At 58.2% G+C, this 55,591-nt stretch carries 60 protein-coding genes (1 of these 60 cut by a window edge); 42 read left to right on the plus strand and 18 right to left on the minus strand.

Annotation, left to right across the window (positions count from 1 at the left end; translation table 11 throughout):
- Positions 1–451: 451 nt before the first annotated feature.
- Both JUE30_RS06230 and JUE30_RS11300 read left to right on the plus strand, forming a co-directional pair.
- Positions 452–1,714 (plus strand): methionine gamma-lyase family protein, encoded by a 1,263-nt coding sequence (locus JUE30_RS06230; protein ID WP_203624104.1) that lies wholly within the window; start codon positions 452–454, stop codon positions 1,712–1,714.
- A 253-nt stretch (positions 1,715–1,967) separates the two neighbouring features.
- Entirely contained in the window at positions 1,968–2,102 is a 135-nt protein-coding gene (locus JUE30_RS11300) for a hypothetical protein (RefSeq protein WP_255533288.1), read from the plus strand.
- A gap of 192 nt (positions 2,103–2,294) precedes the next feature.
- Here the strand turns inward: JUE30_RS11300 and JUE30_RS06235 are convergent, their stop codons facing one another.
- Together JUE30_RS06235 and JUE30_RS06240 are read right to left on the minus strand one after the other, a co-directional pair.
- Complete coding sequence (locus tag JUE30_RS06235) at positions 2,295–2,864, minus strand: GNAT family N-acetyltransferase (RefSeq protein WP_203624105.1); 570 nt, start codon at positions 2,862–2,864, stop codon at positions 2,295–2,297.
- A gap of 9 nt (positions 2,865–2,873) precedes the next feature.
- Positions 2,874–3,197 carry a hypothetical protein gene (locus JUE30_RS06240; RefSeq protein WP_203624106.1) on the minus strand — a complete coding sequence of 108 codons (324 nt, stop codon included), beginning with the start codon at positions 3,195–3,197 and terminating at the stop codon, positions 2,874–2,876.
- Between the two features lie 225 nt (positions 3,198–3,422).
- On the opposite strand from JUE30_RS06240, the gene JUE30_RS06245 reads away from it, so the two are divergent.
- From JUE30_RS06245 to JUE30_RS06260, 4 genes are all read left to right on the plus strand, one after another.
- Positions 3,423–4,763, plus strand: a complete 1,341-nt coding sequence (locus JUE30_RS06245; RefSeq protein WP_203624107.1) for a replication-associated recombination protein A — start codon at positions 3,423–3,425, stop codon at positions 4,761–4,763.
- A 40-nt stretch (positions 4,764–4,803) separates the two neighbouring features.
- On the plus strand, positions 4,804–5,997 hold the full coding sequence (locus JUE30_RS06250) for an acetate/propionate family kinase (RefSeq protein WP_203624108.1): 1,194 nt from the start codon (positions 4,804–4,806) through the stop codon (positions 5,995–5,997).
- A gap of 110 nt (positions 5,998–6,107) precedes the next feature.
- Positions 6,108–6,368: an AbrB/MazE/SpoVT family DNA-binding domain-containing protein gene (locus tag JUE30_RS06255; protein WP_203624109.1), complete on the plus strand. Its 261-nt coding sequence runs from the start codon at positions 6,108–6,110 to the stop codon at positions 6,366–6,368.
- On the plus strand, positions 6,368–6,769 hold the full coding sequence (locus JUE30_RS06260; protein ID WP_203624110.1) for a type II toxin-antitoxin system death-on-curing family toxin: 402 nt from the start codon (positions 6,368–6,370) through the stop codon (positions 6,767–6,769). The genes JUE30_RS06255 and JUE30_RS06260 overlap by 1 nt, the downstream gene beginning before the upstream one ends.
- 149 nt (positions 6,770–6,918) lie before the next feature.
- Here the strand turns inward: JUE30_RS06260 and JUE30_RS06265 are convergent, their stop codons facing one another.
- Both JUE30_RS06265 and JUE30_RS06270 read right to left on the minus strand, forming a co-directional pair.
- Positions 6,919–7,437, minus strand: a complete 519-nt coding sequence (locus JUE30_RS06265) for a YcxB family protein (RefSeq protein ID WP_203624111.1) — start codon at positions 7,435–7,437, stop codon at positions 6,919–6,921.
- 80 nt (positions 7,438–7,517) lie between these two features.
- A complete protein-coding gene (locus JUE30_RS06270; protein ID WP_203624112.1) occupies positions 7,518–7,682 on the minus strand; it encodes a hypothetical protein in 165 nt (54 codons plus the stop codon).
- A gap of 175 nt (positions 7,683–7,857) precedes the next feature.
- On the opposite strand from JUE30_RS06270, the gene JUE30_RS06275 reads away from it, so the two are divergent.
- The 3 genes from JUE30_RS06275 (at position 7,858) to JUE30_RS06285 (ending at position 12,314) form a co-directional block, all read left to right on the plus strand.
- Positions 7,858–10,218: a phosphoketolase gene (locus tag JUE30_RS06275; RefSeq protein WP_203624113.1), complete on the plus strand. Its 2,361-nt coding sequence runs from the start codon at positions 7,858–7,860 to the stop codon at positions 10,216–10,218.
- Between the two features lie 86 nt (positions 10,219–10,304).
- Positions 10,305–11,441 carry a hypothetical protein gene (locus tag JUE30_RS06280; protein ID WP_203624114.1) on the plus strand — a complete coding sequence of 379 codons (1,137 nt, stop codon included), beginning with the start codon at positions 10,305–10,307 and terminating at the stop codon, positions 11,439–11,441.
- 117 nt (positions 11,442–11,558) lie between these two features.
- Entirely contained in the window at positions 11,559–12,314 is a 756-nt protein-coding gene (locus JUE30_RS06285; RefSeq protein ID WP_203624115.1) for a flavodoxin family protein, read from the plus strand.
- A 42-nt stretch (positions 12,315–12,356) separates the two neighbouring features.
- Here JUE30_RS06285 and JUE30_RS06290 read toward each other — a convergent pair whose 3' ends face one another.
- The 8 genes from JUE30_RS06290 to JUE30_RS06325 form a co-directional block, all read right to left on the minus strand.
- Complete coding sequence (locus JUE30_RS06290; RefSeq protein ID WP_203624116.1) at positions 12,357–13,133, minus strand: gamma-glutamyl-gamma-aminobutyrate hydrolase family protein; 777 nt, start codon at positions 13,131–13,133, stop codon at positions 12,357–12,359.
- Positions 13,134–13,137: 4 nt separating this feature from the next.
- On the minus strand, positions 13,138–13,899 hold the full coding sequence (locus tag JUE30_RS06295; protein WP_203624117.1) for a gamma-glutamyl-gamma-aminobutyrate hydrolase family protein: 762 nt from the start codon (positions 13,897–13,899) through the stop codon (positions 13,138–13,140).
- A gap of 259 nt (positions 13,900–14,158) precedes the next feature.
- Positions 14,159–15,226 (minus strand): DUF4767 domain-containing protein, encoded by a 1,068-nt coding sequence (locus JUE30_RS06300; protein WP_203624118.1) that lies wholly within the window; start codon positions 15,224–15,226, stop codon positions 14,159–14,161.
- A 97-nt stretch (positions 15,227–15,323) separates the two neighbouring features.
- Positions 15,324–16,394 carry a DUF4767 domain-containing protein gene (locus JUE30_RS06305; RefSeq protein WP_203624119.1) on the minus strand — a complete coding sequence of 357 codons (1,071 nt, stop codon included), beginning with the start codon at positions 16,392–16,394 and terminating at the stop codon, positions 15,324–15,326.
- A 304-nt stretch (positions 16,395–16,698) separates the two neighbouring features.
- Positions 16,699–16,920 (minus strand): hypothetical protein, encoded by a 222-nt coding sequence (locus tag JUE30_RS06310; RefSeq protein ID WP_054665208.1) that lies wholly within the window; start codon positions 16,918–16,920, stop codon positions 16,699–16,701.
- 122 nt (positions 16,921–17,042) lie between these two features.
- Complete coding sequence (locus JUE30_RS06315; RefSeq protein ID WP_203624120.1) at positions 17,043–18,419, minus strand: PTS sugar transporter subunit IIC; 1,377 nt, start codon at positions 18,417–18,419, stop codon at positions 17,043–17,045.
- A gap of 335 nt (positions 18,420–18,754) precedes the next feature.
- Positions 18,755–19,492, minus strand: a complete 738-nt coding sequence (locus JUE30_RS06320) for a MurR/RpiR family transcriptional regulator (protein ID WP_125754955.1) — start codon at positions 19,490–19,492, stop codon at positions 18,755–18,757.
- A gap of 57 nt (positions 19,493–19,549) precedes the next feature.
- Positions 19,550–21,364 carry an FAD/NAD(P)-binding domain-containing protein gene (locus JUE30_RS06325; protein ID WP_203624121.1) on the minus strand — a complete coding sequence of 605 codons (1,815 nt, stop codon included), beginning with the start codon at positions 21,362–21,364 and terminating at the stop codon, positions 19,550–19,552.
- A 147-nt stretch (positions 21,365–21,511) separates the two neighbouring features.
- Here JUE30_RS06325 and JUE30_RS06330 point away from each other — a divergent pair, with 147 nt between their 5' ends.
- Together JUE30_RS06330 and JUE30_RS06335 are read left to right on the plus strand one after the other, a co-directional pair.
- A complete protein-coding gene (locus tag JUE30_RS06330; protein WP_203624122.1) occupies positions 21,512–22,864 on the plus strand; it encodes an FAD-dependent oxidoreductase in 1,353 nt (450 codons plus the stop codon).
- 17 nt (positions 22,865–22,881) lie between these two features.
- Positions 22,882–23,505, plus strand: coding sequence for an LVIS_2131 family protein (locus JUE30_RS06335; RefSeq protein ID WP_125754958.1), 624 nt, complete (start codon positions 22,882–22,884; stop codon positions 23,503–23,505).
- A gap of 57 nt (positions 23,506–23,562) precedes the next feature.
- On the opposite strand, the gene JUE30_RS06340 is transcribed toward JUE30_RS06335, so the two are convergent.
- On the minus strand, positions 23,563–23,769 hold the full coding sequence (locus tag JUE30_RS06340) for an LBP_cg2779 family protein (RefSeq protein ID WP_054665217.1): 207 nt from the start codon (positions 23,767–23,769) through the stop codon (positions 23,563–23,565).
- A gap of 155 nt (positions 23,770–23,924) precedes the next feature.
- Here JUE30_RS06340 and JUE30_RS06345 point away from each other — a divergent pair, with 155 nt between their 5' ends.
- The 8 genes from JUE30_RS06345 to JUE30_RS06380 all read left to right on the plus strand — a co-directional run bounded on the left by JUE30_RS06345 (position 23,925) and on the right by JUE30_RS06380 (position 27,957).
- The gene (locus tag JUE30_RS06345) at positions 23,925–24,230 is read left to right on the plus strand and encodes a hypothetical protein (protein WP_203624123.1); all 306 of its coding nucleotides are present in this window, start codon (positions 23,925–23,927) and stop codon (positions 24,228–24,230) included.
- A 245-nt stretch (positions 24,231–24,475) separates the two neighbouring features.
- A complete protein-coding gene (locus JUE30_RS06350) occupies positions 24,476–24,844 on the plus strand; it encodes a type II toxin-antitoxin system RelE/ParE family toxin (protein ID WP_203624124.1) in 369 nt (122 codons plus the stop codon).
- Positions 24,844–25,107, plus strand: a complete 264-nt coding sequence (locus JUE30_RS06355; protein ID WP_203624125.1) for a helix-turn-helix transcriptional regulator — start codon at positions 24,844–24,846, stop codon at positions 25,105–25,107. Before JUE30_RS06350 ends, JUE30_RS06355 begins: the two co-directional genes overlap by 1 nt.
- 153 nt (positions 25,108–25,260) lie before the next feature.
- On the plus strand, positions 25,261–26,376 hold the full coding sequence (locus JUE30_RS06360; protein ID WP_203624126.1) for a lactate oxidase: 1,116 nt from the start codon (positions 25,261–25,263) through the stop codon (positions 26,374–26,376).
- A gap of 230 nt (positions 26,377–26,606) precedes the next feature.
- Positions 26,607–27,077: a flavodoxin domain-containing protein gene (locus tag JUE30_RS06365; protein WP_203624127.1), complete on the plus strand. Its 471-nt coding sequence runs from the start codon at positions 26,607–26,609 to the stop codon at positions 27,075–27,077.
- A 5-nt stretch (positions 27,078–27,082) separates the two neighbouring features.
- Positions 27,083–27,316: a hypothetical protein gene (locus JUE30_RS06370; RefSeq protein ID WP_125754964.1), complete on the plus strand. Its 234-nt coding sequence runs from the start codon at positions 27,083–27,085 to the stop codon at positions 27,314–27,316.
- Positions 27,316–27,495, plus strand: a complete 180-nt coding sequence (locus JUE30_RS06375) for a hypothetical protein (protein ID WP_203624128.1) — start codon at positions 27,316–27,318, stop codon at positions 27,493–27,495. Before JUE30_RS06370 ends, JUE30_RS06375 begins: the two co-directional genes overlap by 1 nt.
- Before the next feature lie 57 nt (positions 27,496–27,552).
- On the plus strand, positions 27,553–27,957 hold the full coding sequence (locus JUE30_RS06380; protein ID WP_125754966.1) for a pyridoxamine 5'-phosphate oxidase family protein: 405 nt from the start codon (positions 27,553–27,555) through the stop codon (positions 27,955–27,957).
- Between the two features lie 58 nt (positions 27,958–28,015).
- On the opposite strand, the gene JUE30_RS06385 is transcribed toward JUE30_RS06380, so the two are convergent.
- A complete protein-coding gene (locus JUE30_RS06385; protein WP_203624129.1) occupies positions 28,016–28,690 on the minus strand; it encodes a type 1 glutamine amidotransferase in 675 nt (224 codons plus the stop codon).
- Between the two features lie 232 nt (positions 28,691–28,922).
- Between JUE30_RS06385 and rsmG the strand changes: the two genes are divergently transcribed.
- The 13 genes from rsmG (at position 28,923) to JUE30_RS06450 (ending at position 41,585) form a co-directional block, all read left to right on the plus strand.
- Positions 28,923–29,651 (plus strand): 16S rRNA (guanine(527)-N(7))-methyltransferase RsmG, encoded by a 729-nt coding sequence (gene rsmG / locus JUE30_RS06390; RefSeq protein WP_203624130.1) that lies wholly within the window; start codon positions 28,923–28,925, stop codon positions 29,649–29,651.
- Positions 29,652–29,654: 3 nt separating this feature from the next.
- Positions 29,655–30,530 (plus strand): nucleoid occlusion protein, encoded by an 876-nt coding sequence (gene noc, locus JUE30_RS06395; RefSeq protein ID WP_203624131.1) that lies wholly within the window; start codon positions 29,655–29,657, stop codon positions 30,528–30,530.
- A gap of 9 nt (positions 30,531–30,539) precedes the next feature.
- Entirely contained in the window at positions 30,540–31,310 is a 771-nt protein-coding gene (locus JUE30_RS06400) for a ParA family protein (RefSeq protein WP_203624132.1), read from the plus strand.
- Positions 31,300–32,166 (plus strand): ParB/RepB/Spo0J family partition protein, encoded by an 867-nt coding sequence (locus JUE30_RS06405; RefSeq protein ID WP_125754971.1) that lies wholly within the window; start codon positions 31,300–31,302, stop codon positions 32,164–32,166. Before JUE30_RS06400 ends, JUE30_RS06405 begins: the two co-directional genes overlap by 11 nt.
- Positions 32,167–32,185: 19 nt before the next feature.
- Positions 32,186–32,386 (plus strand): DUF951 domain-containing protein, encoded by a 201-nt coding sequence (locus tag JUE30_RS06410; protein ID WP_125585323.1) that lies wholly within the window; start codon positions 32,186–32,188, stop codon positions 32,384–32,386.
- Positions 32,387–32,390: 4 nt separating this feature from the next.
- Positions 32,391–33,491 (plus strand): redox-regulated ATPase YchF, encoded by a 1,101-nt coding sequence (gene ychF / locus JUE30_RS06415; protein WP_203624133.1) that lies wholly within the window; start codon positions 32,391–32,393, stop codon positions 33,489–33,491.
- Between the two features lie 11 nt (positions 33,492–33,502).
- Positions 33,503–34,192 carry a DUF1129 domain-containing protein gene (locus tag JUE30_RS06420; protein WP_164506140.1) on the plus strand — a complete coding sequence of 230 codons (690 nt, stop codon included), beginning with the start codon at positions 33,503–33,505 and terminating at the stop codon, positions 34,190–34,192.
- 232 nt (positions 34,193–34,424) lie between these two features.
- Complete coding sequence (gene guaB / locus JUE30_RS06425) at positions 34,425–35,912, plus strand: IMP dehydrogenase (protein WP_203624134.1); 1,488 nt, start codon at positions 34,425–34,427, stop codon at positions 35,910–35,912.
- A gap of 402 nt (positions 35,913–36,314) precedes the next feature.
- The gene (locus tag JUE30_RS06430) at positions 36,315–37,001 is read left to right on the plus strand and encodes a response regulator transcription factor (RefSeq protein ID WP_125754975.1); all 687 of its coding nucleotides are present in this window, start codon (positions 36,315–36,317) and stop codon (positions 36,999–37,001) included.
- Between the two features lie 2 nt (positions 37,002–37,003).
- On the plus strand, positions 37,004–38,176 hold the full coding sequence (locus JUE30_RS06435; protein WP_203624135.1) for a cell wall metabolism sensor histidine kinase WalK: 1,173 nt from the start codon (positions 37,004–37,006) through the stop codon (positions 38,174–38,176).
- Between the two features lie 14 nt (positions 38,177–38,190).
- Positions 38,191–39,486: a D-alanyl-D-alanine carboxypeptidase family protein gene (locus JUE30_RS06440; RefSeq protein ID WP_203624136.1), complete on the plus strand. Its 1,296-nt coding sequence runs from the start codon at positions 38,191–38,193 to the stop codon at positions 39,484–39,486.
- A gap of 38 nt (positions 39,487–39,524) precedes the next feature.
- Positions 39,525–39,986 carry a transcription elongation factor GreA gene (greA, locus tag JUE30_RS06445; protein WP_203624137.1) on the plus strand — a complete coding sequence of 154 codons (462 nt, stop codon included), beginning with the start codon at positions 39,525–39,527 and terminating at the stop codon, positions 39,984–39,986.
- Between the two features lie 45 nt (positions 39,987–40,031).
- Positions 40,032–41,585 carry a UDP-N-acetylmuramoyl-L-alanyl-D-glutamate--2,6-diaminopimelate ligase gene (locus JUE30_RS06450; RefSeq protein WP_203624138.1) on the plus strand — a complete coding sequence of 518 codons (1,554 nt, stop codon included), beginning with the start codon at positions 40,032–40,034 and terminating at the stop codon, positions 41,583–41,585.
- 80 nt (positions 41,586–41,665) lie between these two features.
- Here the strand turns inward: JUE30_RS06450 and JUE30_RS06455 are convergent, their stop codons facing one another.
- Positions 41,666–42,808, minus strand: coding sequence for a PLP-dependent aspartate aminotransferase family protein (locus JUE30_RS06455; RefSeq protein WP_203624139.1), 1,143 nt, complete (start codon positions 42,806–42,808; stop codon positions 41,666–41,668).
- A 1-nt stretch (position 42,809) separates the two neighbouring features.
- The gene (locus JUE30_RS06460) at positions 42,810–43,925 is read right to left on the minus strand and encodes a PLP-dependent aspartate aminotransferase family protein (RefSeq protein ID WP_203624140.1); all 1,116 of its coding nucleotides are present in this window, start codon (positions 43,923–43,925) and stop codon (positions 42,810–42,812) included.
- A gap of 427 nt (positions 43,926–44,352) precedes the next feature.
- On the opposite strand from JUE30_RS06460, the gene JUE30_RS06465 reads away from it, so the two are divergent.
- The 6 genes from JUE30_RS06465 to JUE30_RS06490 all read left to right on the plus strand — a co-directional run bounded on the left by JUE30_RS06465 (position 44,353) and on the right by JUE30_RS06490 (position 49,755).
- The gene (locus JUE30_RS06465; RefSeq protein WP_203624141.1) at positions 44,353–45,072 is read left to right on the plus strand and encodes an aldo/keto reductase; all 720 of its coding nucleotides are present in this window, start codon (positions 44,353–44,355) and stop codon (positions 45,070–45,072) included.
- 1 nt (position 45,073) lies between these two features.
- Positions 45,074–46,576, plus strand: a complete 1,503-nt coding sequence (locus tag JUE30_RS06470) for a gluconokinase (protein WP_203624142.1) — start codon at positions 45,074–45,076, stop codon at positions 46,574–46,576.
- Between the two features lie 24 nt (positions 46,577–46,600).
- On the plus strand, positions 46,601–46,939 hold the full coding sequence (locus JUE30_RS06475) for a hypothetical protein (protein WP_203624143.1): 339 nt from the start codon (positions 46,601–46,603) through the stop codon (positions 46,937–46,939).
- A 127-nt stretch (positions 46,940–47,066) separates the two neighbouring features.
- Positions 47,067–47,768 (plus strand): metal ABC transporter ATP-binding protein, encoded by a 702-nt coding sequence (locus tag JUE30_RS06480; protein ID WP_203624144.1) that lies wholly within the window; start codon positions 47,067–47,069, stop codon positions 47,766–47,768.
- Complete coding sequence (locus JUE30_RS06485) at positions 47,768–48,562, plus strand: metal ABC transporter permease (RefSeq protein WP_203624145.1); 795 nt, start codon at positions 47,768–47,770, stop codon at positions 48,560–48,562. Before JUE30_RS06480 ends, JUE30_RS06485 begins: the two co-directional genes overlap by 1 nt.
- A gap of 134 nt (positions 48,563–48,696) precedes the next feature.
- Positions 48,697–49,755 (plus strand): LCP family protein, encoded by a 1,059-nt coding sequence (locus JUE30_RS06490; protein WP_203624146.1) that lies wholly within the window; start codon positions 48,697–48,699, stop codon positions 49,753–49,755.
- 92 nt (positions 49,756–49,847) lie between these two features.
- On the opposite strand, the gene JUE30_RS06495 is transcribed toward JUE30_RS06490, so the two are convergent.
- On the minus strand, positions 49,848–50,540 hold the full coding sequence (locus JUE30_RS06495) for a hydrolase (protein ID WP_239061370.1): 693 nt from the start codon (positions 50,538–50,540) through the stop codon (positions 49,848–49,850).
- 311 nt (positions 50,541–50,851) lie between these two features.
- Here JUE30_RS06495 and JUE30_RS06500 point away from each other — a divergent pair, with 311 nt between their 5' ends.
- From JUE30_RS06500 to JUE30_RS06510, 3 genes are all read left to right on the plus strand, one after another.
- Positions 50,852–51,613: a DeoR/GlpR family DNA-binding transcription regulator gene (locus tag JUE30_RS06500; protein WP_203624147.1), complete on the plus strand. Its 762-nt coding sequence runs from the start codon at positions 50,852–50,854 to the stop codon at positions 51,611–51,613.
- Positions 51,614–51,689: 76 nt separating this feature from the next.
- On the plus strand, positions 51,690–52,472 hold the full coding sequence (locus JUE30_RS06505) for a glycosyltransferase family 2 protein (protein ID WP_203624148.1): 783 nt from the start codon (positions 51,690–51,692) through the stop codon (positions 52,470–52,472).
- A 10-nt stretch (positions 52,473–52,482) separates the two neighbouring features.
- Positions 52,483–53,232, plus strand: coding sequence for a DUF975 family protein (locus JUE30_RS06510; protein WP_203624149.1), 750 nt, complete (start codon positions 52,483–52,485; stop codon positions 53,230–53,232).
- A 75-nt stretch (positions 53,233–53,307) separates the two neighbouring features.
- On the opposite strand, the gene lepB is transcribed toward JUE30_RS06510, so the two are convergent.
- Positions 53,308–53,907, minus strand: coding sequence for a signal peptidase I (lepB, locus tag JUE30_RS06515; RefSeq protein WP_255533291.1), 600 nt, complete (start codon positions 53,905–53,907; stop codon positions 53,308–53,310).
- 193 nt (positions 53,908–54,100) lie between these two features.
- On the opposite strand from lepB, the gene JUE30_RS06520 reads away from it, so the two are divergent.
- Positions 54,101–55,591 carry the 5' portion of an ABC-F family ATP-binding cassette domain-containing protein gene (locus tag JUE30_RS06520; protein WP_203624151.1) on the plus strand. 54 nt of this gene lie beyond the right edge of the window, so only the first 1,491 of its 1,545 coding nucleotides appear in the window; it begins with the start codon at positions 54,101–54,103; its stop codon lies off the right edge, out of view.

Here is a 55,591-nt window from a genome sequence, read left to right on the forward strand (position 1 = left end):
AGCCTCTTCCAGAGGCGGTTAAAGTGGCAATCGCAGTAGGCCTTGAACGAAGTGAGGCCAGCGCCTTGAGACGCAGCCAGCAACAGGGGCTTATAGCCCCAGAGAAAACCACCCGTTCGACGGGTGGTTTTTATATAAGGTGCGCAGGGGTCGCGCACTTAGCCCGATGATTAGCCCAGCCTGAGGCTTTGCCGCCGTTCTTTGGCGGCGAGGCCTCGGGCGCAGCTAATCACTCGGGCGTTGCGACCCCGGAGCCCAATTAGTACAAGATGTGCAGGGGTTGCACACTTAGCCCGATTATTGGCCCCGCCTCCCAGACTTTCCGTGCACCTCACCGCTTCCTCTCGTATACTGGAGAAGGTGATAGCATGGAAGAGTTTGAAAATGGTGGCGCCCCGCCAAGCGCAGGTACTGGCCGGTAAATTTTTGCACAAAACACAAGGAGAAAAGCATGAGTTGGAAAGATGATTTTGATCCAGAGCTGATCAAGCGCGTTCAGGAAGTCGATGAGGAAATCGCGCCGAAGCTGGCGGTCATTGATGACCAGATCATGGAAAACCAAGCCAAGGTTCTCAAGGCCTTCCGTGATCACAATGTCGCCACGACGGACTTGTCAGGGTCTACGGGTTACGGCCAAGATGACGAAGGCCGCGATAAGCTGGAGGCCATTTACGCGCAGGTGCTGGGTGGCGAGGACGCCCTGGTGCGGCCGCAGTTTGTTTCGGGCACGCACGCGATCGGGGTCGGGCTGCTCGGCCTGGTCCGGCCAGGGGATGAGATTCTTTACATCACCGGCGAGCCTTACGACACCCTGCAGGAAGTCCTCGGGATGGCTGGCAACGCGATCGGCAGCCCTAAGGAGTATGGCATTAAGGCCGATTACGTGCCGCTGCCGGAAAGCGGCGACGTCGACCTGGCGGCAGTGAAGGCGCGCGTGGCCAAAGATCAGCCTCGGGTCGTTGCGATTCAGCGTTCGTGCGGCTACGCGACACGCGATTCGTTCACGATCGCGAAAATCGCCGAGATGATCAAGGCGGTTCGCAGCGCCATGCCTGACACCTGGATTTTCGTGGACAATGCTTACGGGGAATTTTCCGAAACCAAGGAGCCCCTTGAAGTCGGGGCTGACATTATGGCCGGCTCGCTGTTCAAAAACGGTGGTGGCGGCATGCTCAAAACCGGCGGCTACATCGTCGGGCGCAAGGACCTCGTCGAGCGGGTGTCGTACCGCTATACCGTTCCTGGTTTGGGCGGTGCGGAAGGCGCGACGTTCGGCGTGCTGGACGCCATGTTCCAAGGCTTTTTCCAGGCGCCATCAGTCACCGGCAACGCCATTAAGGGGTCGGTCTTTGAGGCGGCCCTCCTAGCGAAAATGGGTCTGCCGGTGCGACCGAGCTGGGACGCACCGCGCACCGACCTGATTCAAACGGTCAACTTCGGGAATCCTGATGACATGATTCGCTTTACCAAGGCTTTGCAGCAGAACATGCCGATTGATTCGTTCATCACGCCGATTCCGGAGGCCACTGCCGGGTATGAGGATAAGGTGATCATGGCAGACGGTTCCTTCGTGGAAGGCTCCACCATCGAGTTTTCTGCCGACGGGCCGCTGCGGCCGCCATACACGCTGTACATTCAGGGCGGCTTGACATACGCGCACGCCAAATTGGGCATCATCGGCGCCGTGCAGGACGTGTTTTATAACAAAAACTAATAACGACAAAAGTCACCATCCTTCACCTATTTACTTGAAGGTCGGTGACTTTTGCGTTCTGAGTGAGAGCATGGTGATGGGATCCCATCAATTTGATGAGGCCGTACACGTACGGCTAGGCAGTTAAGCTTTTAACCGATATAATAACAAAAGCAGAAGCGTTTAGAGCGGTGGTATCTCGCATTCGAAAGAAGGTGAGGCTTATGAACTTAAGGTTCATAACCTTAAATTCCAGTAGGAAGGGGGTACGAGTTTGCTTTTGATCGACGTCATGACGTCGATCATTCCTTTCATCGGTAAGCTGATATCATTGATCCAAGTGATCACGATGTTAGTTATCGCATGGCGATTGCTGATGAAAGAGTTCGGCCGCGGCCGGAAAAAATAGCAAACAAATACGCCGCTGAACCTTGACAGTGGAGGCGGCGTAATGTTTGCTTTCTGATAGCCATCGTTCAAAGACAATTCTGCGGGGGACGTCTTGCCGGGCGTCCCTTTTTGCTGTTTTCATTATATCATGGCTGCTTCTGAACCGGAAGCAGTAACGAACGAATTGAGCTAATACGGGCGGGTACAATCCTTAAAAATGAAACGCCGGGTCATCGGCGACCTGCTCGCGAGTCAGCGTCAGCTGCAGCAGTGGAACCTTTTCGCCGTTCGGCATGGTCCGCGTGTGGTGAGCGGGCGCACTGGCGAACCCGAAACCGGCCAGCAGGTCGACCGCTGAGCCGGCGGTTTCGGGTAACACCGCGTAGAGCTTCTTCAGGCCCAGCTCAAAAAAGGCAAACCCGGCCACGCGGGGGATGATTTCCTGCATGACTTCCGGCGCGGCTTCAGGCAGCTGCTCAAAGCGCATCTGCGCTTCAGTCATGCCTTGGTCGAAACGCCACAGGCAAATGCTGCCGAGGAACTCGTTGGTTTCGCGGTCGCCGATGCCGTAAAGCAGGGCTTGATCGCTCATGACCAAGCGCATCGTGTGATTAACATAGCGGGCGGTGTCCTCAACTGACTGGTCGCGCTCACGGCCGGACAGCGCCGCCTGGGTCTTATCGGCCCGCAGCCGGGCGACGTCTTTTAACTTAAACAATGTCAGCCAGTCCAGCTGGTAGTGGACTGACAGCAGTGGGTGATACTTTTCAAACTTGGCCATGCTATCTCCTTAGTGAATGCCTTGCCCGTTCGTATCGGCGATTGGTTCATTGAAATTCTGCTCGTAGTACTCCTTCGTGATCACCTTATACTTGCCGTTGGCGAAGCGGGCAATCAGGTTGCCGGGCACCGCGATCTGGGCCTCGGTTTGCGGCAGGTGCAGCTCGACACTGGGCACCTTGGTCAGCGCCACATAACGGGCGTCATCGCCGAAGAAGGCCTCAATGTCAGCGCGCGTTAGATCTGGCCGCACTAGTATGAAGTAGGTCATCTTGGCCGTTGAAAAAGCGGTGAACTCACCGCTGGGAAAAGTTTGGTCATTGGCATCGGCCATTTTGGTCACTCCTTTGTAAAGGCTGCGAAGGGCTCGCGGGGTTAGCCTGATGACTAGCCTAGCTCTGTGCGGGGCTCGCTGGCGAGCGCCGTGCAGGGCGTAGCTAGGCATTCAGGCGTTGCGAGCCCGAAGCGCGACTAGGCAGACATTCACCTTTCGCATCTTGCTTTCAAGTGTAGCATACCAGATTGCAATGGTATGATGAAGCTGAAAGAAGGTGGCGCGATGCCGTCTCTATTTGATCAAAATCCGGCGCAGACGCAGCCGCTGGCCAGCCGCATGCGGCCGACGACCCTTGCTGAGTTCGCCGGCCAAAAGCATCTCATCGGCAAAGATAAGGTGCTCGCCAAGCTGATCGAAAATGACGAAATTCCCTCGATGATTTTCTGGGGTCCGCCTGGTGTCGGCAAAACGACCCTGGCGCAGATCATTGCCCGCCAAACCAAGGCCCAGTTCGTGACATTTTCTGCGGTCACTGCTGGCATCAAGGAAATCAAGCAGGTGATGGAAGAAGCCGAGCAGAACCGCTCGCTCGGCCAGAAAACCATCGTGTTTGTCGACGAAATTCACCGTTTCAACAAGGCGCAGCAGGACGCCTTTTTGCCGTACGTTGAGCGCGGGTCAATCACGCTGATCGGCGCAACCACCGAGAACCCGTCGTTTGAGGTCAACGCCGCGCTGCTGTCGCGCACCCGGGTGTTCGTGCTCAAGCAGCTGACCCAAGATGACATCATCGAGCTGCTGAACCGGGCGCTGAAGGATCCGCGCGGCTATGGCCTGCAGAAGGTGAAAATCGCGCCGGAGCTGCTGGGAATGATCGCCGATTTTGCTAACGGGGATGCGCGCATCGCGCTGAACACGCTGGAAATGGCCGTCACCAACGCCGAAACCGACTCGGGCAAGGGCATCACGGTGACCAAGGCCGCCGTGTCCCAGTTGCTGACGAAAAAGGCTCTGCTCTACGACAAAAACGGCGAGGAGCACTACAACCTGATTTCGGCGCTGCACAAGTCGATGCGCAACTCCGATGTCGACGCGGCCGTTTACTGGCTGGCACGCATGCTGGAAGCCGGCGAGGATCCGCTGTACATTGCGCGGCGGCTGGTGCGGTTTGCCTCTGAGGACATCGGCATGGCGGACTCGCGGGCCCTGGAGATCTGCACCAGCGTCTTTCAGGCGTGCCAGTTCATCGGGATGCCGGAGTGCTCGGTCCACCTGACCCACGCCGTCGTTTACCTGAGCCTGGCGCCGAAGAGCAACGCCTTGTATACCGCGTACGAAGCGGCGAAAAAGGACGCGACGGAAACGCTGGCGGAGCCGGTGCCGCTGCAAATCCGAAACGGCGTCACCGACCTGATGCAGGATCTCGGCTACGGCAAGAACTACCAGTACGCGCACGACAACCCGGATAAGTTGACCACGATGCAGACAATGCCGGATAATTTAAAGGGTAAACAGTATTACCACCCGACTGAGCAAGGCAGCGAGGCCAGGGTGAAGGCGCGGCTGGCCCAGATCAAGGAATGGCACCGCCAGCACGACCCCGAGCAGAAAGCGGGAAAATAGGCTACAATGTAAACGCACACAATAGATAGGAGCTGAGAACATGGTCAAAATACTCGCAGTCAACGCAGGTAGTTCAACGTTGAAGTGGAAATTGTTTGAGATGCCGACAGAGAAAATGCTGGCCGATGGGCTGATCGATCGCCTTGGCCAGGCGGAGTCCAGCGTCAAAATCAAGTATGGCGACCAGGTTTACCGCTCCGGGCACGCGATTCGCAACTACCACGAGGCTGTGGCCGACGTCATGACCGAGCTCAAGGACCTCGGCCTCGTGCAGCATCTGCACGAGATTGTCGGCGTCGGGCACCGCGTGGTGGCTGGCGGCGAGGAGTTCAGCGAATCCGTCGTGATCGACCCGCAGGTGCTGCAGGACATTCGCGACCTGAAGGACTACGCACCGCTGCACAACCCGGTCGAGGCCGAATACATCGACGTTTTTTGCAAAATGATGCCTTGGGCGACACAGGTGGCGGTGTTTGATACCGCGTTTCACCAGACGATGCCGGCGGAGAATTTTCTCTACAGCATTCCGCACCAGTACTACGAAAAGTACGGTGCCCGCAAGTACGGGGCCCACGGCACCAGCGTGCGCTACGTCTCGCAGCGCGCCGCCGAGTTCCTGGGCCGGCCGCTGGATCAGTTGAAAATGGTGGTGATGCACCTGGGTTCAGGCTCCAGCGTCACCGCCGTGCAAAATGGTCAGTCCGTCGACACCTCGATGGGCTTCACCCCGGTGGCCGGCGTCACCATGGGCACACGCAGCGGCGACATCGATCCGTCGCTGCTGCAGTACCTGATGCGCAAGCTGAAGATCACTAATTTTGACGACATCATCACGATGCTGAATCAGCGCTCCGGCCTGCTTGGCATTTCTGAGCTGTCCGCGGACCAGCGCGACCTCGAGGCCATCGAGGATGAGGACCCCTTGGCCAAGCTGGCGCTGGATATCTACGCCAACCGCGTCGCTAAGTACGTCGGGAGTTACGCGGCGCTGATGAACGGCGTCGACGTGCTGGTCTTCACCGCCGGCGTCGGCGAAAATGCCGGCGACATGCGCGCTCGCATCATGGCTCACCTGCAGTTCCTCGGCGCGACCATCGACCCAGAGAAAAATCAGGTGCGGGGCAAGGAAGCCAACGTTTCTGCTCCAGACGCCACCGTGCAGACGCTGGTCATCCCAACCAATGAGGAGCTGATGATCGTGCGCGACGTGCAGGACCGGCTGCCACGTCACTAGTGTCTGAGTGGCAATGAATTTCCCTATATGAGGCACAGAGGTTTGTCTGACAGCACATTGACTTGCTCCGGGCGTATCGACCGTATATACTACATATACGAGGTGATGACATGATTGATCCTGCAAAGCTGAAACATCGACAAGATCGGAAAGTTGGCCAAAGTAACAGCAGCTTATACGTCACTATTCCGCGCGAGGTCGCTGAAGACCTTGGAATCAATAAGGGAGACAGCGTCACCATCGGCGAGAGTGACGGTCAAGTTGTGCTTGTTCCGACCAAGCAACGAGATGCTGCCTTGGCAACGGTTGCGAGAATCCAAGAGCTAATTGCTGAGAATAAGGATGCGCTTGATTATTTGGCAGACCGCTGATGAAGTATTTGAGTCAGTCTGAGGTAATTACGATTAACGTCTGCCTTCAGCAGAAAGCCAATCAAAGAGCTTCCATTCGTGATGCGAAGGCCTTGGATTACATTGTTCAATCCGCTCATCAAGACGTTTTTGGCCAGCAACTGTACGCCACTGCAACCGACTTGGCGATATTCTATTTCGTCAAGCTGATTAAAAAGCATGTATTTAATGACGGCAATAAACGAACCGCCTATCTAAGTTTTCTTGATTGTCTAGCTTTAAACCACATTACTTTTAAACCGGACTCGGCTCAGCGGCGTAAGCTGGCAGAGCTGGCAATTCACGTGGCACAGGTTGACGGCGAGCCACAGAGTCTTTGGGATGAAGTTAAGACGATCGTGCAAGAGATGCTCATAAAGTAACCCCGAACCAGGATGACGCTAGATTGCGATTATCCTGGTTTTTGTTTCTGTCGATCAGACCGAGTTGATCATCTAACAAAAGCACATACAAAAAACGACCAGTAAATGGTCGTTGAGAACGCGTTTCTATGAAGTGAATTGCTCATGGGTCATCCAACTTTGACCGGCGCTTTTGGCATGTTGGTTTTGATGATGGCGCGCAGTTCCTGAATTTGACTGTCAGTCATCGCGGCCTTGGAAATCAGTACGCCTTGCCGGCTTGCCACCATCAGGATGAATAGCCGGGGCGTCTCGGTTGCCTCCAAGAAAGCCGACCAATTTGAATGGCTGGTGCTAGTTGATGTGCTCATGGTAAGCCCGGTATCATCGATTAAAAATGTGCGCTTGCTGAACACGGCGGCGTTCTTCGGTGAGCGGACGGCGCGCACGACGCGTACGCGCGTCAGCAGCGGCAAATACGCGATGAAGAATACCCCGAGAAAAATTACCGCACTGGCGGAGCCCCAGACCCATCTGCCCGTGATACCCAGCCAGCTGCCAATGCCAATTGACAGCAGTCCGCACACCAGCAGGATCCGCGGCAGCCATTTGATACTGCCTTGGCGCTGAAACCACTGCTGATAGGCCAAATAGTCCTGCTGACTGATGGTGAGATCCTTGAGCTCCATGGCAACCGCCTCCGTTGGCAAGAGTATAAACTTTGCTGGCTTTGGGGACAAGCGTGACGTAAAACGATTGCTGAGAATATTTAAAATCTTAACCGGCCGTGCGGCTGCTGGCGGTCGACGGCCACGGCGACGCCCATCAGGACCAAGACGGCGATGGCCGGCAGAATGGCCCCAATCGTGACCAACGCGATCAGCGCCAGGACTGCAATCGCAATGATGACCCCATCAAACCATGGTGTTTTCATTTGTAAGCCCCCTAATGAAAAACCTTTTCTCATGCTCAGTTTATCACCTTTTTAGGGACTGAGAGCGGGTTTTTAAGCGCGGTGAGCCGGTGAGTCGAATCATTCGGCGCAACCTGCAATCAGGCGTACAATCTGGGTGATTGATCACGATACATTAGGAAAGCAGGGGAGTTTGATGACCACGACTTACGATTCACCAGCTTATTTTGACCTCATGACGCGCTACTGGCAGGCGGCCAACTACCTGTCAGTCGGGCAGCTGTACCTGCGCGCTAACCCGCTGCTCAAGCGCCCGCTGCAAGCCGGCGACGTGAAGTTCAACCCGCTCGGCCACTGGGGCACGATTGCCGGGCAGAATTTTATCTACACGCACCTCAACCGCCTGATTCAAAAATACGACCTCAACATGTTTTACATTGAAGGCCCGGGGCACGGCGGGCAGGTGATGCTGTCGAACGCTTACCTCGACGGCACATACACCGAAACGTATCCTAACATCACCCAGGACGAGGCGGGGATGCAGGTGCTGTTCAAACAGTTTTCCTTCCCGGACGGCGCGGCCAGTCACGCCAACGCGCAGATCCCAGGCTCCATTCACGAAGGCGGCGAGCTCGGCTATTCGCTCAGCCACGCGACCGGGGCGATTCTCGACAATCCCGACGTGATCGCAGCCACGGTGATCGGCGACGGCGAAAGCGAGACCGGGCCGCTGGCGGCGTCATGGTTCTCCAACACCTTCATCAACCCGATCACGGACGGTGCGGTGCTGCCCATCGTCGACATGAATGGCTACAAGATTTCCAACCCGACAATCCTGGCGCGCAAGTCGGATGACGACCTGCGCCAGTATTACGCGGGGATGGGCTGGGAGCCGTACTTTGTCGAAGGCGACGATGCCAAGACCCTCAACCCGATCATGGCGCAAACGCTGGACACGATGATTGAAAAAATCCAGCAGATTCAGCGCCAGGCCCGCGCTACTGGCGATGCCGGGATGCCGCACTGGCCGGTGTTGATCCTGCGCACGCCGAAGGGCTGGACCGGCCCGAAGGAGTGGGACGGCAACAAGATTGAAGGGTCGTTCCGCGCGCACCAGATTCCGATCCCCGTGTCCCGCGACCACATGGAACATGCCGATGCTTTGGTCAAGTGGCTGAAGTCGTACCACCCTGAGGACCTGTTTGATGAAAAGGGTACGCTGAAGCCCGAACTTCAGGCGCTGACCCCCAAGGGCGACATGCGCATGGCGGCCAACCCGATCACCAATGTTGGCGGCAAACAGCCGCTGGTGCTGCCGGACTATCGCCAGTACGCGCTGCCCATTGGCAAGCGCGGTCAGGACGTGCGCCAGGACATGGTGATTTGGTCCGATTACCTGCGGGACTTGATTCGCCTGAACCCGCACAACTTCCGGGTGTTCGGGCCGGACGAAACGATGTCCAATCGGCTGTTTGGCATTTTTGACGCGAGCGGTCGCCAGTGGGAGGAGCAAATCACCCACAGCGGATACGATGAGGACATGGCGGCGGCCGGGCGCATCATCGACTCGCAGCTGTCCGAGCACCAGGCGGAAGGCTTTCTGGAAGGTTACACGCTGACCGGTCGGCACGGCATTTTCACGTCCTATGAGGCTTTTCTGCGCGTGGTGGACTCGATGCTGACGCAGTACTTCAAGTGGCTGCGCGAGGCGGCCGAGCAGTCGTGGCACCGGCCGTACCCGTCCCTGAACGTCGTGTCGACGTCGACCTCGTTCCAGCAGGATCACAACGGTTACATCCACATGGATCCCGGCGTCTTGACCCACTTGGCTGAGAAAAAGGGCCAGTACATTCGCGAGTACCTGCCGGCGGACGCCAACTCGCTCCTGGCGATTTCCCCGGCGGTTTTCAGCAGCCAAAACACGATCAACCTGCTGATCACCTCCAAGCAGCCGCGGCCGCAGTTTTACTCGATCGAAGAGGCCACGGTGCTTGCGCGCGAGGGACTGAAGCGCATCGACTGGGCGTCCAACGACGATGGCGTCGCGCCGGACATCGTGATCGCGGCGGCCGGTACCGAGCCGAACTTGGAGAGCCTGGCCGCAATCGACCTGCTGCACCAGCATTTTCCTAGCCTCAAGATGCGGTTCATCAACGTGCTCGATCTGCTCCGACTGAAGAAAGATGATCCGCGGGCGCTGAATGACGAGACGTTTGACGCTTACTTCACGCCAGACAAGCCGGTGCTGTTTGCCTTCCACGGCTATGAGGACCTGATCCGCGCGATTTTCTTTGACCGTCACAATCACCACCTGATCGCGCATGGCTTTCGCGAAGAAGGCGCGATCACGACGCCATTTGACATGCGGGTGATCAACCAGCTCGACCGGTTCCACCTGGCCAAGGACGTGGTCTTGCACCTGCCGCAGTTGCGTGAGACCAGCGACGACTTCATTCAACTGATGGATGACACGCTGCAGCACCATTACGATTACATTCGCGAAACTGGCGAGGACCTGCCCGAGGTCCGCAATTGGGTCTGGCAGCCAATCAAATAAGGCAAGTGGTGCTGATTGAAAAACCGGCGCGCACCTTGGTAAGGTTAAACTGAAGCCCAAACAGGGCCACGAAAAGGAGGACTAATATGGCAACAGACACGCAACTCTCCTTGCAAGACTTTTTAAGCAGCAGCACTGAGGACCCGTTCGTTTCCTTGTACCTGCCGCTTGAGGCTGACCGCACGGTGGAGGCGACTCGCCTGACGCTGCGGCACTTGGCCGCGCACGCCAAGGATGTGATGGCGCAAACGCACCCTGGAACCGATTTTGCCCCGTACGAGGCGACCCTCAAGGCGGCCGCCGGCGATCAGCCGCTGATTTCAATTGTGGGCCAAGGCGCGGCACTGCTCAGCAACGGCCAAGAGGCGATTGCGTTGGGGCTCGAGTACGCGGTAAGCCCCACGGCGATGACCACGGACCGGCCGCAGCTTTTGCCGCTGGTGCTGGATGCACAGCGGCAGTTCGACTTCGACCTGCTGCTCTTGCAGCGCGATAAAATCGCGTTGGCCCTGAACCGCGGTGATGTGCTGACCATGGTCGACCTGCCTGACGACGCACCGGTCACGCTGCTTGGCACGCTGGGCACGGAAAAACGCGGCGGGTCTGTGAACACCGTTGCGCAGGGCCCGGGGCAGGCGAGCTACCACGGGCATGCCGACCGCGCCAGCGAAGAGGAAATCGACCGCCGCCGCTACTACCAGGCAGTGGATACCTACCTCCTCGACCATTACTCCAACCCTAACCAGCGCCGCCTGATCCTGTTCGGCCTGCCGGAAAACATTGCCGCGTTCCGCGAGATCAGCCGCAACCCGCACCTCAGCGGGTCGATGCAAGTCGAGCTGAATCCCGGCAACATGAGCCTGGGTGACATCGACTTGGCGCTGGACGACCTGCGCCAGGACTACGCCGACCGCCACGCAGACGAGACGCTGGCGCTGCTGGAAACGGCCCGCGGCAGCGGCAAGTACGTCGAGGACCTCGGTGGCATCATCGAAGCGCTTCAGCAGCGCTCGGTCGACACCCTGGTACTGCGGCAAGGCGCGCGGATTCGTGGCGTGCTGGAAGATGGCCGTCTGGAAACAGACGGCCCCGCGGCCGAACACAACAACTTGCTGAACGATTTGGCGGCGATGACCCTGGCTCAAGGCGGCAAGGTGCAAGTCGTGCCGGACAACTTGCTTCGCCTGCGCGTGGCGGCGGTGCGACGATACCGCGAAGCCTAAATGATAACAACGCCCAGGACCTGCGGCTTGCCGCGAGCCTTGGGCGTTTTTGCTTGCCCCAAAATCTAATTGCAAGATTGGAATCATTCTCGTACAGTGGAACTGAGGTGAAATGAAATGAAAATCGTGGGGTTATACGGCGGGCAGGATCCTGATGGGCTGACCGCCCAGTACCTGAAGGCGGTGCTGGCTGGGGCCAGCGGGGCGCAAACCGAGTTCGTGGACCTGAATCAGTACGTCATCCGGCCAGATTTGCCGGGCCAAGAAAATCCCGTCTTGGATGAGCTGGAAAGCAAACTTGCCGCTGCCGATGTCTGGGTGCTGGGCAGCCCGACGTACTTTGGCACCGTGGCGGGTCAGTTCAAGCAATTTTTTGACTGCTTCCGTCACCGGATGGTGCGCATGACGCATGACGCCAACACGCTGCCAGGCAAGTACAAGGACAAGCATTACGTCAGCGTCTCGAGCTGTTTTGCCAGTGGTTTGGACAATACCTTCACGCACCAAATCGACGCGACGTTCACGATGATTGACAAGGCGATGAGCGCTGCGGGCATTCACAAGGTCGCGGAGCTGGTGCTGCCGGGGATCTGGGGGATGACCGCAGTGCCGGCCAAGAAGCTGGCGCAGGCCCAGGCTGTTGGGGCCAAGCTGACCGCCAAGAAGCGAAAGGATGATGAAACCTTGAAACGCTACATTTTGCTTTTCGGCATGATCGCCGTGATGGCGCTGGCCACCATGGGTATTCAGCAACTGCTGCCCTGGACCACCAGCGGTTTTTGGCTGCGGTACGCCAGCTTCGTGATTATTTTCTTCGTGCTGCTGGCCTGCATCCTGCATTACATGACCTTCGTGCGGCACCATCGCCGGTAATCCCAAGCACGTAAAAACGCCGCGATTGCGGCGTTTTTCAGTCTAGAGGGCGGTTCCCGCCGCTAAGGTCATCGCGCTTTGGCGGTGGGCCTCGGCGCGGTCAATGAAGTCCGAGTAAATGGCGAGCTGAGCCGGTGCGTCCTGCCAGAGGTTTTCCGGGTGCCACTGAATGCCGAGAATCAGGTCGTTCTCTTCGCTTTCAAACGCCTCAATGGTGCCATCGTAGGCTTTGGCGGCCAGGCGCAGGCCGGCGCCCAAGGTGCGGCTGGCCTGGTGATGGCGCGAGTTGACATAGGCCGTGTCGCCGAGCAGCTTGGCCAGCCGGGTCTGCGGCACGATTGCCACGTGATGGGTCGGATATTCGCCGGAGGTGGCCTGCAGGTGGCGCAGGGCGTCGGTTTTCTCGGTCTCCAGGTCCTGATACAGGGTGCCGCCGAACGCGACATTTAAAATGTGGCTGCCGCGGCACAGGCCAAACATCGGCTTGCCGGCCGCGTAGGTCGCCTTGATAAGCGCGAGTTCAAACGCATCCAGCAAAGGATTGGCTGCCTGCAGCTGGGGCCGCGGCTGCTCGCCGTAGCGGGTCGGGTCAACGTCGGGGCCACCGGGCAGGATCAGGCCGTCAAACAGGGGCAGGTAGGCCTGGATGACCTCGGGGATCAGGCGCGCATTGGTCGGGTAAGGGATGGTGATCGGCAGCCCGCCGGCTTCTAAGATTGTGTCCTTGAACATGGTGGGCGAAATATCAACGGTGTTCGGGCTGGTGTGGACGCTGTCATCGGCGATCACATCGGCCACTAAAGCAATCACTGGGCGCATGAGCTCACTTCCTTTGATGAGTTTTTGAAAAGGCGCTGGCGCGGGCCACCAGGTCGGTGAATAAGTGGCCTTGAGCCGGCTGACTGGCGGACAGGTTTTCCGGGTGCCACTGGACGCCGAGCAGCTGGTCGCCGGTTTGCGATTCGATGCCTTCGATCACGCCGTCCGGGGCCTGGGCGGACACTTTCAGGCTCGCGCCGACGTGGTGGACGGCCTGGTGGTGCCGCGAGTTAACATACCCAGTCGGACCGAGCAGGTCTGCCAGCCGGGACCCTTCCGCCATCCGCACGTGGTGGGTCGGATATTGACCCGGTGCGGCTTGGGCGTGCCTGAGGTGGGCCTGCGGGTCGTCGGTGCCGAGGTCCTGGTACAAGTCGCCGCCGCACGCCACGTTCAGCAGCTGCATGCCGCGGCAAATCGCAAACACCGGCAGCCCTTTCTGAATCGCCGCCTGGGTCAGGGCCAGCTCGAAGCGGTCCTCAGGCAGAATCACGCTGCCGAGTTTCAGCTCCGGCTCCTGCCCGTACAGCGTGGGATCAAGGTCGGGCCCACCCGGTAAAAAGAGCCCGCTAATCGCCGCTACATCGGCTTTGACCAGCGCGTCGATCTGGTCCGCTTTGGCGGGAAACGGCAAGATCAACGGGACCCCGCCAGCATCGATGACGGCCTCTTTGATCGCCTGGGGCACGATGCTGGCGCTTTGGGTGTTGATGTAGGGACTGACACCGGCCAGCTGGTCAGTGGGAATGCCAATATACGGTTGCATGCGCTCGCCTCCTGATTTAAGCGTAGCGAATCGCGGCGGGGTTTTGCCAGTGGGAACACTTTTCGGAATCGTGTGAAGATTGGTGGGAGCTTTGCTTCTAATGAAATGCTGAAAATCCAAATGAGCATCTGCCGCTATGTGGGAAAATCTATGCACAGGATAGATAAGAAAGCTCGTATATGACAAAAACCGAAACTACGCGAATGCTAGCATAGTCTCGGCTCGTTTTACGACTGATATTCATCGATTTAGCCAGCAGTTATTGAACGTGTTGGTCGGGAAAGACCCTACCCTGGTAATTTGCAGCAAGTGCCGGTGTGAGGTAGTAATTATCAAAGTGGGTGTAGGGGTCGGCCTCTTCGAGCACTGGAATAGTTTGACCATCGAGGACTCGGGGTGTGATTGTGTATAACCCAGGTACTTTTGTATACCAATTTTTGATGGCGAGTGTCTTGTCTGGAGCGGAGTAGGTACCAACATCCCAGTTATCTTTCGTGTGGTCATTGGGATCTGGTGGGTTTGACCTCTCAATGTCTGCCGCAGTGTCAGCGTTATATGGGAAAATTTTGAACTCAATTCCCGTTTCATTTATCGTGTCGGCTGTGAACGCCAAAGTAAGAAGGCCGTTGCCGCTATCCTGCGTGTACCAAGTGTACTGAAATTCTGCAGGAACGATGGCTTGCTGCTTTGGTGTGGCCGCCTGCGAGTCTTTGGTCTGATCAGTGGTCGCGGTCTTGGAAGAAGAGGTCGCGTCGGTCTGGTTCGGAAGAATTGCTTTCTTGCCTGCGACAATATTCTGGAAGCCCTGGGTGACTGCTTGGTTAGTCGTGTTCGTTGTTTTGATGGTCTGGCCGTCTGGGGCATACTGGCTGATCAGCACTCGCGTTTTGCGTTGGGCCGTCAGCGTGAACAAAAACAGGACGGTGTCTTGGTCATCAACGTAAACGGCGACGACGTTTTCCTGCGTCTTGCTGGCGTGACCTTTCTTCGGCAGCCACGTGACCGGAGTCTTCTTGCCATCGATCGTGATGGGCTGCTTGGTCTTGTAGACCTTAGTCAAATCGAGTCCTTGCCACTTCACTTGATCATTGAGGTCAGCCTGGGTAAACTGCTGACTCTTGGTGGGACCGAAGTCCTTCATGAACGCCGCCAGCTTGTCGGCTTTGGTTTGGTTCCAAGAAAGTGTCGCGCCGGTTTTCCGCTTGCTGCTGGATGCGGCCACCTTAACATGCGAACTGGAGCTGGTCGCTTTTTGGGCCTGCTGATTGCCACACGCGGCAAGCGTCAGCCCCAAACTGAGTAAAATCGTCGTCCGCCAACACTTCATTTTTCCCCTACCTCCAAAAGACATCTTCATTCAGTAAGTAAAAAAAACTGAGTGATGGCTTTGATTCACCACAGTGCGCTACTCGGCCAATACTTGTTTACTGCGAGTTGGCCGTATGCTCATCTGGGTAAATGGTGGCACCATACTGATTTGCGAGCGCCTGTGTCGGATAGTAATTACGATCCACCCACATGCCGCCACCAGAAGCGGTTTCAAGTACTGGCACGGTTTTGCCACCTAGATTGCGGTTGGTGACCGCGTAGAAGCCCCCGGCGCCGGCACTTTGGTACCAACCTCTGACGTTGACCCATGACTTACCGTCTTGGCTAAACCGATACGCTGCACCCCATTCTTCTTTGGCCGGATCCATCTTTGTTGAGTCGCCGTTTAAGGCCGCCGTGTCATTCGCAGTGCGCTCCTGAATATCATAAACAGGTTGATTACCGTATTCTGGGTTCTGAATTGAGTTGCCTGTAATCGTCATCTGCCCGTTCTGGCTGTACCAAGTGCCCTGAAAGGACTGGTCAAAGACCACGGCATGAGTAGGCTGACTGGCGGCATTGCTGCTTGACGCCGCAATCTGAGAACTGCTGGTGTCGTTTGCTTTGGCTGGCAGGGTTGCAGGCTTGCCGGCAACGATTGCGGCGAAGGCCTTTTTCAACTCGTCGTTAGCCGTCTCGGTAGTGCTTAGAACCTGTTTCTGGGGCGCGGCCTGACTGACCAGTACCCGCGGCACGCTATTTTCTTTCAGCGTGAAGAGATACAAGATCCCCGCATGATCATCTGCGTAAACTGCGACCACGTTGAGTTTGGTCCGGCTTCCGCGAGACGCTTTAGGCAGCCAGTTAACCGTGGTTTGGTGGCCGTCAATTGTGATGGGCGTCTTTTTTTGCATCACCTTGCTGAGATCCAGACCCCGCCATTTCGTCGCGGTCTTCGCGTCGACCTTAGAATAATTCTGTTGCATCAGTGGGCCAAAACCCTTCATATACGTCTCTAGCGACTTCGCCTTATCCGCATTCCACTTCAGCTTGCTAACCGCGCTAGGCTTATGCGCCACCGCACTACTGCTCGCGGTGGTACTCGTTGTTGGCTTGGGCTGCTGACTGCGACAACTGGCCAGAGTGAACCCCACGCTCACAGCGACCACGATTCCCCATGATTTCATTTTCTCTTCGCCTCCTAAATCAAGCTTCCCACGGGAAAATAAATAAATCAATCAAAAAAGCGGCCCCGCACATCATGTGCGAGGCCGCAATTGGCACAACAAGTTACTTACTATCGCTGGATGACTTGGTGCGCCGGCGACGGTGTGTTATCAGCACGAACCCAAGCACCACCAGAGCGATACCGAGCGTCAGGAGTCCGGGGTCCAGGTTCTGGGTCCCGGGGCCTTGTGGGCTGATCATGATGACGTAAAACCCGATGGCCAGTGATAACATACCGGAACTGTAATGTCCCTTCATCGCTAGTTAGGCGACGCCGACGGTGAACAGGATCGCGGAAGCCCAGCTTTGCTTCTTGATCTCTGCTTTGGCGGTTTTGGCCGCCGCATCCAAGTCGGTGGCAGTGGTGCTGAATGTGGCACGCATGCCCTGCTTGCTATTCAGCTTGAAGGTGACGCCATCTTCATCGTAAGCTTCCAAAACGGCGATCATCTTATCCAGATACAGTGCAGAACTAACAACAACCATGTTATCTGACTCCTTTATGTTCGATTTAATAGGGAAACTGCCGCAGAAGAAACCGGTTGCGGCAGTCACTAGTGTTAATAATAAGCCACTGGTTGGGTAAAGACAACCAGTGGCTCATACGGTTAAGCGGCAGTGCCGTCGTCAGGCGCGTCCGTTTGAACACGGCTGGATGCCATAACAAATGGTACCCAGATGAAGAACGCAATGACCATGTTGACGAGGGCCAGTACCGCGGCTCGCCAGTCGAACCCGGTCGCCATCAAGGCGTTCAGGATCGGTGGGGTAATCCAAGGAACCGCGATCTTGACTGGGCCAACCCAGCCAGCAGCAGTGACGAAGTAAGCAATGGCAGTGTTCAGAACTGGTGCCACGATGAACGGGATGAAGTAGATCGCGTTCAAAACGATTGGCAGCCCGAACATGACTGGTTCGTTAATGTTGAAGAGGCCAGGGGCAAAAGCAAGTTTTGCGACGGCTTTTTCATCAGCACGCTTCGAGAACAGCAGGATGGCGATCAGCAGGACGATGGTACCACCTGAACCGCCGAACCAAACGTAGGCATCGAAGGAACCACGAACCCACTTGTAAGGAAGCGGATCATGGTTGGCGAAGGCCTGGATGTTCGCAATCTGGGAAGTGCCCCAGATGGATTCCAGAATTGGTGCCATGACGTTCGGGCCATGAATCCCGAAGAACCAGAAGACCTGAACCAGCAGGGCAACCAGGATAACCATGCCAGCACCTTGGCCGGCGTGAAGCAGTGGCGCCTGGATGGTGGCAGACAGCCAGTCACCGAAGGCCTGGCCAGTCAAAGTCTGGAACAGGTAAGTGATGATGGCGATGACATACAGTGCCGCGATCCCAGGAATCAGAGTCGTGAAGGCTTTGGAAACAGCCGGCGGCACGGTGTCAGGCATTTTGATGGAGATGTCTTTCTTCATCAACCAGATGTAAACGACGGTGGCAATCGCGCCGAAGATCATGGCCGTGAACAGGCTTGAAGAGCCCAGGTTCGCGGTGCCAAAGGCGTTCGGTACGGACAGGCTGCCATTGGCGTAGGAGCCGCCGGCAGTGGTGATGACTTTAACCGCAGACTTGCTCAGCTTGCCGGTGAGGGCCAGGCTGGCGCTGCTGTTGATGCCCATGAAGAAGGCGGAAAGTGAAATCAAGGTTCCGGCGACCCCGTCGACCTGGTACGCTTCAGCGAGGTGATAGCCCCACATGGCGGAGAAGAAGACGGCGAAGATGGTCAAAGAACCAACGGACACGGTGTTGTCGATCATGATGATCGGCTGCACGGCATTGACAAAACTTGTCCAACCCCACTGTGCAGGGTAGGTGGAAAGCAGCGCGTTCAGCAGGGTTGCAAGAGAGCCGGCCATGGTGATCGGCAGCGTGGCGATAAATGAATCACGCAGCGCGACCAGCCAAGGAATCGACCCGATCTTAGCAGCCACTGGGACGACGTACTTTTCCAGCAGGTTCATAATGGCTTGCATAGAAAATTCCTCCCAAAAAATGTTTACCCCCGTGCAGGGGCTTGGCACTGGCATACGGAATGTGAACAATTGATGCTGACTTGGCCAGCGCCGGCAGTGCCCTTGCGCGAAAACGGTTCCGGATAGCGTTCTCATTTTATTTGGTCTGACACGTCTGCCAGGCTGATGAGCCCGCAATGCGGAAAGCAGCGGCGGAAAAATCCGCCGAGTGGTTAACCACATTTTTAGTGTAACCGTTTGCACCACAGAAAGAAAGAATTTGACCCCACTAAAAAACAAATAACCAAAATAAAACAAGCTGAGGGCTTCAGCTTGCTTTTTGGTGGGTCAATTTGTTAGCGGGGCTGCTCCAGCCGGTGGGCGATGAGCTCCAGCAGGTAGATGATCGGCACCTGCGTGGTCAGGTTCAAGGCGCCGCGCGTCAGTTCCGGCAGGTAATACGTGATGACCAGGTCGGCGAGGTGGGCCAGCGTGGAGTCGGCGTGATCGGTCATCGCGATCACATAAACGCCGGTTTGCTGGGCGCGGGTGGCCATGTCGATCACTGGCTGCGATTCGCCGGAAACCGACAGCGCGACCATCACGGTGTTTTGCAGCACCGCGGTTTGCGCTGGGAAGGGGTAGTCAGGATCGGTCAGGGCCAGCGAAAAGGTCCCGCTGTTTGACCAAAAGCGCGCGCCGTACTCGGCCAAGGCTGCGCCGGTGCCGATGCCGCAAAGCAGGACCAGCGGCGCTTCTTCAAGGTGGGCGACGGCCTGATCGACCAGCTTGCTGAATTCCGGCGTCGTCACGGTCTCAAAGAACTCGGCCAAGGGCGCGGACATGTCTTGGTCCGATAAGGGGGCAGACTCGGCCACCGCCGCGCGGCTGCGCTTTAAGGCGTAACGCAGCTCGGAGTAGCCCTCGTAGCCCATTTTGTTGGCAAAGCGCAGGACCGTCGTGGTGCTGACATGCGCGTTTTCCGCCAGCTCGCGGATCGTCATGTGCTCCACTTCGGCCTGGTGCTGGTTAATATAAGTGTAAACCGACGACTCCAAACCGTTCAACGTGCGCAACTTGGCATACGGAAACAAGGCTGACCCTCCTTTGATGATGGCTCAATTCTACCATATCAAAACGGGCCCCGCGGCTTACTTCAGCAGTTGGCGTGCGATCCGGTTGGCCTGGCGCAAGTTGACGTCATTTACGTAAGGGCGCGGGCTGGCAGTGGTCAGCCAGTTGACGCCTTCCGTCGGCACGCCCCAGAAAAACAGCTTGCCTTGAGGCCGGTGGCGGCTGTCCAGCAGCTGCGCGGTGTCGCGGTCGACCAAGACGGCCCCAGATTGGAAGCGGCGGTCGCCGGCCAGCTGGAGTTCGCGCAGCGTCGCCATGTCATCGTGGCGCAGCTGGGTGAGCAGGGGGTCTTTGGCAGTCGGCGCGTTGGCGGCGGGGACGCGCGCCTCGATCAGTGCCGTGCCCGGGGCCTTGAAAGTAGGGTCGGTTTTCGTCCCGGCGATGAAGTAGCGCCCCTGGGTGGTGATGGTCATCTGGCGCGGCAAAAAAGTGATGACCCCGGCGCGGCTCAGCGCCAGCAGCTGCTTGATCCGCAGCGCCGGCGGGCCGATCGACAGGAAATCGTTGGTCCCATTGAACCACCGCAGGAAAAAGTCCAGGTACTCGTCGTCGCTGAACAGGCCGCGCGCCACCACCTGGCGCACGGCGTCGCGCAGGTCGCGGAGCACCTCCAGCCCGGCGGCAGTGGGGTCGGTTTCGCTGCCGCGTTCGGCGCCCTTGGCATCTGCCGCGAGGTAATTTTGAATGGCCGCTTGCAGCTCGCCTGCGGGGACGGTGGTCAGTTTGTCCCAGTCGAGCCGCTCGCTGGCCGGCAGGTGCAGCGCGCGCACGGCGGCTTCGGGCTGCTGCAGGTAGGCGGATTGAAACGCGGCCAGGTCGAGATGGGGGTGGCGCTGGGCCAGCAGCAGCGAGTAGTACACGAAACCGACCTCGCGCTGCAGACCCTGCCAGAAGGTGTCGCCGGCCAGCGGGCCTGCCTTTTCCCATGCCGCTAGCTGCGGCCCCGTCAAGAAGCGCGCGGGCCATAGTTCACCCGGGGCTTTTTCGTTGGCTGCCTTGGCGTGATAGGGCAGGCCGCGGCGCGAACCGGCCAGAAGGTGGGGTTCTTTGCCGCTGGCATGGTAGGTTAAATCGCCTGAAGCCTCTACCGTGAAAGTGCCGCCGCGGCCCTCGGTGAGTCGGCTGACAAAGTCGAAGAAGCTCAGCCCCAGTCCGCGCAGGATCACGACGTCTTGGTGGGTCAGGGTGCTCAGGTCCCCCTCGGCCGGAAAGCCCGGCGGCAGGTAGAAGCGATTTTGCGCCTGGGCGAAGCGCTGCAAGGCGGCCTGCTCGCGAGTCAGCGTGTTTTCGATGGTGCCAAGCGCCATGACGACGCCGTCAAAATTTTCGCTGGCCGCCTCGGTCATCACGGCGTACGGCGGCCCGGGCTTAACGGCCATCACGGTGGCCTGACGAAACGCGATGGTCATATTCTGGGACTTGCGCCTGAGCATCTGCGCGTAGAACCAGCTCTGATAGTAGCCGTATAGCGCGCGCGGCGGGTAGTCGTTGGGCCCCAATGTCGCCGCGGCCTGCGTCATGGCCGAAGCGTTCGGCCCGCCGGCTTGGCCAATGTACGCCGCGGCGTCTTGCTTGGCCCACTGCGCCAGGTCGGGACCGGGCATGACGGGCCCCGGGTCTTCAACGGTGCGATCGTAAAACAGGGTGATGTGCTGGGCGGCGGTGTTCATGATCAGATGCGGGTCTTGGTCCTGCCGCCAGACGCGGCCACCGACGGGGAACGGGTCGTACAAGGTGACGGTCAAGGGCGTTTCGACAGCTTGCTGCCAGGCCACCAGGCGCTCAAGGACCAGCAGGCCGCGCGGGCCGGCGCCAATCAGTGCGATTTTCATATGTTTCACCTCCGATTGTGGCGTAACAGGTGGTTTGGTTTAATTGTAGCGTGAATCTTACAAAAACTGATAGTGTGCCGCCTTTTGCTTTCCATACAATCGTGTAATAATGGTAGTAATGAATTTGAGCGAGGAGGAAAGTCCGCCATGAAGATTGCCATTGTCGGTTGCACGCATGCTGGGACGGCCGCGGTCACGCAGATTGCGGCGGCCCACCCGGAGGCTACGGTCGATGTTTATGAACGCCGCGACGACATTTCATTTCTTTCCTGCGGGATCGCGCTGTACCTGGAAGGCACTGTGACGGACCCGAAGACCTTGTTTTACGCCAGCAAGGAGAGCCTGGAGGCGTTAGGCCCGAACATTCATGTTCACTTGCAGCACGATGTCCTGCGTGTCGACAGCAAGCACCACAGCCTCGCAATTCAAAACATGGCCACGCGCGAAAAGTTCTCCGCGACCTATGATAAGCTGATCGTGTCCACCGGCAGTTACCCAGTGATTCCGCCGATTCAAGGCGTCAGTGTGCCGCGGGTCTTGATGTGCAAGAACTACGATGACGCGCTGGCCATTAAGCAAACCGCTGAAGGGGCCGACAAAATTGCCATCATCGGCGGCGGTTACATCGGCGTTGAACTGGCCGAAGCATACAGCCGCACGGGCCACGACATTTTGTTCATCAATGGGGTGCACCATCTGCTGAGTCATTATGTCGACACGCCGCTGGCCGAAGAGGTTGAAGCTGAGCTTTTGGCGCACGGTGTCGATTCTCACCTGCAAGAGATTGCCTTAAAGTTTGACAGCGATGACCAGCACGTCTTTATCACCACCGACAAGGGTGAGTGGCAGGCGGACTTAGCGGTTGTCTGCGTCGGGTTCCAGCCGATGACGGAGCTGGTGGATGGGCAGGTCAATCTGAACGCCGACGGGTCGATCCACGTCAACGACTATATGCAGACCTCATCGCCTGACATTTACGCGGCGGGGGACACCGTGGCGGTTCATTTTAATCCGACTCATAAGGATGCCTATGCGCCGCTGGCCACTAACGCGGTGCGCCAGGGCAAACTCGCTGGCATCAATGTGTTCGGCAACCACACGCGCTACATGGGCACGCAGGCGACCTCGGCGCTGCGGCTTTACGACAAAACGCTGGCCTGCACCGGGATGACCCTGAGCCGCGCAAAAAAGGCCGGCTTTGACGCGGCGGCCGCGGACCTAGTGGATAATTATCGGCCTGAGTTCATGCCGACGACCGCGCGGGTGTCCCTGCGCCTGGTGTACGACCGCAGTAATCGCCGTATCCTGGGCGGCCAGCTGTTTTCACAGTACGACGTTGCGCAGTCGGCTAACCTGCTGTCAGTGATGATTCAAAACCGCAACACGATCGATGACTTGGCCTACGTGGATATGCTGTTCAATCCCTGGTATGACCGGCCGTGGAATTACCTGAACCTGCTCGGTCAACAGGCGGTCGCACAGGCAGACGCACAGCACTAACGCTTGGAGGAAAGACTATGTGGAATTGGCTCGGTGTCATCGCCTGGGTGCTGCTTGCAGCGTACCTTGGCTTCATCATCTGGAACATCCGCTCCCGCCACCTCAAAATGGTGGTGACCGGTAAAAAGCCGGGCCCGACCTGGCTGGTCGACCTCGTTGAAGTGGTCATCCTGGTCGCGGCCGCCTACTTCATGGTCTGGGTCTCTTGGCTGCGGCCGATCGATTACGCCGACAGCCGTGTCGTCAGCGTGCGCTACGCCTACCACCCGCTGATTTTGCAAACCGGCGCCACGCGGTCTTACTACGTGACGGTGGCGTCCGGCAATGGCAAGCAGCCGGTGCGCTACTACACCTACTGGACGGCCGGCGCTAAGAACCAGACCAACAGCCGTGACGCCGATATTTCACTGGGCAGCGACCCGTTGACCATGAAGGCCAGCATGTACCCGTGGGACCACAAGAAGTTGATTGCGCTGGATGGCACAACAGAAAAAGCCTATGTGGCGACCATGACCGCGCATTTCAAGCCGACAGTCCTCAACGGCTTGGGCATGCACGTTGGCCACGTCGCCGAGCGCTTTGACCTGATCCGCATTCCTAACGACACGCTGATGAAGATCGTGCCCAAACAAACTGATTAAAGACAAACGAGCCGCTCATCCGATAGGGGATGGGCGGCTCGTTTTGGGTTAAGCGATTTACTTGCCGGTTGGCTTGTGTTCCATGTAGTCGCGGAGGCTGGCCACAACGCTTGCTTCCGGCTGCTCACGCATCGCCTTGATGTTGTGGATGTGTTCCACCGACACGTGGCTGTTTAGTGCCATTTCCGTATCCGTGAGGTCATTCTTGCGCTGGAACTCAATGATCTCGCGTGCAAAAGCGCTCAGTTGGTCTTTTTCATTCACTAGTGTGAACCTCCTTGATTCATGTTCTACGTCTAGTATACCGAATTTCAAGCCAAATGCGCAGCGAAGTTGTTTTGGTTGCAAAAACGAACAGATGTTTGTATAATAAAAGTAAGGAGAATTGTTGAAGAGGCTAGTGGAAGGAGTTGGTATTCATGGATCGCTTTGCTTATCTGAATACGCTGGCAAACGCCCAGGACACGCCGATGCGCGTGCGGCGCTTCGAGAACAAGAACGTGATCATTCGCCGCAACTTGGCCAATCACCAAGGCCTGACCACTGAGGTCTGGAACGCCTGGTTGCAAAAAATGCTGCTGCGCTTTTCTGGCTTTGAACCGGTGATCGAAGTGGACCGGTTCGGCAAAGATCCTGACATCCGCTTCTTTCGTGAAAGCGAGCTTCAGGATGCGATTCACTTTATACTGACCGGCAGCAAGGCACCAGAGGCAGCGGTGGACTAGTTAATCTATAAGATGAGTTTGGAGTCAGCCGTTGTGACTGGCTTCTTTTTTAGCTTCCACCGTTCTTGGTAAAAGTGTATTAACCGGTGAAACGCAGGACGGGCATTGAGGATATTCAGCGCCCTCTGCGTAATAGTTGTGTGTATCAACTGTTGACCGGAAAAGTTAACACGTTTGCTATTTTCAGACAATAGCAAACGTGTTAACATTATTGGCGAAGGCGCCTTAAGAAAGTGAGTGCCTCCATGTATATCATCGATTTCTATGAAGACAAGGACGGATATAGCGACTTCCAAACATATCTGGAGAAATTGCTGATTAGCCATGATCAGACGGATAGAATGGTCCTCAAGAAGATGAGATACCAGATGAAACTGCTGGAAAATTTAGGCCCTGCATTAAGGATGCCCCAGGTAAAGGAGCTGAAGGGCTATACTTCGAGGCTGTTTGAACTGCGCCCACTCCCTGAGCGGGTGTTCTTCTCCTTTTCGGGTAAGGACCGGTACGTCATCCTGTCCCACTATACAAAACGTCAAAACCGCACAGATCCGCGGGAAATCCTCCGCGCACTCTCGCGGCTTGAGGATTGGTTAAAGCGAAAGGGGAAACGCTAATGGCAACTTGGAAAAACTTTGAAAGTAAGATGGACGAGGCGTTTTCTTCAGAGGAGCTTGAGGTGATCGATACCCTTGCCGCACTTCACAGTGAACGCATCCGGCAGGGGCTGTCGCAGCACGACCTCGCGCAAAAAATCGGGATGAAGCAACCGCAGCTGGCAAAAATCGAGCGCATGGACTCCTTGCCATCACTCAGGACGCTGGATCGCTATGCGACAGGACTGGGGTTAAAGTTGAAATTATTGGTGACGCACGAATGACGCCACTTAAAATTCGTCAATCAAGTCAATTAAACCGGGCGCTGAGCCTGGTTTTTAGTTTACTTGCAAAAAGTTAGCCATTTCCTGTTTACTTATAAAATGTAAGTGATATGATTGTACTCGTAATCAATTAACCCATTGGAGGCAATCAATATGACTTTAACAAATGGCTACGAACAAAGTGATCGCGAACAGAAGTTGGACATCGTCAACCTGCCAAGCCTTGAGGCAGAGGCCAAGAAGATCATCCCAACTGGCGGCTTCGGCTACATCGCGGGCGGCTCCGAGGATGACTGGACCTTGCGCCAGAACACGGCCGCGTTTGGTCATCTGCAGATCGTTCCTAAGGCCTTGTCGAACATCGAGCAGCCAAGCACGGCGACTCACGTCTTCGGCCTTGACCTGAAGACCCCGATCATGATGGCACCCACTGCGGCTCAGGGCCTAGCCCACAGTCAAGGCGAAAAGGACACCGCGCGCGGCGTTGCGGCCGTTGGCGGTCTGATGGCGCAGAGTACTTACTCTTCCACCTCGATTGCTGACACTGCGGCAGCTGGCAACGGTGCGCCTCAGTTCTTCCAGCTGTACATGAGCAAGGACTGGACCTTTAACGAAAGCCTCCTGGACGAAGCCGTTAAGGCCGGCGTTAAGGCGATTCTATTGACCGTCGACGCCACCGTTGATGGCTACCGTGAAGCCGATATCGTCAATAACTTCCAGTTCCCGATCCCGATGGCGAACTTGACCAAGTTCTCCGAAGGCGACGGCAAGGGCAAGGGCATCGGCGAGATTTACGCCAGTGCCGCTCAGAAGATCTCTGAGGACGACGTGCGCCGCATCGCGGACTACACGCACCTGCCTGTCATCGTCAAGGGCATTCAGTCTCCAGAAGACGCGCTGCGCGCAATTGGTGCTGGCGCCGCCGGCATCTATGTCTCCAACCACGGCGGCCGTCAGCTGAACGGTGGCCCGGCATCGATCGATGTCCTGCCAGCCATCGCCAAGGCCGTTAACCACCAGGTTCCGATCATCTTTGACTCCGGCGTTCGTCGCGGCAGCCACGTCTTCAAGGCGCTGGCTGCAGGTGCGGACCTGGTTGCCATGGGCCGGCCGGTCATTTACGGTCTGGCTTTGGGCGGCGCGCAAGGCGTCCAGTCCGTCTTCGAAGAGCTCAACCACGAGCTTGAGATCACCATGCAGCTTGCTGGCACCAAGACCATCGAGGACGTGAAGCACGCGCCTTTGACTCACTTTAACTACGCGGACTAAGTTTAGTGGAAAAGCCGCTGAGGAGACTCGGCGGCTTTTTGCGTAGGTGCGCTCAGGCGAGCAACGCGGGAGTGGTTAGCTACGCTCAGTGCCTCGAAGCCAAAGTACGGCTTCAATGCACTGAGCTAGGCTACCCATCCCGCTAAACCCGCTCGCCTTCGCAGCCTGTAGCCTGAAACCCTTTTCCCTCTCCCGCCTGACAGGGTATACTGGAGGCAGAGGTGAGCGCGATGACGATTTTGATCTTGTACGAATCCGTGACGGGTAACGCCAAAGGGATGGCCCGGATTTTGCAGCTGTTCTTTGAATGCGAAGGGGCAACGGTCACGGTGGGTCAGATGCAGCAAACCGACGCCGCGGTGATGGCCAATTACGACGCCGTGATCATTTCCACCTACACCTGGCTGGGCGGCATTGTGCCGCCGCCAGTCAATGACTTCTATGAAGACATTCCGCAGGTGGATCTCAGCAAGCCAGTCGTCGTCGGCGTGGCTGGCACCGGCGACCCGTGGTACGGCAAGGATTACAACACCGCGCCTGACCTGTTTGACGCCGCGTTTGAGCAAGCTGGCGCCGTGGTCGGGGCGGCCCCGGTCAAGATCGAGCAAGGCGCCGAAAAGTCTGACATGCCGGCGTTCGCGGCGTTCGTGAAGGCCATTATCGCGAAGGTCAAGGACGTGCAGGCACACGCAAAGGAGTGAGCAATATGGCAGAAGAAACCATTTTCTTCAATCCCGGTGACGCCATCGCCAGCGACTACGATTTCCAGGCCGCACGGCGGTCGGCGGAGATTTTTAAGGTGGACCACGCCTCGACTAAGGGGCTGATCGTGGCCAAGGACGGTCAGGGCCGCTTTGATGTGTTTTACGAAGGCGCCGACACGGATCCGAATGCCGGCAAGGAGAAGCCGACCCGCTATACAATCTTGGCACGGCTGTGATGCGGCGCAGACTATGGGCCTCACTTGGGCTGGTCGCCGGTTTGACGACCCTGGCAGTTGTCGAATGGTGGCTGCTGCGGCCGCTGGCACCCAACCCGTTTCTCGTTGGCCTGGTGGGTTTGGTGATGGGTGGCCTATTGGCGCTGCTGATTAGTTTTTGGTGGCCGCGGCGCCGTTAGCCCGCTGGTGTGGTATACTGTTCTGGTAACAAAAAGTAAGCGAAAGGATCTGATCTCATGGCGACATTGACACAAGAAATGAAAGACATGATCGGCTCACAACTCAACTTTTTAGCCACGGCGGATGAAAATGGGAATCCGCAAGTCGGCCCGAAAGGCACCATGCGGGTCTTTGATGACCATCACCTGATCTACAACGAGGAAACCGGGCGTCACGCTTGGCACAACCTGCAAAACAACGGCAAGGCCGCGGTGGCTTCAGTCGACCGCAGCAAGCTCAAGGGCTTCCGCTTTGAGGGCACCGTTGAAATTCACAAGGATGGCAAGATTTTTGACGACGCGCAGGCCTTTGCGCAAAGCAAGCACCTGCCGGCCGCAATTGCCGCAGTGGTGATTTCCGTTGACCGCATCATCAAGCTCGATGCTGGCCCCAACGCCGGCACCGTGATCGAAGAAGATTAAGCTTTAACCGAAAAGCACCCCACCAAGCCTGATGACTTGGTGGGGTGCTTTTGCGTACTTAGGCGGTGGGCTGACCCACGCGGTCCAGGTGGCTTTTGACAATGAGCTTGGCGATGGCCTTGGCGATGTTTGCGTTGCGCAGGATCGGGCCGTGGGCGTAGCTGCCAAACGTGTTTTTGTAGCGCATGCCTTCCACGCCGTCATCTGGGTTGTTGCCGTAGCCTTGAATCATTTTGCCCAGTGGGTGCAGCTTGTCCTTGTCGTCAAAGTACGTGCGGCCGCTGTGATTCTCGAACGCCTTGACTGTGCCGTATTCGGTTTCAAACTCGGTGTCGCCGATCATGCGCGCGTCCGCCTTGAACACGGTGTGCAGCGGCAGGATGCCGAGGCCCTTGATGGTGGTACCGTCTGAGGTCTTGTAGTAGGCGCCGAGCAGCTGGTAGCCGCCGCAGATGGCCAGCATCGGTTTGCCCGCCTCAATGTAAGTGGTCAGCGTGTCCTTGAAGCGGGGCAGGTCCTTGGCCACAACGGTTTGCTCGTAGTCCTGGCCGCCGCCGAAGAAGACAAAATCATAGTCCGCCGCGTTAAACGGGGTGCCCAAGCTGACGTTGTCCACAACGACCGAGTAGCCTTCCTGGCCCAGCCAGTAGCGCAGGATCTTGACGTCGCCGCTGTCCCCGTACGTGTTCATCAGGTCTTCATATAAGTAAGCGATGCGAATTGGCTCTGCCATAGCGCGCTTCCTTTCTCGTTCTACTTGCGCACAATTTTAGCACACGAAGCCGTAAAGCAAAAGCACCAAGGCGGCGGCGAAAACGCGGCCAATCGCGGTGGGCAGTGTTTTTCGGCCCGGATGTCAGGTTGTGACTGGCGGCCGATTAAGTTAAACTAGAGGGTGTCGTGAAACCAGTAAAAAGTTTCACACTGTGCGGGGCTAAACCCGGGCAGAGAAGGGAGGCAGACTAATGGATGAAGCCGAGTTTAAGGCCGCGGTGGCGGCACTGGGGACTGCGCCTACCGCCGCACAGCTGGCACAATTCGCGCGCTACTACCAGGAATTGGTGGCAGCCAACGAACACGTGAACCTGACGGCGATCACCGAGCAGCCGGCAGTCTACCTCAAGCACTTTTATGATTCCCTGACGCTTTTGGCCGCTGCGCCGCAGTTGTTGACCGAACCCCTGACGGTGTGTGACGTCGGGGCCGGGGCAGGTTTTCCGTCCCTGCCGGTCAAGATCATGGCGCCGCAGCTGGACGTGACGATCGTTGATTCGCTCAACAAGCGGATCGCATTTCTCGAAGCGCTGGTTCAGACGCTGGGCCTCAGCAGCGTCCACCTTTACCACGACCGGGCCGAGACGTTCGGCGGCAAGCGCAGTGCGCACCGTGAGGCCTATGATGTGGTGGTTGCCCGCGCCGTGGCGCCGCTGAACGTGCTAGCTGAGCTGTGCCTGCCGCTGGTGCGGCCGGGCGGCCAGTTTGTCGCGCTGAAGGGCAGCAAGGGCGAGGAAGAAATCACCCATGCCAAAACCGCGTTCGGGGAGCTGGGCGGCAAGCTCAATCAAGTGAAAACCCTCAGCCTGCCGAAAACCGGCGATCCGCGCACCCTGATTGTTGTCGACAAAGTCAGCACCACCCCGGGCCGGTTCCCGCGCAAACCGGGAACCCCCAGTAAGCAACCGTTAGGAGGTTAGCCATTGGCACTCTTTTTTGGTAAGAAAAAACCGCAAAGCAATAACACGGTCGTGCAAGAGCTGCCGTTATCTGCCATCGTGCCCAACCGCTTCCAGCCCCGCAAGGTGTTCAGTCCGGACGCCATCAAAGAACTGGCGGACACGATTTCCGAACACGGGCTGCTTCAGCCGATTGTGGTGCGCGAGTACGAGTCTGACCACTACGAGATCATCGCCGGCGAGCGCCGCTTTCGCGCGATGCAGTCGCTGCATTTTGAGAAGGCACCGGCCATTGTTCAGAAAATGAGCGATGAGGAATCGGCAGCGATGGCGCTGATTGAAAATCTGCAGCGCGAGGGCCTGTCCCCAATCGAAGAGGCCGAGGCGTACACCGACCTCATGAAGCTGAACGCGATGACGCAACAGGACCTGGCCAAGCAGCTGGGCAAGAGCCAGTCGTTTGTCGCCAATAAGCTGCGCCTGCTGAAGCTGTCCGATTCGGTCCAAGATGCGATCATGAACGGCCAGCTGTCCGAGCGCCACGGCCGCGAGCTGCTGAAAGTGGATGATTACCACCAGCAGCTGCTGCTGCACGAGATTTTGGCCAATCACCTGACCGTGAAGGAAACCGCCCAGCTGGTCGATGAAACGCTGGGCGTGAAACCCGCCGATGCCGCCGTCGAGCAGGTCAAGTCGACGACCGCGGCGAAGGACCAAGGCAAGGCCAAGAAGCCGCGCCGGCGCCGCAAGCCGATCACCAAGGACGCGCGCATGGCGGTCAACACCTTGAAACAGTCGGTCAAGCTGATCGAAGACGCCGGGCTGACCCCGCAGGTGAAGGAAGAGGAGACCGCTGCGGCCTACCGCTTCATCATCGAGATTCCCAAGGGAAAGAAGTAGGAGGGCAAGATGGCAGCACATGTAATCGCAATCGCGAACCAAAAAGGCGGCGTCGGGAAAACCACGACGACCATCAATTTGGGGGCCTGTCTGGCCAGTGCCGGTAAACGCGTCCTCATTGTTGACGCTGACGCCCAGGGCAATGCCACGTCCGGCGTTGGCGTGCCAAAGGCCGAAGTCGAAAAGGATATCTACGATGTGCTGGTTTCGGAAGAGCCGATTCAGTCGGCCATCATGAAAACCAAACACCAGAACCTCTCGATCGTGCCCGCCACCATTCAACTGGCCGGCGCGGAAATCGAGCTGACCAACCAGATGGCGCGCGAAATGCGGCTCAAGCTGGGCCTGCAGCCGGTGCTCGACCAGTACGACTACGTGCTGATCGATTGCCCACCGTCTTTGGGCCAGCTGTCGATCAACGCATTCACCGCGGCCAACTCGATTCTGATTCCGGTCCAAAGTGAGTACTACGCGCTGGAGGGGTTGAGCCAGCTGCTCAACACGGTGCGTTTGGTGCAAAAGCACTTTAACCCGACGCTGAGTATCGAAGGCGTGCTGCTCACGATGTACGACGCCCGCACTAACTTGGGCGCGCAGGTGATCGAAGAGGTGCGCAAGTACTTCGGCGACAAGGTGTACGATGTGGTCATTCCGCGCATCACCCGTCTGGCAGAGGCGCCGAGCTACGGCCTGCCAATCATTGATTACGATCCGAAGAGCAAAGGCGCAGAAGTATACGAAGCGTTGACTAAGGAGGTGCTAGCGGCCCATGGTGAATAAAAACAACAAAGGCTTAGGGCGAGGCATCGATGCCATTTTCAAGGACTTCGAAAGCCCAGATCTGACGGTGAACAATGTGGACGAACTGCCCCTCAAGGACATTCGCCCGAACCCGTACCAGCCGCGCAAGTCGTTCGACCAGGCGGCCTTAAGCGAGCTGGCCGCGTCGATCAAGCAAACCGGGGTGTTTCAGCCCATTATCGTGCGCAAAAGCGTCTCCGGTTACGAGATCATCACCGGCGAGCGGCGGTTCCGTGCGTCCAAGCTTGCCGGCAAGAAGACCATTCCGGCGATCATTCGGACCTTTGACGATCCAGAAATGATGGAAATCGCGGTGCTGGAGAATCTGCAGCGCGAGGACCTCACCCCGCTCGATGAGGCGCAGGCTTATGATACACTGATCAAGAAGCTCAGCCTGACCCAGGCGGAAGTCTCCAAGCGCCTCGGTAAGAGTCGGCCATACATCGCCAACTACCTGCGCCTGTTGACCCTGCCGGACGCGGTCAAGAAGCTGCTGAACGAGAAAAAGCTGTCAATGGGCCAGGCCCGCACGCTCCTGTCGCTCAAGGACAAGAAGCGCCTGGTGCCGCTGGCCAAAAAGACGGTGCAGGACAACCTGACCGTCCGCCAGCTGGAGCGCCTGATCAACCAGATGAACGAGGGCGCAAAGCCCGCCAAGAAGCCTGCGCCCAAGTCGCCATTTTTACGCGAAAGCGAGCACCAGCTGCAGGATCGCTTCGGTACCAAGGTCAACATCGCCCAAAGCAAGCAGGGCAAGGGTAAAATTGAGATCGACTTTGAAACCCAAGACGACCTCACCCGCCTGCTGGATCTGTTCAACGTTGACCTGAATTAATCAGCAAGGGGGAATCCGGATGTATGAGCTGCACGATCGCGTGCTGATGAAAAAGCCGCACGCCTGCGGCACCAACGACTGGGAGATCATTCGTGTCGGTATGGACATCAAGATCAAATGCACCGGGTGCGGGCACATCGTCATGATGAGCCGTCATGATTTCGATCATAAAATGAAGAAGATCCTGGTAAAAGCAAACAGCGAAAAGGAAAGTGAGTAACGCAATGGCATTAACAGCAGGTATCGTCGGCTTGCCCAACGTCGGTAAGTCCACATTGTTTAACGCGATCACAAAGGCGGGCGCCGAAATGGCGAACTACCCCTTTGCGACCATCGACCCCAACGTCGGCATGGTCGAAGTGCCGGACAGCCGCCTGGCCCGCATCGACGAGCTGATCCCGGCCAAGAAAATCATCCACACGACCTTTGAGTTCACGGACATCGCCGGCATCGTTAAGGGCGCGTCCAAGGGTGAAGGCCTGGGCAACAAGTTCCTGGAGAACATTCGCCAGGTCGACGCCATCGTGCACGTGGTCCGCGCGTTCGACGACGACGAAATCACCAGCGTCACCGGTAAGGTCGACCCGCTGGACGACATGGAGACGATCAACTTAGAGCTGGCCATCGCCGATCTCGATTCCGTTGACAAGCGCTACACCAAGGTCCAGAAAGTCGCCAAAAGCGGCGACAAGGAAGGCAAGGCGGAGTTCGCCGTGCTGGAAAAGATCAAGCCGGTGCTGGAAGCCGGCAAGCCGGTTCGCTCTTTGACGTTCACCGAGGACGAGCAAAAAATCGTCCACGGGCTGTTCCTGCTGACCGACAAGCCCGTCCTGTATGTCGCGAACATCGCGGAGGCCGATATGGCCGATCCCGATGCGTCGCCGTACGTTCAGCAGATCAAGGCTGAGGCCGCCAAGGAGAACGCGGAAGTGATCGCGGTCTCTGCCCGCACCGAAGAGGAAATTGCCGAGCTGGACGACTCAGACAAGGCCGATTTTCTGGAGGCCGAAGGGGTGTCAGAATCCGGGCTGGACAAGCTGATCAAGGCCAGTTACCACTTGCTGGGGCTGGCGACCTTCTTCACCGCCGGCGGGCCGGAAACGCGCGCTTGGACCTTCAAGAAGGGCATGAAGGCGCCGCAAGTGGCCGGGATCATTCACTCCGACTTCGAGCGCGGCTTCATTCGGGCCGAGACGATGAGTTTTGCCGACCTCGATAAGTACGGCTCGGTGCAGGCGGTCAAGGAAGCCGGCCGTTACCGCTCTGAAGGCAAGGAATACGAAGTGCAGGACGGGGACATCATCGAGTTCCGGTTCAACGTTTAGGGGGAACAATTGTGACGGAAAAACCAGTCAAAGAAGCCGAAGCAGTGGAGGAAGTCGTTGACGTCGACGCCTTGCTGGGCAAGCTCTCGAAGAAAAATGACGAGTACGTGTTCAAACTGCGCCGGATCCTGACCGATCACCAGTGGTCGGAAGAGCGCCAAAAAACCGTGCTGCAGGAAATGTTGCCGGAAATTATCACGGCCCAGCACCAAGGTAAGCCGGCCACTCAGCTTTACGGCCCGGTCACGGAAAAGGCGAACAGCCTGATCCACCGACCGAAGAAACGCAAGAAGGTGCCATTTTGGCTGAACGGGCTGGACTTGATGTTCCTGTTTTCCAGCATGTTCGGTTTAGTGTACGGGGTCATGGGCTACTTCAACCGCAACAAGCCGCAAGTCGCCAGCGGCAACGGGCTGCTGTCGCTGCTGCTGATGGCCGCCGTCGCCGGCTTTGCCTTTGCCTACTACAATGAGTGGAGCACCAAGAAAAAGGCGGACCGGCGCAAGACCTGGCAGGTCATGGTGATGATGGTCATGGTCATCCTGGTGGGCTCTTGGGCCGCTGGGGCGGTCGGCATGATCAAGTCGCCGATCACCTCGCCAATGCAGTGGCCGGTTTACCTGGTCGTGGCCGTGGTCACGTACGGTATTCACTACCTGCTCAAGCGACGCTACCACCTGCGTGGGTTGATGGCCCAATAAGCCGAACTTTTGGCTACCTTGGGTCACATAAATCTTGAATATAACGAACGATCTATTTTAACTTGGGGTAATTGAGCCGAATCATTCGGAGCTGGCTCTTGAAAAATGAGATATTTTTCATTTACAAACCGCGCTGGGGCAAGGCTCAGCGCGGTTTTTTGCGTCTCCATTGACGCTGTACGGTTCCCAGTGCTATGCTGGTCAACAACAAAAAACGAAAGAGGGCTCTCACTTGAGTAATTGGGACACGAAGTTCGCGCGTAAAGGATTTACGTTTGACGATGTGCTGTTGATCCCTGCAGAAAGTCACGTTTTGCCGCAAGATGTTGATTTGAAAGTGCAGCTCGCACCGAACCTGAAGTTAAACATTCCGATTCTGTCCGCCGGCATGGATACGGTCACCACTTCCGCGATGGCCATCGCCATGGCGCGCCAGGGTGGCCTCGGGGTCATTCACAAGAACATGAGCATCGCCCAGCAGGCCGACGAGGTCCTGACGGTGAAGCGCTCCGAAAACGGCGTCATCATCAACCCGTTTTTCCTGACGGCCAATGACCCGGTTTCAGCGGCTAATGCACTGATGAAAAAGTACCGTATCTCTGGCGTACCGATTGTCGATTCCAAGGATTCCCGCAAGCTGACCGGCATCATCACCAACCGCGACCTGCGCTATGTCACCGATCACAGCGTCGCGATCGGTTCCGTGATGACCAAGGAAGGCCTGATCACGGCCCCAACCGGCACTTCGCTGCAGGAGGCTGAGCAGATTCTCCAGGCTCACAAGATCGAAAAGCTGCCGTTGGTTGACGAAGACGGCCGCCTGTCCGGTTTGATTACCATCAAGGACATCGAAAAGGTCGTCGAGTTCCCGGCTGCCGCCAAGGATGATCATGGCCGCCTGCTCGTGGCCGCTGCGGTCGGCGTCACCTCTGATACCTTTGAGCGCGCCCAGGCGCTGCTGGATGCCGGCGCTGATGCCATCGTCATCGACACGGCCCACGGTCATTCCGCCGGCGTACTGCGCAAGGTCAAGGAGATCCGCGCCCACTTCCCGAACGCGACGCTGATCGCCGGCAATGTGGCCACCGCAGAAGGCACCGCAGCCCTTTACGACGCTGGTGTTGACGTGGTCAAGGTCGGCATCGGCCCTGGCTCCATCTGCACCACCCGTATCGTCGCCGGTGTCGGCGTGCCGCAGCTGACCGCCGTTTATGACTCGGCTACCGAGGCGCGCAAGCGCGGCAAGGCCATCATCGCCGATGGCGGGATCAAGTATTCTGGTGACATCGTCAAGGCCCTGGCCGCTGGCGGCACCGCCGTCATGCTGGGGTCCATGCTGGCCGGGACCGACGAAGCGCCTGGCGACATGGAAATTTATCAGGGTCGCCGGTTCAAGACCTACCGCGGCATGGGCTCGCTCGGGGCAATGGAGCAGGCGCACGGCAGCAAGGACCGCTACTTCCAAAGCGGTGTCAACGAAGCCAAGAAGCTGGTTCCGGAAGGCATCGAAGGCCGTGTTGCCTACAAGGGCAGTCTAGCCGATGTGATTTATCAGATGGACGGCGGCCTGCGCTCAGGCATGGGCTACGTCGGCGCCAAGACAGTGACCGACCTGCAGGATAACGCCCAGTTCATCCAAATCTCCGGCGCGGGTCTGCGCGAAAGTCACCCGCATGATGTTCAGATCACCAAGGAAGCGCCTAATTACTCGGTTGAATAAACTGATTCGACCGCTTTTCGGCCCCGATGCAAGCAGCCCGCTTGCACCGGGGCTTTTTGCGGCCACTTCCTTAAGAATTTCCAGCTCCTGGCCAAAGGCGTAAGCAGGCTTGCAGTCCTTTTGGTACAATGAAGGCGGACTGAAGACTTTTCTGCAAATGGGAGTCGGTCAGTCGTGTCCATTTAGCGGCGGTGAAGATGCGCCTTTGCAGCCTTAGTCGCGCTCGGACTAAAACCGCCCCGCTTCACAAGCTTATCCTAGTCGCGCTCCGGCGGGCAACGCCCGAGCATCTAGCTACGCCACAGGCCTCGCCGCCAAAAGCAGCGGCAATGCCTGTGTCTAGGCTAGCTGTCGGGCTAAAACCGCCCGCCTTCGCAGCCTTATTTAAAAGGAGCCCTAAACATGAAAATTCTCATTGTGGATGACGACAAGGAAATTGTTGAACTCCTCAGCATTTACGTCAAAAATGAACATTACGAACCAATTGAAGCATACAGCGGCAAAGAGGCCATCACGAAGCTGGCCACGAATCCCGACATCGCGCTGATGATCCTCGACATCATGATGCCGAACATGTCCGGCATCGATGTGGTCAAGCAGGTGCGCAAGGATTCGCAGATCCCCATCATCATCGTGTCAGCCAAGACCGGCGATATGGATAAGATCCAGGGACTGATTACCGGCGCCGACGATTACGTCACCAAGCCGTTCAATCCGCTGGAAGTGATGGCGCGCGTCAAGAGCCTGCTGCGCCGCTCCACCAACAACGTTACCAACACCGAGCCGGATAAGCTCGAGGTCGGGCCGCTCACCATCATGAAGGACAGCCACGAAGTTACCACACTGACCGGTAAGCAGATCCAGTTGACGGCGCTTGAGTTCGGTATTTTGTACCTGCTGGCCAGTCACCCCAACCGGGTCTTTTCCGCCGATGAGATTTTCGAGCGGGTCTGGCAGCAGGAGTCGATTGTGTCGGCCAAAACCGTCATGGTCCATGTGTCGCACCTGCGTGACAAGATCGAAGAGGCCACCGGCGGCGAAAAGGTGATCGAAACCGTCTGGGGTGTCGGCTACAAAGTCGAGGCCTAAGCATGGGAGAAAAAGTCCGCCTGACCGGCAAGGAAAAATCCGAGCTCTGGTTTGAAGGGGTCGTCACCATCGTGCTGCTTTTGATGCTCAACTTTGCCCTGTTCGTCCTGCTCAAGGAGCTGGTGGATCTCAGCCAGCAGCTGCAGGATTCGATTTGGAGCGTCAAAAACGTGCTGACGTTCGGCCAGGACAAGCAGCACCTGTGGTCCTGGCGCAGCGTCTTCATGGTTGCCATGGCGGTGCTCGATGTGATTGTCGTGTACTGGCGCCTGATTCGCCGTTATCGCCAGATCCAGATGCGCCACGTCATCCGCGAACTGCATTACATCGCCGATGGTCACCTGGATCACCGCATTCAGTTCAGTGTCAGCACCGACCTGCAAAAGGTGATCAACTCGATCAACGCGCTGGTCGACTCTACCGTTAACTCGATGGAAGAAGAACGGCGGATCGAAAGCAGCAAGGACGAGCTGATCACCAACGTGTCCCACGACATTCGCACGCCGCTGACCTCGATCATCGGCTACCTTGGGCTGATCGAGGACAAGCAGTACAAGAGCGATGAGGAGCTGGTCAAGTACACGCAGACCGCGTACCTAAAGGCCAAGCAGATGAAGGTGCTGGTCGAGGACCTGTTTGAGTACACGAAGGTCCGCCAGACCACCACGCCGCTGAACCCAGTGAAGTTCGACATGCTGGCGATGCTGGAACAGCTGGCCGCCAGTTTCGAGCTGGAAGGGCAAAAGCACCACCTGCGCTTTGTGGTGTCCGGCCGTCCGAATCCGCTGATGATGGAAGCTGACACCGAAAAGCTCGGCCGAGTCTTCAACAACCTGATCGCCAACGCCTTGAAGTACGGCAAAGGCGCCCACCACATTTTCCTGACGGCCGAGGCCGTGGGCTCTGAAGTGGTGATCAAGGTGCAAAACGACGGGGAGCAAATTCCCAACGATTCACTCAGCAAGCTGTTCGACCGCTTCTACCGGGTCGAGGGCTCGCGCAACCAGGAAACTGGCGGCACCGGGCTGGGCCTGGCGATCGCGCAAAGCATCGTCACCTTGCATGGTGGCTACATTTACGCCGACTCGACGCCTGAGCTGACCAGTTTTGTGATTCACCTGCCGCGCACCTTGGGGCAGACGCTCAAGCCTGACCAGAAAATCAAAAACGAATAATGAGGAGTTTAACAATGAAAAAACTTTGGCGCGGCCTAGTCGTTTTGGTCGCAAGTCTTTCTGTGTGGGCCGCGGCGGCCCCAACCAGTGTGGCGGCAGCGACTAACGTTGACGTTGACGCAAAAGCGGCCCTCGCCGTGGACGCCGAATCCGGCCAGATCCTGTACCAGAAAAACGCCGACCAGGTGCTGCCAATCGCGTCGATGACCAAGATGATCTCGCTGTACCTGGTGCTGCAGGCGATTCACGACGGCAAGCTGAAGTGGACCGACACCATCTCACCGGACAACGCGATTTACACTCTGGCCAAGGACACGAGCCTGTCCGGGGTGCCGCTGGAGCCTGAAAACAAGTACACGATCAAGGAGCTTTACCAGGCCAGCGTGATTTACTCGGCCAACGACGCGATGATGCTGCTGGCCAACGCGGTGGCGGGCTCGCAGGAAGCGTTTGTGACGAAGATGACCAGCCTGCTCAACGGCTGGGGCATTAACGACGCCAAGATCGTCAACGTGACCGGGCTGAACAATTCGGAGCTGAAAACGGACCGGGTGCCGGGCACGCCGGCTGATGCGGAAAATGAAATGTCGGCCAAGGACATGGCGATCGTGGCCAAACACCTGCTGAACGACTACCCGGAGATCCTGGACACCACGAAAATTACGAGCATGACTTTCCGTCCCGGCACCAGCGACGCCACCAAGATGGATAACTACGACTGGATGCTGAAGGGCCTGGTTTCCGCGCAAAAGGACCTGCCGGTTGACGGGCTGAAAACTGGGACCACTGACCTGGCGGGGAACTGCTTCACCGGGACGGCCAAAAAGAACGGGTTTCGGGTCATCACCGTGGTCCTGAACGCCGGCGGCACCGCCCAGACGCGGCGCTTTGACCAAACGGCCAAGCTGATGCGCGCCGTGTTTGCCGATTGGCAGCCGCTGACTGCGACCGTCAAGGGGCAGACCGTCACCGGCCATAAGCACCTGGCGGTCAACAAGGGGAAGCAGACCAAGGTGGCGCTTGAAGCCGCCGAAAACGTCTCGGTGCTGGTGCCGACCAGCGCCTCTGCCAAGGACCTGACTTACCACTACACACCGGCCAAGGGCTTTGCCAAGCAGGCGGAAGCCCCGGTCAAAAAAGACACCACGGTCGGGCAGCTGACTGTTGACGCCAAAGACGAGAAGCTGAGTTACCTAGGAAACGCAGCCGGTAATCAAACCAAGCTGGTCACGGCCACTAAGGTCGAAAAGGCCAACTTCTTCACGCTGCTGTTTCGGGGTATCGGAGAATTTTTCAGTCATTTGTTTTAACGACGACGCCAATCAACGCCTAGTTGGGAGGCATATTCATGGTTCAGTATCACAAGATTACAGAAGACGGAATGAAAACGCTCAAGGCGGAAAAGGTGTTGCTTCAGGCCGAGCGGCCGCACAAAATCAAGGCGCTGGCCGAGGCCCGCGCTTTGGGCGACTTGTCGGAAAACGCCGAGTACAGTGCGGCAAAGTATGAGCTGCACCACCTGGAAGGGCGGCTGCGGTACTTAGACAAGGTCATCCGCTACGGCCAGGTCGTGTCCGCGGATCCCAAGCCGATCGCCGATTTGGGGAAAAGCGTGACGCTGCGCTTCGACGATGACGAGGACGTGACCACGTTCCGCCTGGTCGGGCCGCATGAGGCGGCGATGAAGCCGGGCAACTTGGCCATCAACTCGCCGCTGGGCCGCGGGTTAAACGGCCGCAAGGTGGGCGACACCGTGACGGTGAACGCCCCGAGCGGCGCCTACCAGGTCACCGTCGTCAAGCTGGCCTGAGCCTATGCTATAATTGCTCGTGAACAAACACAGAGGAGTCTAAACATGGCACTTTCATTGCACGCATGCATCTTGCTCTTAAAGGAGCACCACCTGCTGAAAAGCAGCGCGGTTCAAAGCGACCTGGACACGGACATGTCCGGCATCGCGTACGATTCTCGCAAGGTCTCCGGCCCGACGCTGTTCTTCTGCAAGGGCACGCATTTCCGGCCGGTTTACCTGTCGATGGCCAAGGACAACGGCGCGACGACCTATGTCGCGGAAAAACCTTACGTTGAAGGCAACGGGATGAACGCGCTGATCGTGGTCAACATCACCAAGGCGATGGCGATCCTGGCCGCGGCGTTTTACGATTTTCCGCAGGACGACCTGTTTGTGGTCGCCTTCACCGGCACCAAGGGCAAGACCACCTCGGCGTACTTTGCCCGCGGTATTTTGGAGCAGGCACACCCCAAGCACGTGGCCCTGTTTTCGACTATTGACACCATCGTGGGCCCCAATCCCGATCAACGCTTCAAGTCCGATCTGACCACCCCGGAATCCGTCGACCTGTTCCGCAACATGCGCGCGGCCGTCGACAACGGCATGACTCACCTGGTGATGGAGGTGTCCAGCCAGGCCTACCTGCGCAACCGCGTGTTTGGGCTGAGCTACGACGTGGGCTTTTTCCTCAACATCACGCCGGATCACATCGGCCCCAACGAACACCCGAACTTTGCCAACTACCTGCACAACAAGCTGCAGCTGCTGGTGAACTCGCGCCAGGTCGTGATCAATGCCGAAACCGAGCATTTTGATGAGGTGTACGCGGCGGCCACCACGACCACGTATCCTGATTCGATTTACCTGTTTGCCAGTGCCGACTTCAAGCCCAAGCGCGATGACATTCGCATCGATTTTCGCTTCGACAGCAAGGCGCTGAGCACGACGCGGAGCCAGTTTCAGCTGGTGCCGGTGACCGACAAGGCCGCGGCGCTCAATGTGTCGGGCAAGTACACGCTGAAGCTGATTGGTGACTTCAATGAAAGCAACGCCACGGCCGCCATCATCGGCGCCGGCCTGGCCGGGGTTGATGGCGCCAAGGCGATCCCTGGCATCGAAAATGTCACGATCCCCGGCCGCATGGAGCACATCGAAGTGCCCGGGCACGGCGTGGTGTACGTGGATTACGCGCACAACTACGGCGGCATGAAGGCGCTGCTGCACTTTCTGAAGGCCGAGTACCATGATCCGCGCATGCACGTGGTCCTCGGCGCCCCGGGCGACAAGGGCGTTTCGCGCCGGCCAGGGTTTGCCAAGGTGCTCAGCGAGTATGCGACCACCGCGTACCTGACCACCGACGATCCGGGCTTTGAAGATCCGGCCAAGATTTGTGCCGAAATCGATGCCGGTATCGACCACGAGAAGGTCACCGTGCACACCGTGCTGGATCGCCACGAAGCAATTGAAGCGGCCATCAAAGAAAGCGGCCCAGACGATGTCGTGATCGTTGCGGCCAAGGGCGCGGACCCGTACCAGAAAGTCCGCGGCGTCAACACCCCGTGGCCAACTGACATGGTCGTGGTCAAGGACGTGGCCGCAAAGCTGGCGGCGAAGTAACTTAAGCTTCTCGGCAAAATCAAAACGCGACCCTTTTCGCTACAGGCGAAAGGGTCGCGTTTTTGCGTGGCGGAAAAAGCTTACTTGCACTTGGCGAGGGCCTGCGCCAAGTCGGCGATCAGGTCGCTTGGATCTTCCAGCCCCACCGAGTAACGCAACAGGCCCGGTGTGATGCCGGTTTTGGCCCGCTCTTCGGGACTCATTTCGGCGTGACTCATCTTCGGCGGGTAAGACAAAATACTTTCCGCGCCGCCAAGCGACACGGAGAACTCAGGCAGCTGGCAGGTTTCCGCGACGATACGGGCGTTGGCCTCGCTGCCGACGTCAAAGCTCAGCACCGCGCCGCCGCTAAGGGCCTGCTTTTGCTGGATGGGGTAACCCGGATCGGTAGGCAGGCCGGGGTAGCACACCCGCGTTACTGCCGGCTGCTTGGCCAGCCAGGTGGCTAGCGCCTTGGCGCTGGCACTTGAGCGCTGCATGCGCACGTCCAGGGTCTTGATCCCGCGCAGCAAAAGCCAGGTATCGGTGACACCCAGCGTGGCGCCAAACGCGTTTTGCATGAAGTAAATGCGATCGGCCAGGGCCTGGTCGTTGGTGACGGCGGCGCCAGCGATGATGTCGGAGTGGCCAGCCAAGAATTTGGTCGCCGAGTGGACCACAATGTCAGCGCCCAGGGCCAGCGGCTTTTGCAGCAAAGGGGACATGAAGGTGTTGTCGGCGATGGTAAGCAGACCATGCGCCTTGGCCAGCTGAGCGACGGCGGCGATATCGGTGACCTTCAGCACCGGGTTGGACGGGGTCTCGATGTAAATGGCCTTGGTGTTGGGCTGAATCGCGGCTTCAATGGCGGAAAGGTCGGTGGGGTCGACGAACGTGTGGGTGATGCCGAAGCGGCTCAGCACGTCCTCCAGGAGCCGAAACGTCCCGCCGTACACAAACTTGGAGACCAGCAGGTGGTCGCCTTGGGAAAAAATCTGCAGCACACTGCCGATCGCGGCCATGCCGGAGGCGAACAGAAAGCCGTGCGCGCCGCCTTCCAGCGCGGCGACGGCGGCCTCGCCGGCCTTGCGGGTGGGGTTGCCGGAGCGCGAGTAGTCGAATTCGCCAAACTGGTCAAAATCCGGCTGATTGAAGGTCGAGCTGAGCTGGATCGGAACGTTAACGGCGCCGCTTGCCGGATCGGCGACGGTGGTGACTTTAATGATCTTGGTGGCGTCTTTCATGCTAAGCCTCCTTGGCGCTGGCCAGCGCCTGGCGCAGGTCCGCGCTTAAATCGTCGACGTCTTCCAGCCCCACCGACACGCGGATCAGGTTCGGCGTGATGCCCAGGGCGCGGCGCTGGGCCACCGGCATGTCGTGGTGGGTCTGCACATCGGGGATGGTGACCAGCGTTTCCACGGCGCCGAGGCTTTCGGCAAACGAACAGACCTTCAGGTGCTGCAAAAACGCGTTGACGTCGTAGCCTTTTGCCAGGTAAAAGCTGATCATGCCGCCGACGCCGGCGTACAGCACGCGCGAAACTGCGGCGTCATTTTTCAGCACCTTCGCCAGTGCCTGAGCATTGGCGGTGTGGGCCTTCATCCGCACGTTCAGGGTTTTCAGCGAGCGGATGAGCAGCCACGCGTCGAACGGGTCAAGGGTCTGGCCGGTGGTGGTGAGCTGGTCGCGCAAGGCGGTTTCCTGTGCGGCCGTCGAGGTGATCACGGCGCCGGCCAGCAAATCGTTGTGCCCGGAGAGATACTTGGTGGCCGAGTGCACCACTAGATCCGCGCCTTCAGTCAGCGGCTGCTGGTACACTGGCGTGAGGAAGGTATTGTCCACGACGACGAGGATGTCGGGGCGCTTCTCGTGCACGGCAGAGGCAACGGCCTTGATGTCAATAATTTTCATGGTGGGATTCGACGGCGTTTCCAGCCAGATCAGGCGGGTGTTCGGCTTGATTTTGGCAAGCAGGTCGGGCACGGTCTGGCCGTTCCAGGTGTCGTAGTCGATTTGGTACTTGGCCTTGCGCACGTCAAAATAGCGAAACGAGCCGCCGTACAGGTCGTCGGAGGCCAGGAAGTGGTCGCCGGTTTGCGTGAAGGTCGAAAAGACCAGGTCAATGGCGGCCATGCCGGAGGAGACGGCCAGCGCCGAATGGCCGCGCTCAATCGCTGCCAGCTGCTGCTCAACCAGGGCCCGCGTCGGTGTGGCCAAGCGCGCGTAGTCGTAGCCGGTCGACTGGCCGAGGCCGGGGTGCCGGTACGCGGTGGAGAAGTAAAGCGGCGGGACAATCGCACCGGTGTGCTGGTCGTCAGTGCCGTTGGTGCCTTGAATTAATTGCGTCGCTAATTTTGTCATAGAATGCCTCCAAAGTGTGGGCAGTCCACGCAAAAAGGCGCCTCGCAGAAAGTTCTGCGGGACGCCTTGGCGTGGTACCACCCGAATTTCGCCTTTTGTCACCAAAAGGCGCTTACGCCGTACCGCAAAGCGAGACGGCTGCGCGCTAACGGGCGGACCCGGTCGCAGCTTGCCTAAGCTCACCGCGGCAACGTGTTCGAGACCATGCTTCACTTGCCCTGCGCGACCGGCTTCCACCAGCGCCGGCTCTCTGGACGCGCGCATCAAGTTACTCATCTCGACTGATTGACCAAAGATTACCCCGATAATGAGAAAAGGTCAATGGTTTTCTCATCATTGCGCCATGTTTATTGGCTGCCGTTTTTTGCCTGAAAAACGTGCGGCGTGTGGTACGCTGAAAGCAGACGAGAATAAGGAGAGACGAACCGTGAGTCATTTGACAAAATTAAGCGATACAGTGGCGCTGACTGACGCCGTCGCCATGCCCGAGGTGGGGGTGGTGGTCGACCAAGCGCCTGAGAATCTGGCCGAAGCGGCCCTAAAAGCCGGTTTTCGGCACCTGATTTGCAACCAGGCGAACTTGCCGGCGGTCCAGGCTGCAATCGCACAATCCGGCTTGCCGGCTGACGCGAGTTTTGTGACCGTGCGCCTGGCAGCGGGTGAGCAGCTGGCCCTGGCGGCACCGGTTGCCCTGATCGTGGCCGGCGGCGATGACGCGAGCCGGCAGGCGGCGACACAGGCAGTCGCGACGGGCCAAGCCCAAGCACAGGCGCTCAGCGGCGAGTTAGCCTCGGACGCCGCACTGGTGGTCCTGCCGCTTGGCGTGACCCAGCAGCAGCGTGAAGCAGTTAAAGCGGCCAAGGCGGCGGGACTAAAGGTGGCCAGTGACTTGCCATTTGGGAAAGGCGACTTGTCACTGCTGCGGCCGCTGCGCCGCATGGCCGAGCGCTATGGTAAAACGCCGCAGCAGGTCGTGATTCGCTGGCTGCTGCAGTCAGGCGTTTGGCCGTGGCTGCCCGCCACCACCACTGAGGCACTCACTGAGTGGGGCGCTGTGTTTGACTTTGAGCTCAGTTTTCACGACACGCAGGTGCTCGCCGCCCTTGATGGCCGGCCGATGGCGCCGCGTAAGCACAGGAGGCACTGACATGGAAGTGGTCATCGGCGTTGATATCGGCACCACCGCCACCAAGGTGGTTGCCTTTGATGCGGCTGGCCGCAGCGTGGCGCAGGCGAGCCGGACGTATCCGCTGCTGCAACCGGAACCAGGCGCGGCGGAGCTGAAGCCACAGGCCATTTTGGCGGCGGTGCAAGGCGGCCTCAAGGATGTGGCCGCGGGCTTGCCGGCCGGCAGTGTGGCCGGGCTCAGTTTTTCCGCGGCGATGCACAGCCTGCTGGCGCTCGACGCCCAGTTTCAGCCGCTGAGTCAGGTGATCACCTGGGCGGACCTCCGCGCGGCGCAGGCGGCCGCTCAGCTCAAGGCGCGGCCAGACGCGGATGCCCTGGTTGCCCGCACCGGGGTCCCGCTGCACCCGATGACGCCGCTGGCCAAGCTGATGCAGCTGCGCCAAAACCAGCCAGGGTTGATGGCGCAGGCGCGTTATTTTGGCGGCATCAAAAGCTGGGTGCTGCACCAGCTGTACGGGCAGTGGGTGGCCGATTACTCGCTGGCCAACGCCACCGGCCTGTTCAACATGAAAAAGCTGACCTGGGACGAGCAGGCCCTGAGCTTGGCCGGCATCACGGCTGCTCAGCTGCCAAGGCTGTGCGACACGGACACGCTGCTGCCTGAACTGACCGCTGCCAGTGCCCAGGCGCTTGGGCTGCCGCAGGCGACGCCGGGTATTATCGGCGCCTCTGATGGCACCCTGGCCAACATCGGGGTGAACGCACTGGCCCCAGGCGCCACGGCGGTGACCATCGGGACCTCTGGGGCGGTGCGCACGGTGATCGATTCACCGACTGTCGCGCCTTCCGGCAAACTGTTCACGTACTACCTGGCGCCTGGTCGCTGGGTCGTTGGCGGCCCGGTCAACAACGGCGGCATTGTGCTGCAATGGGCGGCGCACACGCTGCTGGGGCCAGACGCGACGGTTGAAGCGGCCATTACCTTGGCGCTCACGGCGCCGGCCGGGGCCCATGGGCTGATTTTTCTGCCGTATCTGGGCGGCGAGCGCGCGCCGCTGTGGGACGCCAACGCCCGCGGCAGTTTTGTCGGGCTGACGCGTCAGCACACCGAGGCCGACATGCTGCGGGCGGTGATGGAAGGAATCCTGTTCAACCTCAAGGCGGCCTTTGCCCTGATGGCACCGCTGGTCGGGACCGCGCCAGTGCTGCATGCCGCCGGCGGGTTTGCCAAAAGCCTGGCCTGGCGGCAGATGCTGGCCGATGTGTTCGATTGCCCGGTCGTCGTGCCCCAAAGCGTGCAAAGCTCGGCGCTGGGCGCGGCAGTGCTCGGCATGACCAGGCTGACCTGGCTGAGCGACCTCGATGAAGTTGCCGGCATGGTGCAGGCGGCGGGCCGCTATCAGCCCGGCGCCGCGGCGGCGACGTATCGCCGGCTCTGGCCGGTGTGGCAAGCGGTCGCAGCGGCCCTTGCTGGGACGTACAACGACCTGGCCGGTTTTGCGGCCGGCGCCGATATGGTATGATACCCAAAGTATTGGAGGTGCAACATGTACGAATCAAATAAACGCAGGCATGTCAGCCCGGCCGTTGCCGAGGTGTTCCCGCAGGAAGTCACCGATCAGCTCTTTGATGTGATCGCGCTGATGCACAAGGCCGACCAGCTGGTGACGGCGCCGGTCGCGTTCGCATTTTCCGATGACGCAACCGACTCGGAAATCTACGCGATGCTGATCCAGGGCAACCTGGCGCCGGCCCAAGAGTTCCCGCTGGATTACAGCGGCAACAAGGATTTTCTGGGCCACGGCTACATCCTGATCGCTAAGGACAATCCCAAGGCCATCTACATTGACTTCAGCAAGGCCAACAACTTAGACGAGGTCCAGTAAGCGGGGCGACCCGCTTTTTTCGTCGACTTTTCTGAAAATGGCCCCTTTTTCTGGCCAGCGGCGCCGCATTGGGGTAAAATAGAACCCGTTAATCGTAATCATTACTGTTACTCACCGGAGGAATTCCATGCCTGAACCCATTTTGACCGTCGAGCACCTCAAGTTCGGTTTTCGCGGCCGCCAGCTTTATCATGATCTCAGCTTCTCCCTTGCCGCCGGGTCGGTGACCAGCCTGATCGGCGCTAACGGGGTGGGCAAAACGACGCTGACCAAGCTGATCATGGGTCAGCTGACGCCCACCGCCGGGCGGATCATTAAGGCGCCGCAGCTGCGGCTGGGCTATGTGCCGCAGTTTCGCAACATCGACCCCGAGTACCCGCTGTCGCTGCGCAGTTTTGTTGCGCTGAATCAGATGGGCGGGCGCCTGCCGTGGCACAGCAAGCAGGAAAAAGCGGCAGTGACCGCGGTGCTGAAAGAAACCGGGCTGCTCGAGCGCCAGCACCAATCCCTGGGGATGGCCTCCGGCGGCGAAAAGCAGAAGGCCTACCTGGCGCAGGCGCTGCTCACGCGGCCGAATTTCCTGATCTTGGATGAGGCGACCGCCAGCCTGGACGTCAACACCAAAACCGAGCTGATGACGCTGGTCAATCAGCTGAATCAAAAGCACGGTTTGACGGTGCTGTTTGTCACGCACGACCTGGACCTGGCCAAAAGTTTCACCCAGCAGTACCTGCTGCTGACCCAGACGGGCTACGAAATGCGGCCGACTGCCGAGATGAATGAGGCCGCAATGCCCAAGGAACTGCGACCGACCCAGGAGGTACGCTGATGTTCGAATACGAATTTATGCAAAACGCCTTTCTGGCCAGCACCTTTATCGCTTTGACCACCGGCATCGTTGGCGTGTTCGTCACGGCACGCGGCATGTCGTTTCTGGCGCACACGCTGTCTGAAATTGGCTTTGCCGGCGCGGCGTTTGCGGTTCTGGTCGGGATCCCGCCGCTGGACGGGATGCTTTTGACCACGATCCTGTCTTCGCTTTCGGTTGGCCGCCTGGCGGTGCGGCCCGGCCGGCGCGAGGCGTCGATCAGCGCGATTTCCAGCCTGTTCATCGGCCTGGGCATCCTGTTTTTGGCCCTGTCGAGCAAAAGCTCCAGCTACGCAACCACCATCTTGTTCGGCTCGATCATCGGCATTTCCCGTGCCGACGTTTGGCAGCTGGTCGCTTTGGCGGTGGGGGTGCTGCTGACGATGACCATTGGCTACCGCGGGCTGGCTTTTGACTCGTTTGATCCGGTCGGCGCGCAGGCTCAGGGGCTGCGGCGCAACCTGCTCAGCATCTATTTTCTTTTGATCTTGGCAATTTCAGTGTCGATCGGCGCCCAAATTGTCGGCTCCATGCTGGTGTTCATCCTGCTGACGCTGCCGTCTGCGGTGGCGCAGTACCTCGGCAACACGCTGCCGCAAATGATTGCCATTTCGGTGGGCACGGCGCTGGTCGGGGTGTGGCTCGGGCTGTTTCTCGGGTATGTCACCAATTGGCCGGTCACCTTCTTCATTGCGGTCATTGAGTGCGCGTTTTACCTGGTGGCCCTGACGATTCGCAATCGCCGCGAGCGGTGAGAATGAAAACGGTTTGCTCAGTTGCTTAATTTTTTGTTTAATCACGCCTGCGAGGGCGTTTTTTTAACCGGATTTTTCCTTTTCTGCCAAAAATCGAGTAAACTGATAGCAAGTATTGCTAATTGGAGGCAGCCATGGACAGACGAGATGCTCGCAGCCATCAGCGCCGTCACCCGCTCGGCAAGATTGTCGTCTTGCTGATCCTGACGGTCGCGTTTCTGGCTGGCGGTTACGCCTTGCGCCTGTATGCGCAAACGAAGACCGCGCTGGATACCACGTACGATAACCAAACCGTCAAAAAGGCACAGGTCGATCTCAGCAAGCAAAAGCCGTTTTCTGTGCTGCTGCTCGGCACTGACACCGGCGGCCTTGGGCGCTCTGACAAGGGCCGCACCGACACCATGATCTTGGTCACCGTCAATCCGCAGCAGAAGCGCACGACGATGATCTCGGTGCCGCGCGACACGATGACCCACGTGGCGTCCAGCGATTACACCGGCGTCACCAAAATCAACTCCGCCTATACGTACGGCGGGACGGCGATGGCCGTGTCAGCGGTCAAGGACCTGATCAACGTGCCGATCAACTACTACGCACTGGTTAACCTTGACGGGCTGGAGAAGATCGTCGATGCGGTTGGCGGGGTGGACGTGAACGTCGCATTTTCCTGGACTGATCCGCACGTCGGCAGCTATCAGTTCACCAAGGGGCCGATGCACCTGGACGGCAAAGAGGCGCTGGCTTACGCCCGGATGCGCCACGAGGACCCCGAAGGCGACTACGGCCGGCAGAAGCGCCAGCAGGAAGTGATCGTGCAGGTAGTCAAAAAGGTCCTGTCGACCAAGACACTGTCCAGTTACTCGAGTCTGATGAAGACCCTCTCTTCCGACTTGCGGACCAACCTGAGCTTTGACGAGCTGGTCACCCTGGCGACCAATTACCGCGGCGCGTTCACCAACGTGAAAAAGGAGTCGTTGCAAGGCGATGGCGTCTACATTGGCGATGCGGCGTACCAGGTGCCAAGCACCAAGGAGCTGCAGCGGGTGTCTGACCTGGGCCGCGCGGAGCTGGGCTTGGCCAAGACGACGCTCGACAACTACAACACCAAGCAAAACGAGGCAAACACCAACGCCGGCTTTGACTGGAACAATGGCAACAACCCGTACTACCACGTTTATCAATACATTAAGTAACCTTGTTTGGGCGCCGGGCAATCGGCGCCTTTTTTGGCGGCCAGCGTGTATGCAAAAAGCCCACCGCGGCAAGCGGTGGGCTTAGGTGTGACTTAGATGATAGTAACGATGGCGGACAGGACCCCAGCTGAAGGAATCTGGCTGTTTGGCATCGCGACGTCGATTTGGTGAGGGTTGCCAGCGGCAAAACCACCGGTATCGTTAACGACGCGGATCAGGGTCTGGCCGTTTGACAGCTGGATCTTGACGCGTGAGCCGCGCGGCAGCACGGACAGGTTTGCGGCAATGCCGCCGTAGCCCATGCTTGAGCCCAAGACCGCCGGATCGTAGAAGGTCACTTTGAACGTGCCCTTGCTTGCGCCGGTCGCGGTACTAGCGGCGCTGGTGGTGGTAGTGCGCGTTGCGGCCTGAGCAGCTTTGGCAGCCGCATCGGCTTTTGCCTTAGCGGCAGCGTCGGCCTTGGCTTTGGCGTCCGCTGCGGCCTTAGCCTTGGCGGCGTCTTCCGCGCGCTGTTTCATCATGGCGTCAAACTCGGCGTTGTCGCCTGGCTTGATCGGGCTGATCGCGCTCGGTGCGGCAATCAGCTTGTTAATATTCACGACTTTAGCGGCAGTTTGAGTGGCCGCTGGGGTGACCCCGGACGCCTGCGCCTGGCGGTTTGCGGCATCGTCAGTCGAAATCGCTTCGACCGGCTGCGTGCTGGTGTAAATCGCGAAGACGGCGGCAAGTGCGGTTAAGGCGCCAATCCCGAAAATTGATGAATGTTTGATTTTGATAAAACTCACTCCTATTTGATTGAAAATTGACGATTCCCCCGAATACACTGAGCAGTATATCGAGCACGCGTGTCAGTCAAGTGCCAGTCAGTTTACAAAAGCAACTGTTTCTGTCACACTGTCATGTGCCCGTAATAAACTAGCCGTGAAATTTTGGTGTAATCGCATTCTTGACGAATAATGGGCAGTCAATGAGAAAAATTCCCTGTTTTTGGCGGTCACTCACCACCTTGGCGAATATAGATTGCAAAATATGGGTAGCGGCCATACCGCCGGACTGTAGCGTATAATGGGAATAATCATGGAAAGGGGGCGGTCTTGTGACGATGTACCGCGAGAAACGCTTTGAAGAGATCAAGCGGCTGCTGACGGAACGCAAGGAACTCAGCATTGAAGACATCATGCAGGCCGTCGGGGTCTCGCGGGATACGGCGCGGCGAGACGTGGTCGCGCTCGCGGCCAGTGGCGCAGGCCGCCGCACCCGCGGGGGAATCGTGTCTTTGACATTCGGCCACACGGTGCCCAGCTACTCGGAGCGCCTCAAGCTCTTTTCAAAGGAAAAAACCGCGATGGCCAGGCAGGCACTGAGCCTGATCAAGCCCGGCGGCGTGTACTTCATCGATGATTCAACGACGCTGCTCAAGCTGTCGCAAAGCATTGATGTGCCGGTCACCATTTACACGCACTCGCTCGACAACGCGATCGCGCTGGCCGTCAAAAGCGACGTGACGCTGCGGGTGCTTGGCGGCAAGCTGAATCACCACGGCCGGTTCTTCTTCCAGCCTGAAAACCTGACGACGCTTGGCCGCATTGCCTTTGATGCCGCCTTTATCGGCGCGACCGCGATGAGTGCGGCCGGGGTGTACTTCCCGTACGCGGACGACGCGGACGTCAAGGCGACACTGGCCCAGGCCGCGCGGCAGGTGATCGTGGTGTCGGAGACCCAGAAGTTTCAGATTCAGGCCCCGTACCGCGGTTTCCCGCTAGCCGCTGTCGATGTGCTGATCACTGAGCGGGCCTTGACTAAACAGGAGCGCGGCTGGTTCGCCGGCCAGACCCAGTTCATGGTGGCCGGCCAGTGAGCAGCCAGGCTGGCATTTGGCCGGTTGTTTGTGCGATACTGCATGCAGCTTTTAGAAAAGAAATGGTGGTGGCGTTTTGCCCAGTCCGTTAGTGTCGGTGGTCGTGCCGATCTACAATCTCGCCCCGTACTTGATGCGCGGTGTGAACAGCTTAATCAACCAGACCTACCGCAATCTGCAGGTGCTCTTGGTCGACGATCATTCTACGGATGACTCGGCGGCGCTGATCGCGCAGGCGGCCCAGACGGATTCGCGGATCGAACCGATTTATCTGCCTGAAAACCGTGGTGTGTCCGCCGCCCGCAACGCGGGGCTGGCGCAGGCCCGCGGCCTATACGTGGCCTTTATGGACGGTGACGACTGGCTAGCACCGGGGCTGATTGACCGGTTTGCGGCGGCGCTTGAGGAAGGCCCGTACGACATTTTGGTCAGTCCCTTTTACGTGGATGACCCGGCGTCCAAGCCGGTGCCAAAGCGCCTGTTGCGCTCGAAAGTGCTGTCGCGCCGCCAGTTTCTCAGCGGCATGCTGGCCCCGGTCGGCTATTTGCGGGGCTACTTATGGAATAAGTTTTACCGGCGCAGCGTGATCGAGTCAGCGCACCTGCAGTTTGACGAGCAGGTGGCGCTGATGGAAGACGAGCTGTTCAACGCGCAGTATGCGCTTGCCGCCAGCCGGTTTTACTACCTTGGCGAGCCCGGCTATCACCACGTGGTGCGGGCCGATTCGACTACCCAGTCGCTGAGTGTGCTGGCGGCTTTGCCCAAGCAGTTGACCGCGCTGTGGCAGATTGGCGCGCTGATCCGAACCAGTTATCAAACCGGGGCCGTGCCGGAAGAGCCGGTGCGCTCGGAGCGTTAGGAGGAACACTATGCAGTCAATGACTCATCGCGAAATCAAACATCAGGCCAAGGCGCGACTCAAGCAGCCGGGGATGTACCGCTCGCTGATGCTCGCCAACCTGCTGCCGTGGCTGATCGTGCTGGCGTTCACCGCCTGGGCCTTTTTGACGGTGTGGCAGATCATGCAAAACTACGGCTTGGCCAACATTGCGGCTAATCCCGATAACTTCAGCGATTACTTATCCGGCACCAATACCTTGTCGGATCAGACGCTGCTTCAGTCGGTGGTGATGCTGTGGTTCACCCAGGGCATCGCCTTTACGGCACTGGACGTGATGCGCGGCAAGGTCTCGCACGTGTCGCCGCTGGGAGCGCTGCTTAAGACGTTCAACAGCCGGTACTTCTTCGGGCTGCTGTCGGTCATGGCGCTGACCTGGGTTGCCAAGAGCCTGGGCTTTTTCCTGCTGATAATTCCTGGCATCCTCGCCATGTACGGCCTGTCGATGAGCTACTACCGCTACTACGACGGCCGGCAGGAAGAAGGAGACGGTCGGCCCTACAGCAGCACGACTGCGGTGCTGGATTCCTGGCGCCTGATGCGCGGGCGCAAGCTCAACTACTTTGGCCTGCAGCTCAGTTTGCTGGGCTGGCAGCTGCTCAAGCTGGTGACGCTGCACGTGTTTGATTTTCTGATCAATCCGTACCTGCAGCTGGTCGACGCGGGCTTTTACGCCAATGCTCGGCTGGAATACGAAGTGCAGCGGCAGATGATGCCGTAACGCAAAAGCGCCGGGGGCTCAGCTCCCGGCGCTTTTGCGTAAAAAAACCGGCCCTCCTGCAGGGACCGGTCTGACTTAAAAGATTTTCATTTGGTTGAGCGGCCAGTAGCGCCAGACCACCACGGATTGCACCTTGTTCTTCTTGACAAAGCCGAACGAGCGGCTGTCTTTGGAGATCAGGCGGTTGTCACCCATGACGAAGTAGGAATCCTTGGGCACCGTCTCGCTTTTGGTGGAAGGCCAAGTGGCGATGTTGAAATTAATGGTGAAGTTGATGCTGTTTGGATCCAACCCCTGCTTGCTGGCGTAAGCCGCGATTTCTTTTTTGGCAAAGGCGCGGTCCAGGTAGGGTTCGTTGGTCTTCTTCCCATTAAGATACAAGACGTTATTTTTGAAGCTGATGGTGTCGCCAGGCATGCCGATGACGCGCTTGATGTACAAGGCGCCAGGGTCGTCGGGGGCATCGATCACGACGATGTCGTCGCGCTTGACCTGCTTGTGGCGCAGGGAGTACAGCCGGTCGCCGTTTTCCAGCGTGGTCTGCATCGAAGGACCCGAGACGATATCCTTGCTGACCACAAATTTGACCAGCAGTTGCACCGCCACGACCACAACGACGAGCATGACCACAAACTCGATGAGGGTTCGGCCCCACCCGCTATTTTTTTCTTTCAAAATGACACCTTCCCGCAGCAATTTCATCTAGCATACCACACGAGAAAAACAAAATGAAAGGCTGAGGGCAGGTGAACCAGCTATCAATAGTAGAAAGTTTCGCGACCGCGAGTGCACTTGTTTTGAAAAGGGCCCCTGATTGTGCTAGCATTAATCGAGTCGTTTTCAGAAAAAATTAAAAGGAGGGCTCACGGTGAGCGTCTTAACAGTAACAGGCTTAAGCCAGCGGTTCTTAGACAAACAGTTATATCAAGATGCCAGTTTTCAGGTGAATGAAGCAGATCACCTGGGGGTCGTCGGCCAAAACGGGGTTGGCAAAAGCACGCTGATCAAGATCCTCACCGGCAGTCTTGAGCCCGACGCGGGCACCATTGTGTGGAAAAAGCACCTCAACGTCGGTTACCTCGATCAGTACGTCAACTTGAAGCCCGGTCAGACCATCATGGAATTCCTGCGCACGGCGTTTGCGGCGCTTTACGCCAAGGAAGCTAAGATGAACGAGATCTACGCCGATTACGCGGCCGCCCCTGACGATGAGTTGCTTGAAAAAGCCGGCACGTTTCAGCAGGAGCTGGAAGCCAACGAGTTTTACGACCTCGACACGAAGATCGAAACGGTCGCGACCGGGCTGGGTCTGGATGCCATCGGGCTCGATCACCCGGTCGACGCACTGTCCGGTGGTCAGCGGTCCAAAATCATTTTGGCCAAGCTGCTGCTGGAAAAGCCCGACATGCTGCTGCTCGATGAACCGACGAACTACCTGGACGTCAGCCACGTCGAATGGCTGACCGGCTGGCTGCAGGAGTTCGAAGGGGCCTTCATTGTCATCTCGCATGACTTTGACTTCTTGGAACAGGTGACGAACGCCATTCTCGACATTGAGTTTGGCACGATCACCAAGTACACGGGGTCGCTGCACCAGGCCATGCGCCAAAAAGAGGCCGACCACGAGACTTACATGAAGGCTTACGAAAAGCAACAGGCAGAGATCAAGAAGCAGGAAGCCTTTATTCGTAAGTTCAAGGCTGGCACCCGGTCGACGATGGCCAAAAGCCGCGAGAAGCAGCTGGCCCGCATGACCAAGCTGACCCCTCCGGGCAACCGCGCGCAGGCGCACCTGGTTTTTCCTTATCAGGACGTACAAAGCCAGATCCTGGTCGATGTCAACGACCTGGTTGTCGGTTACGACCAGCCGTTGTTGGCCCCGATTAACTTCACGGTGGCCAAAGACGAGGTCATCGCGCTGGAAGGCTTCAACGGGATCGGCAAAACGACTTTGCTGCGGACAATTTTGGGTGAGTTGAAGGCCATCAGCGGCAACGTTGAATACGCCGATAACGTGAAGTTTGCCTACTTTGAACAGGAGCTGAACTGGGCGATTCCCAAGCAGACCCCGCTGCAGTTTCTGCTGAACAAGTATCCGGCTTTGAGCCAGCGGCCGCTTCGTCAGGTGATGGCGCGCACGGCGCTGACCCGCGAGGAAATGGATAAGCCGCTGCAGATGCTGTCCGGGGGCGAGCAGAGCAAGGTCAAGCTTGCCGACCTGATGCTGCAGCCCAGCAATGTCTTAGTGATGGACGAACCGACCAATCACTTGGATGAGGATACGAAAAACGCGCTGGCGGCAGCCTTGCAGGCATACCCCGGCGCGATCCTGATGGTTTCGCATGAAACTGGCTTTTAC

This window comes from Lacticaseibacillus sp. 866-1 (assembly GCF_016861825.1).
Classification (GTDB): domain Bacteria; phylum Bacillota; class Bacilli; order Lactobacillales; family Lactobacillaceae; genus Lacticaseibacillus.

Bases quoted from the DNA above. Each gene is read 5' to 3' on its own strand.
- JUE30_RS06490 (WP_203624146.1), top strand. From the start codon at position 48,697: ATGGACAGACGAGATGCTCGCAGCCATCAGCGCCGTCACCCGCTCGGC.
- JUE30_RS06310 (WP_054665208.1), bottom strand. From the start codon at position 16,920: ATGGTTGTTGTTAGTTCTGCACTGTATCTGGATAAGATGATCGCCGTT.
- JUE30_RS06360 (WP_203624126.1), top strand. From the start codon at position 25,261: ATGACTTTAACAAATGGCTACGAACAAAGTGATCGCGAACAGAAGTTG.
- JUE30_RS06260 (WP_203624110.1), top strand. From the start codon at position 6,368: ATGAAGTATTTGAGTCAGTCTGAGGTAATTACGATTAACGTCTGCCTT.
- JUE30_RS06250 (WP_203624108.1), top strand. From the start codon at position 4,804: ATGGTCAAAATACTCGCAGTCAACGCAGGTAGTTCAACGTTGAAGTGG.
- JUE30_RS06485 (WP_203624145.1), top strand. From the start codon at position 47,768: ATGTTCGAATACGAATTTATGCAAAACGCCTTTCTGGCCAGCACCTTT.
- JUE30_RS06475 (WP_203624143.1), top strand. From the start codon at position 46,601: ATGTACGAATCAAATAAACGCAGGCATGTCAGCCCGGCCGTTGCCGAG.
- JUE30_RS06450 (WP_203624138.1), top strand. From the start codon at position 40,032: ATGGCACTTTCATTGCACGCATGCATCTTGCTCTTAAAGGAGCACCAC.
- JUE30_RS06470 (WP_203624142.1), top strand. From the start codon at position 45,074: ATGGAAGTGGTCATCGGCGTTGATATCGGCACCACCGCCACCAAGGTG.
- JUE30_RS06295 (WP_203624117.1), bottom strand. From the start codon at position 13,899: ATGCAACCGTATATTGGCATTCCCACTGACCAGCTGGCCGGTGTCAGT.
- JUE30_RS06455 (WP_203624139.1), bottom strand. From the start codon at position 42,808: ATGAAAGACGCCACCAAGATCATTAAAGTCACCACCGTCGCCGATCCG.
- JUE30_RS06280 (WP_203624114.1), top strand. From the start codon at position 10,305: ATGGCAACAGACACGCAACTCTCCTTGCAAGACTTTTTAAGCAGCAGC.
- JUE30_RS06240 (WP_203624106.1), bottom strand. From the start codon at position 3,197: ATGGCCGATGCCAATGACCAAACTTTTCCCAGCGGTGAGTTCACCGCT.
- JUE30_RS06365 (WP_203624127.1), top strand. From the start codon at position 26,607: ATGACGATTTTGATCTTGTACGAATCCGTGACGGGTAACGCCAAAGGG.
- greA (WP_203624137.1), top strand. From the start codon at position 39,525: ATGGTTCAGTATCACAAGATTACAGAAGACGGAATGAAAACGCTCAAG.
- JUE30_RS06305 (WP_203624119.1), bottom strand. From the start codon at position 16,394: ATGAAATCATGGGGAATCGTGGTCGCTGTGAGCGTGGGGTTCACTCTG.
- JUE30_RS06350 (WP_203624124.1), top strand. From the start codon at position 24,476: ATGTATATCATCGATTTCTATGAAGACAAGGACGGATATAGCGACTTC.
- rsmG (WP_203624130.1), top strand. From the start codon at position 28,923: ATGGATGAAGCCGAGTTTAAGGCCGCGGTGGCGGCACTGGGGACTGCG.
- JUE30_RS06315 (WP_203624120.1), bottom strand. From the start codon at position 18,419: ATGCAAGCCATTATGAACCTGCTGGAAAAGTACGTCGTCCCAGTGGCT.
- JUE30_RS06405 (WP_125754971.1), top strand. From the start codon at position 31,300: ATGGTGAATAAAAACAACAAAGGCTTAGGGCGAGGCATCGATGCCATT.
- JUE30_RS06255 (WP_203624109.1), top strand. From the start codon at position 6,108: ATGATTGATCCTGCAAAGCTGAAACATCGACAAGATCGGAAAGTTGGC.
- JUE30_RS06285 (WP_203624115.1), top strand. From the start codon at position 11,559: ATGAAAATCGTGGGGTTATACGGCGGGCAGGATCCTGATGGGCTGACC.
- JUE30_RS06410 (WP_125585323.1), top strand. From the start codon at position 32,186: ATGTATGAGCTGCACGATCGCGTGCTGATGAAAAAGCCGCACGCCTGC.
- JUE30_RS06235 (WP_203624105.1), bottom strand. From the start codon at position 2,864: ATGGCCAAGTTTGAAAAGTATCACCCACTGCTGTCAGTCCACTACCAG.
- JUE30_RS06510 (WP_203624149.1), top strand. From the start codon at position 52,483: ATGCAGTCAATGACTCATCGCGAAATCAAACATCAGGCCAAGGCGCGA.
- JUE30_RS06435 (WP_203624135.1), top strand. From the start codon at position 37,004: ATGGGAGAAAAAGTCCGCCTGACCGGCAAGGAAAAATCCGAGCTCTGG.
- JUE30_RS06325 (WP_203624121.1), bottom strand. From the start codon at position 21,364: ATGAAAATCGCACTGATTGGCGCCGGCCCGCGCGGCCTGCTGGTCCTT.
- JUE30_RS06330 (WP_203624122.1), top strand. From the start codon at position 21,512: ATGAAGATTGCCATTGTCGGTTGCACGCATGCTGGGACGGCCGCGGTC.
- JUE30_RS06460 (WP_203624140.1), bottom strand. From the start codon at position 43,925: ATGACAAAATTAGCGACGCAATTAATTCAAGGCACCAACGGCACTGAC.
- JUE30_RS06245 (WP_203624107.1), top strand. From the start codon at position 3,423: ATGCCGTCTCTATTTGATCAAAATCCGGCGCAGACGCAGCCGCTGGCC.
- JUE30_RS06300 (WP_203624118.1), bottom strand. From the start codon at position 15,226: ATGAAGTGTTGGCGGACGACGATTTTACTCAGTTTGGGGCTGACGCTT.
- JUE30_RS06265 (WP_203624111.1), bottom strand. From the start codon at position 7,437: ATGGAGCTCAAGGATCTCACCATCAGTCAGCAGGACTATTTGGCCTAT.
- JUE30_RS06400 (WP_203624132.1), top strand. From the start codon at position 30,540: ATGGCAGCACATGTAATCGCAATCGCGAACCAAAAAGGCGGCGTCGGG.
- JUE30_RS06370 (WP_125754964.1), top strand. From the start codon at position 27,083: ATGGCAGAAGAAACCATTTTCTTCAATCCCGGTGACGCCATCGCCAGC.
- JUE30_RS06270 (WP_203624112.1), bottom strand. From the start codon at position 7,682: ATGAAAACACCATGGTTTGATGGGGTCATCATTGCGATTGCAGTCCTG.
- JUE30_RS06275 (WP_203624113.1), top strand. From the start codon at position 7,858: ATGACCACGACTTACGATTCACCAGCTTATTTTGACCTCATGACGCGC.
- JUE30_RS06230 (WP_203624104.1), top strand. From the start codon at position 452: ATGAGTTGGAAAGATGATTTTGATCCAGAGCTGATCAAGCGCGTTCAG.
- ychF (WP_203624133.1), top strand. From the start codon at position 32,391: ATGGCATTAACAGCAGGTATCGTCGGCTTGCCCAACGTCGGTAAGTCC.
- JUE30_RS06345 (WP_203624123.1), top strand. From the start codon at position 23,925: ATGGATCGCTTTGCTTATCTGAATACGCTGGCAAACGCCCAGGACACG.
- JUE30_RS06385 (WP_203624129.1), bottom strand. From the start codon at position 28,690: ATGGCAGAGCCAATTCGCATCGCTTACTTATATGAAGACCTGATGAAC.
- JUE30_RS06380 (WP_125754966.1), top strand. From the start codon at position 27,553: ATGGCGACATTGACACAAGAAATGAAAGACATGATCGGCTCACAACTC.
- JUE30_RS06375 (WP_203624128.1), top strand. From the start codon at position 27,316: ATGCGGCGCAGACTATGGGCCTCACTTGGGCTGGTCGCCGGTTTGACG.
- JUE30_RS06355 (WP_203624125.1), top strand. From the start codon at position 24,844: ATGGCAACTTGGAAAAACTTTGAAAGTAAGATGGACGAGGCGTTTTCT.
- JUE30_RS06440 (WP_203624136.1), top strand. From the start codon at position 38,191: ATGAAAAAACTTTGGCGCGGCCTAGTCGTTTTGGTCGCAAGTCTTTCT.
- JUE30_RS06480 (WP_203624144.1), top strand. From the start codon at position 47,067: ATGCCTGAACCCATTTTGACCGTCGAGCACCTCAAGTTCGGTTTTCGC.
- JUE30_RS06430 (WP_125754975.1), top strand. From the start codon at position 36,315: ATGAAAATTCTCATTGTGGATGACGACAAGGAAATTGTTGAACTCCTC.
- JUE30_RS06290 (WP_203624116.1), bottom strand. From the start codon at position 13,133: ATGCGCCCAGTGATTGCTTTAGTGGCCGATGTGATCGCCGATGACAGC.
- JUE30_RS06335 (WP_125754958.1), top strand. From the start codon at position 22,882: ATGTGGAATTGGCTCGGTGTCATCGCCTGGGTGCTGCTTGCAGCGTAC.